At 72.7% G+C, this 55792-nt stretch carries 55 protein-coding genes (1 of these 55 cut by a window edge); 29 read left to right on the plus strand and 26 right to left on the minus strand.

Features of this window, described 5'->3' with window-relative positions; all coding sequences use genetic code 11:
* The 3 genes from ACFWJO_RS32800 to ACFWJO_RS32810 form a co-directional block, all read right to left on the minus strand.
* A partial coding sequence (locus tag ACFWJO_RS32800) for an amino acid ABC transporter ATP-binding protein (protein ID WP_386871096.1) occupies positions 1-479 on the minus strand: 479 nt, incomplete at its 3' end.
* Positions 476-1378, minus strand: coding sequence for an amino acid ABC transporter permease (locus ACFWJO_RS32805; RefSeq protein WP_386871098.1), 903 nt, complete (start codon positions 1376-1378; stop codon positions 476-478). The genes ACFWJO_RS32800 and ACFWJO_RS32805, both read right to left, overlap by 4 nt.
* Positions 1378-2322, minus strand: coding sequence for an ABC transporter substrate-binding protein (locus ACFWJO_RS32810; RefSeq protein WP_386871100.1), 945 nt, complete (start codon positions 2320-2322; stop codon positions 1378-1380). The genes ACFWJO_RS32805 and ACFWJO_RS32810 overlap by 1 nt, the downstream gene beginning before the upstream one ends.
* Before the next feature lie 227 nt (positions 2323-2549).
* On the opposite strand from ACFWJO_RS32810, the gene ACFWJO_RS32815 reads away from it, so the two are divergent.
* The 4 genes from ACFWJO_RS32815 to ACFWJO_RS32830 all read left to right on the plus strand — a co-directional run bounded on the left by ACFWJO_RS32815 (position 2550) and on the right by ACFWJO_RS32830 (position 7107).
* The gene (locus ACFWJO_RS32815) at positions 2550-3314 is read left to right on the plus strand and encodes a sugar isomerase domain-containing protein (protein WP_386871102.1); all 765 of its coding nucleotides are present in this window, start codon (positions 2550-2552) and stop codon (positions 3312-3314) included.
* 82 nt (positions 3315-3396) lie between these two features.
* Positions 3397-5052, plus strand: a complete 1656-nt coding sequence (gene pgi, locus ACFWJO_RS32820) for a glucose-6-phosphate isomerase (RefSeq protein ID WP_386871181.1) — start codon at positions 3397-3399, stop codon at positions 5050-5052.
* 25 nt (positions 5053-5077) lie between these two features.
* Positions 5078-5578, plus strand: coding sequence for a PH domain-containing protein (locus tag ACFWJO_RS32825; RefSeq protein ID WP_386871104.1), 501 nt, complete (start codon positions 5078-5080; stop codon positions 5576-5578).
* Entirely contained in the window at positions 5575-7107 is a 1533-nt protein-coding gene (locus tag ACFWJO_RS32830; protein WP_386871106.1) for a PH domain-containing protein, read from the plus strand. The genes ACFWJO_RS32825 and ACFWJO_RS32830 overlap by 4 nt, the downstream gene beginning before the upstream one ends.
* Positions 7108-7178: 71 nt before the next feature.
* Here ACFWJO_RS32830 and pgl read toward each other — a convergent pair whose 3' ends face one another.
* Genes pgl through tkt form a run of 5 tightly spaced genes read right to left on the minus strand, consistent with a single transcriptional unit; the run spans position 7179 to position 13818 of the window.
* The gene (gene pgl / locus ACFWJO_RS32835) at positions 7179-7961 is read right to left on the minus strand and encodes a 6-phosphogluconolactonase (RefSeq protein ID WP_384421906.1); all 783 of its coding nucleotides are present in this window, start codon (positions 7959-7961) and stop codon (positions 7179-7181) included.
* On the minus strand, positions 7958-9016 hold the full coding sequence (gene opcA / locus ACFWJO_RS32840; RefSeq protein WP_386871108.1) for a glucose-6-phosphate dehydrogenase assembly protein OpcA: 1059 nt from the start codon (positions 9014-9016) through the stop codon (positions 7958-7960). Before opcA ends, pgl begins: the two co-directional genes overlap by 4 nt.
* A complete protein-coding gene (gene zwf, locus ACFWJO_RS32845; protein WP_386871110.1) occupies positions 9013-10545 on the minus strand; it encodes a glucose-6-phosphate dehydrogenase in 1533 nt (510 codons plus the stop codon). Before zwf ends, opcA begins: the two co-directional genes overlap by 4 nt.
* Positions 10546-10550: 5 nt before the next feature.
* Complete coding sequence (tal, locus tag ACFWJO_RS32850) at positions 10551-11669, minus strand: transaldolase (RefSeq protein WP_386871112.1); 1119 nt, start codon at positions 11667-11669, stop codon at positions 10551-10553.
* Positions 11670-11715: 46 nt separating this feature from the next.
* The gene (tkt, locus tag ACFWJO_RS32855; RefSeq protein WP_386871114.1) at positions 11716-13818 is read right to left on the minus strand and encodes a transketolase; all 2103 of its coding nucleotides are present in this window, start codon (positions 13816-13818) and stop codon (positions 11716-11718) included.
* A 332-nt stretch (positions 13819-14150) separates the two neighbouring features.
* Here tkt and ACFWJO_RS32860 point away from each other — a divergent pair, with 332 nt between their 5' ends.
* From ACFWJO_RS32860 to ACFWJO_RS32870, 3 genes are all read left to right on the plus strand, one after another.
* A complete protein-coding gene (locus tag ACFWJO_RS32860) occupies positions 14151-15104 on the plus strand; it encodes a heme o synthase (RefSeq protein ID WP_386871183.1) in 954 nt (317 codons plus the stop codon).
* A 101-nt stretch (positions 15105-15205) separates the two neighbouring features.
* Entirely contained in the window at positions 15206-15553 is a 348-nt protein-coding gene (locus ACFWJO_RS32865; RefSeq protein ID WP_386871116.1) for a hypothetical protein, read from the plus strand.
* A gap of 216 nt (positions 15554-15769) precedes the next feature.
* Positions 15770-16849 carry an amidohydrolase gene (locus tag ACFWJO_RS32870; RefSeq protein ID WP_386871117.1) on the plus strand — a complete coding sequence of 360 codons (1080 nt, stop codon included), beginning with the start codon at positions 15770-15772 and terminating at the stop codon, positions 16847-16849.
* Between the two features lie 112 nt (positions 16850-16961).
* Here ACFWJO_RS32870 and ACFWJO_RS32875 read toward each other — a convergent pair whose 3' ends face one another.
* The 3 genes from ACFWJO_RS32875 to ACFWJO_RS32885 form a co-directional block, all read right to left on the minus strand.
* Entirely contained in the window at positions 16962-17933 is a 972-nt protein-coding gene (locus ACFWJO_RS32875) for a heme A synthase (protein WP_386871119.1), read from the minus strand.
* Positions 17934-18020: 87 nt separating this feature from the next.
* A complete protein-coding gene (locus ACFWJO_RS32880) occupies positions 18021-18746 on the minus strand; it encodes an ABC transporter permease (protein WP_386871185.1) in 726 nt (241 codons plus the stop codon).
* Between the two features lie 157 nt (positions 18747-18903).
* Positions 18904-19839, minus strand: coding sequence for an ABC transporter ATP-binding protein (locus ACFWJO_RS32885; protein WP_386871121.1), 936 nt, complete (start codon positions 19837-19839; stop codon positions 18904-18906).
* A gap of 80 nt (positions 19840-19919) precedes the next feature.
* Here ACFWJO_RS32885 and ACFWJO_RS32890 point away from each other — a divergent pair, with 80 nt between their 5' ends.
* The 9 genes from ACFWJO_RS32890 to ACFWJO_RS32930 all read left to right on the plus strand — a co-directional run bounded on the left by ACFWJO_RS32890 (position 19920) and on the right by ACFWJO_RS32930 (position 27397).
* Complete coding sequence (locus ACFWJO_RS32890) at positions 19920-20669, plus strand: DUF72 domain-containing protein (protein WP_386871123.1); 750 nt, start codon at positions 19920-19922, stop codon at positions 20667-20669.
* A gap of 162 nt (positions 20670-20831) precedes the next feature.
* Positions 20832-21560, plus strand: a complete 729-nt coding sequence (locus tag ACFWJO_RS32895; protein ID WP_386871125.1) for a helix-turn-helix transcriptional regulator — start codon at positions 20832-20834, stop codon at positions 21558-21560.
* Positions 21557-22972: a Fe-S cluster assembly protein SufB gene (gene sufB / locus ACFWJO_RS32900; protein ID WP_386871127.1), complete on the plus strand. Its 1416-nt coding sequence runs from the start codon at positions 21557-21559 to the stop codon at positions 22970-22972. Before ACFWJO_RS32895 ends, sufB begins: the two co-directional genes overlap by 4 nt.
* A gap of 79 nt (positions 22973-23051) precedes the next feature.
* A complete protein-coding gene (gene sufD / locus ACFWJO_RS32905) occupies positions 23052-24233 on the plus strand; it encodes a Fe-S cluster assembly protein SufD (protein WP_385693450.1) in 1182 nt (393 codons plus the stop codon).
* Positions 24233-24550, plus strand: coding sequence for a non-heme iron oxygenase ferredoxin subunit (locus ACFWJO_RS32910; protein WP_356691724.1), 318 nt, complete (start codon positions 24233-24235; stop codon positions 24548-24550). The genes sufD and ACFWJO_RS32910 overlap by 1 nt, the downstream gene beginning before the upstream one ends.
* 7 nt (positions 24551-24557) lie before the next feature.
* Positions 24558-25322 carry a Fe-S cluster assembly ATPase SufC gene (gene sufC, locus ACFWJO_RS32915; RefSeq protein ID WP_384413067.1) on the plus strand — a complete coding sequence of 255 codons (765 nt, stop codon included), beginning with the start codon at positions 24558-24560 and terminating at the stop codon, positions 25320-25322.
* Entirely contained in the window at positions 25319-26587 is a 1269-nt protein-coding gene (locus tag ACFWJO_RS32920; RefSeq protein ID WP_386871129.1) for a cysteine desulfurase, read from the plus strand. The genes sufC and ACFWJO_RS32920 overlap by 4 nt, the downstream gene beginning before the upstream one ends.
* A 10-nt stretch (positions 26588-26597) precedes the next feature.
* Entirely contained in the window at positions 26598-27062 is a 465-nt protein-coding gene (gene sufU / locus ACFWJO_RS32925) for a Fe-S cluster assembly sulfur transfer protein SufU (protein ID WP_386871131.1), read from the plus strand.
* On the plus strand, positions 27059-27397 hold the full coding sequence (locus ACFWJO_RS32930) for a metal-sulfur cluster assembly factor (RefSeq protein ID WP_384413075.1): 339 nt from the start codon (positions 27059-27061) through the stop codon (positions 27395-27397). The genes sufU and ACFWJO_RS32930 overlap by 4 nt, the downstream gene beginning before the upstream one ends.
* A 112-nt stretch (positions 27398-27509) precedes the next feature.
* On the opposite strand, the gene ACFWJO_RS32935 is transcribed toward ACFWJO_RS32930, so the two are convergent.
* A complete protein-coding gene (locus ACFWJO_RS32935) occupies positions 27510-28592 on the minus strand; it encodes an oxidoreductase (RefSeq protein WP_386871134.1) in 1083 nt (360 codons plus the stop codon).
* 62 nt (positions 28593-28654) lie between these two features.
* On the opposite strand from ACFWJO_RS32935, the gene ACFWJO_RS32940 reads away from it, so the two are divergent.
* The 4 genes from ACFWJO_RS32940 to ACFWJO_RS32955 all read left to right on the plus strand — a co-directional run bounded on the left by ACFWJO_RS32940 (position 28655) and on the right by ACFWJO_RS32955 (position 31471).
* Positions 28655-28975, plus strand: a complete 321-nt coding sequence (locus tag ACFWJO_RS32940; RefSeq protein ID WP_386871136.1) for a DMT family transporter — start codon at positions 28655-28657, stop codon at positions 28973-28975.
* Positions 28975-29595 (plus strand): TetR/AcrR family transcriptional regulator, encoded by a 621-nt coding sequence (locus tag ACFWJO_RS32945; protein ID WP_386871138.1) that lies wholly within the window; start codon positions 28975-28977, stop codon positions 29593-29595. The genes ACFWJO_RS32940 and ACFWJO_RS32945 overlap by 1 nt, the downstream gene beginning before the upstream one ends.
* Positions 29596-29639: 44 nt before the next feature.
* Positions 29640-30623: a 2,3,4,5-tetrahydropyridine-2,6-dicarboxylate N-succinyltransferase gene (gene dapD / locus ACFWJO_RS32950; RefSeq protein WP_386871140.1), complete on the plus strand. Its 984-nt coding sequence runs from the start codon at positions 29640-29642 to the stop codon at positions 30621-30623.
* Between the two features lie 110 nt (positions 30624-30733).
* The gene (locus ACFWJO_RS32955; RefSeq protein WP_386871142.1) at positions 30734-31471 is read left to right on the plus strand and encodes an SDR family NAD(P)-dependent oxidoreductase; all 738 of its coding nucleotides are present in this window, start codon (positions 30734-30736) and stop codon (positions 31469-31471) included.
* Between the two features lie 5 nt (positions 31472-31476).
* Here ACFWJO_RS32955 and ACFWJO_RS32960 read toward each other — a convergent pair whose 3' ends face one another.
* Together ACFWJO_RS32960 and ACFWJO_RS32965 are read right to left on the minus strand one after the other, a co-directional pair.
* Positions 31477-31929, minus strand: a complete 453-nt coding sequence (locus tag ACFWJO_RS32960) for a GNAT family N-acetyltransferase (RefSeq protein WP_386871144.1) — start codon at positions 31927-31929, stop codon at positions 31477-31479.
* A 35-nt stretch (positions 31930-31964) separates the two neighbouring features.
* Positions 31965-33833: an endonuclease/exonuclease/phosphatase family protein gene (locus ACFWJO_RS32965; RefSeq protein ID WP_386871146.1), complete on the minus strand. Its 1869-nt coding sequence runs from the start codon at positions 33831-33833 to the stop codon at positions 31965-31967.
* 200 nt (positions 33834-34033) lie between these two features.
* Here ACFWJO_RS32965 and ACFWJO_RS32970 point away from each other — a divergent pair, with 200 nt between their 5' ends.
* The gene (locus tag ACFWJO_RS32970; protein ID WP_386871148.1) at positions 34034-35563 is read left to right on the plus strand and encodes a hypothetical protein; all 1530 of its coding nucleotides are present in this window, start codon (positions 34034-34036) and stop codon (positions 35561-35563) included.
* A 39-nt stretch (positions 35564-35602) separates the two neighbouring features.
* Here ACFWJO_RS32970 and ACFWJO_RS32975 read toward each other — a convergent pair whose 3' ends face one another.
* Entirely contained in the window at positions 35603-36391 is a 789-nt protein-coding gene (locus tag ACFWJO_RS32975; RefSeq protein ID WP_386871150.1) for an SDR family NAD(P)-dependent oxidoreductase, read from the minus strand.
* A gap of 86 nt (positions 36392-36477) precedes the next feature.
* Here ACFWJO_RS32975 and ACFWJO_RS32980 point away from each other — a divergent pair, with 86 nt between their 5' ends.
* From ACFWJO_RS32980 to ACFWJO_RS32990, 3 genes are all read left to right on the plus strand, one after another.
* The gene (locus tag ACFWJO_RS32980) at positions 36478-37905 is read left to right on the plus strand and encodes an alkaline phosphatase PhoX (protein WP_386871151.1); all 1428 of its coding nucleotides are present in this window, start codon (positions 36478-36480) and stop codon (positions 37903-37905) included.
* A gap of 56 nt (positions 37906-37961) precedes the next feature.
* Positions 37962-38618, plus strand: a complete 657-nt coding sequence (locus ACFWJO_RS32985; RefSeq protein ID WP_386871187.1) for a GntR family transcriptional regulator — start codon at positions 37962-37964, stop codon at positions 38616-38618.
* Between the two features lie 192 nt (positions 38619-38810).
* Positions 38811-39830 carry a 1-aminocyclopropane-1-carboxylate deaminase gene (locus ACFWJO_RS32990; protein WP_385693446.1) on the plus strand — a complete coding sequence of 340 codons (1020 nt, stop codon included), beginning with the start codon at positions 38811-38813 and terminating at the stop codon, positions 39828-39830.
* An 18-nt stretch (positions 39831-39848) separates the two neighbouring features.
* On the opposite strand, the gene ACFWJO_RS32995 is transcribed toward ACFWJO_RS32990, so the two are convergent.
* Complete coding sequence (locus ACFWJO_RS32995) at positions 39849-41075, minus strand: TerD family protein (protein ID WP_386871153.1); 1227 nt, start codon at positions 41073-41075, stop codon at positions 39849-39851.
* A 36-nt stretch (positions 41076-41111) separates the two neighbouring features.
* A complete protein-coding gene (locus tag ACFWJO_RS33000) occupies positions 41112-41351 on the minus strand; it encodes a hypothetical protein (RefSeq protein WP_386871155.1) in 240 nt (79 codons plus the stop codon).
* Between the two features lie 54 nt (positions 41352-41405).
* Between ACFWJO_RS33000 and ACFWJO_RS33005 the strand changes: the two genes are divergently transcribed.
* Entirely contained in the window at positions 41406-42371 is a 966-nt protein-coding gene (locus ACFWJO_RS33005) for an AraC family transcriptional regulator (protein WP_386871157.1), read from the plus strand.
* Between the two features lie 221 nt (positions 42372-42592).
* On the opposite strand, the gene ACFWJO_RS33010 is transcribed toward ACFWJO_RS33005, so the two are convergent.
* On the minus strand, positions 42593-43405 hold the full coding sequence (locus tag ACFWJO_RS33010) for an NAD-dependent epimerase/dehydratase family protein (protein WP_386871158.1): 813 nt from the start codon (positions 43403-43405) through the stop codon (positions 42593-42595).
* 222 nt (positions 43406-43627) lie between these two features.
* Here ACFWJO_RS33010 and ACFWJO_RS33015 point away from each other — a divergent pair, with 222 nt between their 5' ends.
* Together ACFWJO_RS33015 and ACFWJO_RS33020 are read left to right on the plus strand one after the other, a co-directional pair.
* Positions 43628-44563 carry a 5-dehydro-4-deoxyglucarate dehydratase gene (locus tag ACFWJO_RS33015; protein WP_386871160.1) on the plus strand — a complete coding sequence of 312 codons (936 nt, stop codon included), beginning with the start codon at positions 43628-43630 and terminating at the stop codon, positions 44561-44563.
* Positions 44560-45756: a hypothetical protein gene (locus tag ACFWJO_RS33020; RefSeq protein WP_386871162.1), complete on the plus strand. Its 1197-nt coding sequence runs from the start codon at positions 44560-44562 to the stop codon at positions 45754-45756. The genes ACFWJO_RS33015 and ACFWJO_RS33020 overlap by 4 nt, the downstream gene beginning before the upstream one ends.
* 70 nt (positions 45757-45826) lie before the next feature.
* Here ACFWJO_RS33020 and ACFWJO_RS33025 read toward each other — a convergent pair whose 3' ends face one another.
* Together ACFWJO_RS33025 and ACFWJO_RS33030 are read right to left on the minus strand one after the other, a co-directional pair.
* Positions 45827-47023: an MFS transporter gene (locus ACFWJO_RS33025; RefSeq protein WP_386871164.1), complete on the minus strand. Its 1197-nt coding sequence runs from the start codon at positions 47021-47023 to the stop codon at positions 45827-45829.
* A gap of 48 nt (positions 47024-47071) precedes the next feature.
* Positions 47072-47986: a DUF2867 domain-containing protein gene (locus tag ACFWJO_RS33030; RefSeq protein ID WP_386871165.1), complete on the minus strand. Its 915-nt coding sequence runs from the start codon at positions 47984-47986 to the stop codon at positions 47072-47074.
* Positions 47987-48041: 55 nt separating this feature from the next.
* Here ACFWJO_RS33030 and ACFWJO_RS33035 point away from each other — a divergent pair, with 55 nt between their 5' ends.
* On the plus strand, positions 48042-48626 hold the full coding sequence (locus tag ACFWJO_RS33035) for a TetR/AcrR family transcriptional regulator (protein ID WP_386871167.1): 585 nt from the start codon (positions 48042-48044) through the stop codon (positions 48624-48626).
* Here ACFWJO_RS33035 and ACFWJO_RS33040 read toward each other — a convergent pair.
* From ACFWJO_RS33040 to ACFWJO_RS33065, 6 genes are all read right to left on the minus strand, one after another.
* Positions 48616-49038, minus strand: a complete 423-nt coding sequence (locus ACFWJO_RS33040; RefSeq protein ID WP_386871169.1) for a hypothetical protein — start codon at positions 49036-49038, stop codon at positions 48616-48618. The two genes, ACFWJO_RS33035 and ACFWJO_RS33040, sit on opposite strands and share 11 nt — an antisense overlap.
* Positions 49039-49131: 93 nt before the next feature.
* Positions 49132-50580 carry a peptidoglycan D,D-transpeptidase FtsI family protein gene (locus tag ACFWJO_RS33045; RefSeq protein WP_386871171.1) on the minus strand — a complete coding sequence of 483 codons (1449 nt, stop codon included), beginning with the start codon at positions 50578-50580 and terminating at the stop codon, positions 49132-49134.
* Positions 50581-50660: 80 nt separating this feature from the next.
* On the minus strand, positions 50661-51287 hold the full coding sequence (locus ACFWJO_RS33050; protein WP_386871189.1) for a response regulator: 627 nt from the start codon (positions 51285-51287) through the stop codon (positions 50661-50663).
* Between the two features lie 29 nt (positions 51288-51316).
* The gene (locus ACFWJO_RS33055) at positions 51317-52654 is read right to left on the minus strand and encodes a sensor histidine kinase (protein WP_386871173.1); all 1338 of its coding nucleotides are present in this window, start codon (positions 52652-52654) and stop codon (positions 51317-51319) included.
* Positions 52651-53757, minus strand: a complete 1107-nt coding sequence (locus tag ACFWJO_RS33060; protein ID WP_386871175.1) for a hypothetical protein — start codon at positions 53755-53757, stop codon at positions 52651-52653. The genes ACFWJO_RS33055 and ACFWJO_RS33060 overlap by 4 nt, the downstream gene beginning before the upstream one ends.
* Before the next feature lie 202 nt (positions 53758-53959).
* Positions 53960-54730 carry an IclR family transcriptional regulator gene (locus ACFWJO_RS33065; RefSeq protein ID WP_386871177.1) on the minus strand — a complete coding sequence of 257 codons (771 nt, stop codon included), beginning with the start codon at positions 54728-54730 and terminating at the stop codon, positions 53960-53962.
* Between the two features lie 124 nt (positions 54731-54854).
* On the opposite strand from ACFWJO_RS33065, the gene ACFWJO_RS33070 reads away from it, so the two are divergent.
* On the plus strand, positions 54855-55792 hold the 5' portion of the coding sequence (locus tag ACFWJO_RS33070) for an aldehyde dehydrogenase (NADP(+)) (RefSeq protein ID WP_386871179.1). It continues 556 nt past the right edge of the window; the window shows 938 of its 1494 coding nt (coding positions 1-938); the start codon lies at positions 54855-54857; its stop codon lies off the right edge, out of view.

Consider the following 55792-nt stretch of genomic DNA (forward strand, 5'->3'; position numbering starts at 1 on the left):
ATGGCGACGCGCTGCTGCTGGCCGCCGGACAGCTGCGAGGGGTAGTTGCCCATGCGGTCGCGCAGGCCGACCCGGTCGAGCAGCTGTTCGGCGCGCTCGCGGGCCACGGCCTTGGATTCGCCCTTGACCTGGATGGGGGCTTCCATGACGTTGGCCAGGGCCGTCATGTGGGGGAAGAGGTTGAAGCGCTGGAAGACCATGCCGATGTCGCGGCGCTGGGCGGCGACCTCGCTGTCCTTGAGCTCGTAGAGCTTGTCGCCCTTCTGGCGGTAGCCCCCCAGCCGGCCGTCGACGGACAGGCGTCCGCCGTCGATGCGCTCGAGGTGGTTGATGCAGCGCAGGAAGGTGGACTTGCCGGAGCCGGAGGGGCCGACGAGGCAGAACACCTCGCCGTTCTGCACCTCCAGGTCGATGCCCCTGAGGATGTGCGCGGCGCCGTAGGACTTGTGGACGCCTTCGGCCCTCACCATGGCGGTCACCTGGGCACCTCCGGGCGGCGGAGCGTCGACAGGGTGGCCCTGACCTTCTGCCAGGGCGTGGGCGGCAGGTTCCTGGTCGCCCCGCGGGCGTAGTACCGCTCCAGATAGAACTGGCCGATGCTGAGGAGCGAGGTCAGGACGAGGTACCAGACGGCCGCGAGGAACAGCATCTCCACGGGAGAGCCCGAGGTCTGGCCGATGTCCTGCGCGTACCGCAGCAGTTCGTAGTACTGCACGGCCGCCACCAGTGAGGTCGTCTTCAGCATGTTGATGACCTCGTTGCCGGTCGGCGGCACGATGACCCGCATGGCCTGCGGGATCACGATCCGGCGCAGCGTCGCTCCGTGCCGCATGCCGAGCGCGTGGGCGGCCTCGGTCTGGCCCTCGTCGACCGCCAGCAGGCCGGCCCGGCAGATCTCCGCCATGTAGGCGGCCTCGTTGAGGCCGAGGCCGAGCAGCGCCGTGAGGAACGGCGTCATGAAGTCCGACCACTCGTCCTGGTAGACCGGCGGGAGGTTGATGTAGTCGAAGACGAGCCCGAGGTTGAACCAGACGAGCAGCTGGACGTAGACCGGGGTGCCGCGGAAGAACCAGATGTAGAACCACGCGACCGACGAGGTCACCGGGTTCTTCGACAGGCGCATCACGGCGAGGACGGTGCCGCCGGTCACGCCGACGAGCATGGAGAGCACGGTCAGCACGAGCGTCTCGCGCACGCCCTCCAGGATGCGGTCGTCGAAGAGGTAGTCCGGGATCGCTCCCCAGTTGATCTCGCCGCGCGCGAAGGCGTAGACGATCGCCCCGAACAGGGCGAGGACCACGACGGCGGCGGCGTACCGGCCGTAGTGGCGGACCGGGACGGCCCGCACCTCCGTGCGGGGTGTGCCGGCGTCCTTCATCAGACGCCGCCGTTGACGACGGCCTTGGTGACGGCGCCGTCCCGGCCGCCCCACTTGTCCACGATCCTGGCGTACTGCCCGTTGGCGATGATCGCGTCGAGGGCCGCGGCGATGGCGTCCCGCAGCGCCGTGTCCTTCTTCGCGACGGCGATGCCGTACGGGGCGGCGTCCGTCTGCTCGCCGACCAGGACGAAGTCCTCGCCGCCGCCCGAGGTCTTGACGGCGTAGGCGGCGGCCGGGAAGTCGGAGCAGCCGACGTCCACGCCCTTGCTGCGGACCCGGGTCTGGGCCTGCGCGTCGGTGTCGTAGGCCTCGATGGCGATCGCCGGCCCGCCGCTCCCGGCGCACTTGCCGTTCTCGGACTTGAGCAGGTCGTGGGCGACGCTCCCGCGCTGGACGGCGACGGTCTTCCCGCACAGGTCCGCCCAGCCCCTGACGGATCCGGAGTGCGCCTTGCGGGCGTAGAGGGAGACCCCGGCGGAGAAGTAGTCGACGAAGTCCAGGCCCTCGCCGACCTTCTTGCCGGTGACGGCGTCGACACCGTCCTGGCGGGCCTTGGTGTCGTTCATCGCCGACATGATGATGTCGTAGCGGTCGGCACGCAGCCCGCTGACGAGGGTGTCGAAGGTGCCGTTCTCGAAGCGGAACTCCACGCCGAGCTGCTCGCCCAGGGCCTTGGCGATGTCCGGGTCGAGGCCCACGGTCGCGCCCGAGCCGTCCTTGAACTCGACCGGCGGGTAGGCGATGTCGGAGCCGACCCGGACGAAGCCGGCGGAGCGGATGTCCGCGGGGAGGCGGTCGTTCAGCGGGGCGGCGGACTTCCCCGGTGTGCCGCCCGCCGCGGTGTCGTCCCGCTGGTCGCCGCACGCGCTCGTGGCGGTGAGGGCGGCGCAGGTGAGTAAGAGGGCCGTGGTGCGGCCGAGAAGGGAGGTGCGCACGGTCATGTCGATAGCTCCAGAGCTGTGAGCAGGGAGTAAAGAACAGGAAAGGTGCGGGTGTTGCGGGTGGGACGCCGAGCAACCTAGTCCACGCCGCTGACGGTCAACCAGGGTCTCTTGACGTGCCCTCACCGCTGCTGGTTCATTGAACCGGTCAGGGCGCGAATCATCGGTTTGCTCAACCGGAGCTCGGACCGGCCCCGCCCGGAAGCCCGATCAGAGGAGTTCCCGTCATGGCCCAAGTTGCCCTCGGCGCCGCCCAGTTCGCCGACGCCGCACGTGCCGCCGCCGACCGGGTCGTCGGCGCCAACAAGGACGCCGTCGCCGCCGCCGCGCGACTGATCGCGGACTGCGTGGCCGCCGGCGGGGTGATCCACGCCTTCGGGACCGGACACTCGCAGGCCGTCGCGCTCGAACTGGCCGGACGGGCCGGCGGCCTCGTGCCGACCAACCGGATCGCGCTCGTCGACCTCGTGCTGCGCGGCGGCGAGGACCCGGCCATCGTCCGGGACCTGCTGCTCGAACGCTCCCCGGGCCTCGCCGACCGGCTCTACGAGCTCGCCACGCCCCGCCCCCAGGACCTGCTCGTCATCGTCTCCAACTCCGGCGTCAACAACACGATCGTCGACATGGCCCTCAAGGCCACCGGAGCCGGCCACCGGCTCGTCGCCCTGACCTCCCTGGAGCACACCCACGCCGTGCCCGCCCTGCACGCAAGCGGCAAGCGGCTCGCCGACCTCGCCGACGTCGTCCTCGACAACGGCGCGCCCGCGGGCGACGCCGTGCTGCCGCTGCCCGACGGCGGCGCGCTGTGCGGGATCTCCACCCTCACCTCGTGCCTGCTCATCCAGATGACCGTCGCCGAAGCCGTCTCCCTGCTCCTCGCCGAGGGCCACGAGCCGCCCGTCTACGTCTCCGCCAACCTCCCCGGCGGCCACGAGCGCAACGCGCTCCTCGAAGCCCGCTACGAGGGACGGCTGCACCGCGGCGGCCACTGAACGCGTTTCGCACACCGGATCAATTAGGTTGGAGGGCAGCGGGGCACACACGCAGCAAGACGAGGAATGGGCGATGTCCGAGATGAATGACGCAGGCCGTACGAGGCTGAACCAGCTGCCCGAGTGGACGGCCCTCGGCAAGCACCGCGAGCAGCTGGGCGACACCCACCTGCGCGAGCTGTTCGCCGCCGACCCCCAGCGCGGCAGCGCGTACACGCTGCGGGTCGGCGACCTGTATCTGGACTACTCCAAGCAGCTGGTGACCGACGAGACGCTGGCGCTGCTGCGCGACCTCGCCGCCGCCACCGGCGTCGCCGAGCTGCGCGACGCCATGTTCCGCGGCGAGAAGATCAACAACACCGAGCACCGCGCCGTCCTGCACACCGCGCTGCGCGCCCCGCGCGACGCGGTGGTCGAGGTCGACGGCGTGAACGTCGTCCCCGAGGTCCACGCCGTCCTCGACAAGATGGCCGCCTTCGCCGACAAGGTCCGCGCGGGCGAGTGGACCGGACACACCGGCAAGCCGATCAAGAACATCGTCAACATCGGCATCGGCGGCTCGGACCTCGGGCCCGCCATGGCCTACGAGGTGCTGCGCTCCTACACCCGGCGCGACCTGACGTTCCGTTTCGTCTCCAACGTCGACGGCGCCGACCTCCACGAGGCCGTCCGCGACCTCGACGCGGAGGAGACCCTCTTCATCGTCGCCTCGAAGACCTTCACCACGATCGAGACGATCACCAACGCCACCTCCGCCCGCGACTGGCTCCTCACCGAGCTGCGGGCCGGTCAGGAAGCCGTCGCCAAGCACTTCGTGGCCCTGTCGACCAACGCCGAGAAGGTCGAGGACTTCGGCATCGACACCACGAACATGTTCGAGTTCTGGGACTGGGTCGGCGGCCGCTATTCGTACGACTCCGCCATCGGCCTCTCCCTGATGATCGCCATCGGCCCGGACCGCTTCCGCGAGATGCTCGACGGCTTCCACCTCGTCGACGAGCACTTCCGCACCGCGCCGCCCGAGGAGAACGCGCCGCTGCTGCTCGGCCTCCTCGGCATCTGGTACGGCGCCTTCTTCGACGCCCAGTCGCACGCCGTCCTGCCGTACTCCCACTACCTGTCGAAGTTCACCGCCTACCTCCAGCAGCTCGACATGGAGTCCAACGGCAAGTCCGTCACCCGCGACGGGCAGCCCGTCGACTGGCAGACCGGACCGGTCGTCTGGGGCACCCCCGGCACCAACGGGCAGCACGCCTACTACCAGCTGATCCACCAGGGCACCAAGGTCATCCCGGCCGACTTCATCGGCTTCGCGAAGCCCGTCGACGACCTGCTGCCCGGCCTGGTCGCCCAGCACGACCTGCTCATGGCCAACTTCCTCGCCCAGACCCAGGCCCTCGCCTTCGGCAAGACGCCCGAGGAGGTACGGGCCGAGGGCGTGCCCGAGGAGCTCGTCCCGCACAAGACCTTCCGGGGCAACCACCCCACCACGACGATCCTCGCCGACGGCCTCACCCCGTCCGTGCTCGGCCAGCTCGTCGCCCTCTACGAGCACAAGGTCTTCGTCCAGGGCGCCGTCTGGAACATCGACTCCTTCGACCAGTGGGGCGTGGAGCTCGGCAAGGTCCTCGCCAAGGAGATCGAGCCGGTCCTCACCGGCGGCGAGGGCGCCGACCGGCTCGACAGCTCCACCGCGGGACTCGTCGCCGTCTACCGCTCGCTGCGCGGCCGGAACTGACCCGGTGACACGGGGGGAGGACGCGGTGACCGCGCCGCACCAGGTGAGGCTGCGCCCGCCGAGGAACGCCGTCGACCGGCGCGCGGTCGGCTGGTGGCGGCTGCGGCTCCTGATCGCCACCGCCGTCCCGGTGGCCGTCCTGGCCGTGCTCGGCGCCCTCGTCGGGCCGGCCAGGATCTGGCTCCTCGCGGCGGCCGGAGCGGTCGCCGCCCTCGGGCTCGGCTGCGCCGCGTTCCTCCCCGCCTGGTGGTTCCGGGTGCACCGCTGGGAGGTCACCGAGGAGGCCGTGTACGTCCGTACCGGCGCCCTGTGGCAGGAGTGGCGGATCGCCCCCATGTCACGGATCCAGACCGTCGACACCGTGCGCGGCCCGCTGGAGCAGGCCTTCCGGCTCGCCACCGTGACCGTCACCACCGCCTCCTCCAAGGGCGCGATCCGCGTCGAGGGCCTCGACCACGAGCTCGCCGTCGAACTCGCCGAACGCCTCACCGCGATCACCCGGGCCACTCCCGGGGACGCCACATGACCGCCCCCGAGGACATCGGCCCGCCCGAGGACTGGCGGCGGCTCGCGCCCCGTACGGTCCTCGCCGGCGCCGCCGTGCTGTGCGGCGTCGCCGGCGGCGCCGCGCTCCCCGCCTTCCTCAGCCTGACCTCCGGTTCACGGCCGCCGTGGCAGGCCGCCGCCTGGGTGCTCGCCGGGGCCGCCCTGCTCATCGGCGGCGGCACCGCCGCCGACTGGATCCGGCTGCGCCGCACCCGCTACCGCGTCGGCACCGACCGGATCGACCTCCACACCGGGCTGCTCGTCGTCAAACGCCGTTCCCTCGCCCGCGAACGCATCCGCAGCGTCGACCTCACCGCCAACCCGCTCGAACGCCTCCTCGGCCTGGTCAAGGTCAGGATCGGCACCGGCGAGCACACCGACGGCGAGTCCACCCTCGAACTCGACCTGGTCACCGAGGCCGAGGGCGAACACCTCCGCCGCGCCCTGCTCGCCCGCCCGGCCGGCCCGCCCGGGGACACCGCCCACGACGGCGTCCTCGCCGCCCTCGACCCGCGCTGGATCCGCTACGCCCCGGTCTCCTTCGTCGCCCCGCTGCTCGGCGGCGCGGCGGCCGGCGCCGTCATGCAGGTCAGCGACTGGTTCGGCGCCCAGGACGAGGTCATCCACTGGATAGGGGACCGCTTCGAGGACGTCTCGCTGCCCTGGATGATCGCCGACCTGGCGCTCCTCGCCACCGCCGCCGGCATGATCGGCGCACTCGGCCTGTGGGTCGAGATGTGGTCCCACTACCGCCTGGAGCGCGAGCCCGGCGGCACCCTGCGGGTCCGCCGCGGCCTGCTCACCGCCCGCTCGGTCTCCCTGGAGGAGCGGCGGCTGCGCGGCGTCGAACTCGTCGAGCCCCTCGGCGTACGGCTGTTCCGCGCCGCCCGCGTCGACGCCGTGGCCACCGGGCTCGCCCAGGACGACGACGACAAGCACGCCGACCTCAAGAACCTGCTGCCGCCCGCGCCCAGGGCCGTGGCCGACCGGGTCGCCGCCCAGGTGCTGCGCGAGACCGAACCGCCCACCGGGGCACCGCTCAAGGCCCATCCCCGCGCCGCCCGCACCCGGCGGCTGCGCCGGGCCCTGGGCGCTTCGCTCGGCCCGGCCGCCGTCCTCGCCGCCCTGGGCGCCTGGCTCACGCCCGTCCTCCTGTACCTCGCGGCCGGCGTCGCCGTCGTCGTCACCCCGCTCGCGCTGTTCCTCGCCCTCGACGCGTACCGCAGCCTCGGACACGGCGTCAGCGGCCCCTACCTGCTCACCCGTTCGGGCAGCGTCCGCCGCTCCACGGTCGCCCTCCGGCGCGCCGGAGTCATCGGCTGGACCGTCCGGCAGTCCTGGTTCCAGCGCCGGGCCGGCGTCCTCACGCTCAGCGCCACGACCGCCGCCGGCGAAGGCGCGTACGACGTCCGCGACGCCGGCGAGAGCCAGGGCCTGGCCTTCGCCGCCGAGGCCGTACCGGGCCTGCTCGCGCCCTTCCTGGAAACGGCCGGGACCCCGCCCACCTAGGGGCCTGTCCGGTGGATCAGGGTCGGACAGGCCCGAACGGTGAGCGGGGCCCCGGTGACGCGTCGTCGGGCTCAGGCCGAGGACGGCGGATACAGGTCGCGCGGCAGCTCGGACGCGGCCGCCGCGTCCAGCAGCCACAGCGTCCGCGAGCGCCCGTAGGCGCCCGCCGCCGGGGCCTGCACCTCGCCCGCGCCGGACAGTGCGATGGCCGCGGCCTTCGCCTTGTCCGCGCCGGCCGCGAGCAGCCAGACCTCCTTCGCCGCCCGGATCGCCGGAAGCGTCAGGGAGACCCGGGTCGGCGGCGGCTTCGGCGCGCCGTGCACGCCCACCACCGTCCGCTCGGTCTCGCGGACCGCCGGCAGTTCCGGGAACAGCGAGGCCACGTGCGTGTCCGGGCCGACGCCCAGCATCAGCACGTCGAAGGTCGGCACCCCGCCGTGGTCGCCGGGACCGGCCGCCGCGGCGAGTTCGGCCGCGTAGGCCGCGGCGGCGGCCTCCACGTCGGAGCCGTACGGGCCGTCCGAGGCCGGCATCGCGTGCACCCGGGCGGGGTCCACGGGAACGCTGTCGAGCAGCGCCTCGCGGGCCTGGGTGACGTTGCGCTCCGGATCGCCCTCGGGCAGATAGCGCTCGTCGCCCCACCACAGGTCGAGCCGCGACCAGTCGATCGCGTCCCGGGCGGGCGCCGAACGCAGCGCCGCGAGCAGCCCGTTGCCGTTGCGGCCGCCGGTGAGGACCACCGAGGCGGAGCCGCGGGCCGCCTGCGCGTCCACGATCTTCGTGATCAGCCGGGCCGCGGCGGCCTCGGCCATCAGCTCCTTGTCGCGGTGGACGACCAGCTGAGGCGTGCTCACTTCGCCGCCGCCTTCTTGGCCGGAGCCTTCTTCGCGGCCCGCCTCGAGGTTTCCGCCGTCTCGGTGACCTCCTCGACCACGACCACCTCCGCCTCCGCCGCCTCCGGCTCGGGCGCGGTCGTCGCCGCCTCCTCGTCGAGCCGCTCCAGGCCGAACCGCAGCGCCGAGGCGTAGGTGTCGTCCGGGTCGAGCCGGCGCAGCTCCTCCGCGATCAGCTCGGCGGTCTCCCGGCGCTTGAGCGCCACGGCACGGTCGGGCTGACCCTGGATGGAGAGCGTGGCGAGCGAGCCGTCGGGCCGGTCGAGCACGATCGGACCCGCGTCGGTCTCCATCCGTACGGACGTGAGGCCGGGACCCGCCGACTTGGAGCGCCGCACCGGCACCCCCAACCGGTCCGCCAGCCACATGGCGAGCAGCTCGACGCTCGGGTTGAACTCCTCGCCCTCCACCGCGGCCGAGGTGACCTTGCAGGCCACCTGGTCGAGCGCGGCCGCCAGCATCGAACGCCACGGCGTGATGCGGGTCCAGGACAGGTCGGTGTCGCCCGGGGTGTACGCGTCCGCGTGCTCGGTCAGCTCCTGGATGGGCTGCTCGGCGGCGTACGTGTCGGTGACCCGGCGCTGGGCGAGCGCGCCCAGCGGGTCGTTCGCCGGGTCGGTCGGCGCGTTGACCGGCCACCAGACGACGACGGGCGCGTCCGGCAGCAGCAGCGGCAGCACCACCGACTGGGCGTGGTCGACGACCTCGCCGTACAGCCGGAGCACCACCGTCTCGCCGGTGCTGGCGTCGGCGCCGAGGCGGACCTCGGCGTCGAGCCGCGCCTTGGCGCGGTCCCGCGGGGAGCGCGAGACCCGCTTGATGACGACGAGGGTCCGCGAGGGGTGCTCGCGGGACGCCTCGTTGGCCGCCTTCAGCGCGTCGTAGGCGTTCTCCTCGTCGGTGACGATGACGAGGGTGAGCACCATGCCGACGGCCGGGGTGCCGATGGCCCGCCGCCCGAGCACCAGCGCCTTGTTGATCTTGGAGGACGTGGTGTCCGTCAGGTCGGTCTTCATGGCCGGCGCCAGCTCCTGCCGTCTCGTGCGAGCATCTCGTCCGCCTCGACCGGACCCCAGGTCCCGGACTGGTACTGCGCGGGCTTGCCGTGCCCGTCCCAGAACTGCTCGATCGGGTCGAGGATCTTCCAGGACAGCTCGACCTCCTCGACCCGCGGGAAGAGGTTGGAGTCGCCGAGCAGGACGTCGAGGATGAGCCGCTCGTAGGCCTCGGGGCTGGACTCGGTGAAGGACTCGCCGTAGGCGAAGTCCATCGACACGTCCCGGACCTCCATCTGCGTGCCCGGCACCTTGGAGCCGAAGCGCACGGTGACGCCCTCGTCCGGCTGGACCCGGATGACGAGCGCGTTCTGGCCGAGCTCCTCCGTGGCCGTCTGGTCGAAGGGGGAGTGCGGGGCGCGCTGGAAGACCACCGCGATCTCGGTGACCCGGCGGCCCAGCCGCTTGCCGGTGCGCAGGTAGAAGGGGACGCCCGCCCAGCGGCGGTTGTCGATCTCCAGCTTGATCGCCGCGTAGGTGTCGGTCTTCGACTGCGGGTCGATCCCGTCCTCCTCCAGGTAGCCGACGGCCTTCTCGCCGCCCTGCCACCCGGCCGCGTACTGGCCGCGGACGGTGGACTTGGCCAGGTCCTTCGGCAGCTTCACCGCGCCGAGCACCTTGGTCTTCTCGGCGGCCAGCGCGTCGGCGTCGAAGGAGGCGGGCTCCTCCATCGCGGTCAGCGCGAGCAGCTGGAGCAGGTGGTTCTGGATGACGTCACGGGCGGCGCCGATGCCGTCGTAGTAGCCGGCGCGGCCGCCGATGCCGATGTCCTCGGCCATGGTGATCTGCACGTGGTCGACGTACGACCGGTTCCAGATCGGCTCGAAGAGGGTGTTGGCGAAGCGGAGCGCCAGGATGTTCTGGACGGTCTCCTTGCCGAGGTAGTGGTCGATGCGGAAGACCGCCTCGGGCGGGAAGACCTCGTGGACGACCTCGTTGAGCTCCTTGGCGGAGGCCAGGTCGTGCCCGAAGGGCTTCTCGATGACCGCGCGGCGCCACGAGCCGTTCTTCTGGTCGGCCAGGCCGTGCTTCTTGAGCTGCTGGACGACCAGGGGGAAGAACTTCGGCGGCACGGAGAGGTAGAAGGCGAAGTTGCCGCCCGTGCCCTGCGCCTTGTCCAGCTCCTCGATGGTGGCCTTCAGCTGCTCGAACGCGTCGTCGCTGTCGAAGTCGCCCTGGACGAAGCGCATCCCCTGGATCAGCTGCTGCCACACCTCCTCGCGGAACGGGGTGCGGGCGTGCTGCTTGACCGCGTCGTGGACCTCCTGGGCGAAGTCCTCGTCCTGCCACTCGCGGCGGGCGAACCCGATGAGGGAGAAGCCCGGCGGCAGCAGACCACGGTTCGCGAGGTCGTACACGGCGGGCATCAGCTTCTTACGGGACAGATCGCCCGTGACACCGAAGATCACCAGACCCGACGGCCCCGCGATGCGCGGGAGCCGTCGGTCTGCGGCGTCACGGAGCGGGTTGGCTCCGGTGACTGCGCTCAAAGTGGTTACGCCTCCGAAGGTGCGAGGCGCTGCAGCTCCGCCTCGGTGGACTTGAGCAGGTCGTTCCAGGAGGCCTCGAACTTGTCGACGCCCTCGTCCTCCAGGAGCTGGACGACGTCGTCGTACGAAATGCCCAGCGCGGCCACGTCGTCGAGGAGCGAGCGGGCCTCGTCGTACGTGCCGTGGATGGTGTCGCCGGTGACCTCGCCGTGGTCGGCGGTGGCCTCCAGGGTCGCCTCCGGCATGGTGTTGACGGTGCCCGGGGCGACCAGGTCCACCACGTACAGGGTGTCCTTGTACGCCGGGTCCTTCACGCCGGTCGAGGCCCACAGCGGACGCTGCTTGTTGGCCTGCGCCTTGTCCAGGGCCGCCCAGCGCTCGGAGCCGAAGACCTCCTCGTACGCCTGGTAGGCCAGACGCGCGTTCGCCAGGGCCGCCTTGCCCTTGAGGCCCTTGGCCTCGTCGGTGCCGAGGGCGTCCAGGCGCTTGTCGATCTCGGTGTCCACGCGGGACACGAAGAAGGACGCCACCGAGTGGATCTTCGACAGGTCGAGGCCGCGCTCGCGGGCCTTCTCCAGACCGGCCAGGTAGGCGTCCATGACCGCGCGGTAGCGCTCCAGCGAGAAGATCAGCGTCACGTTCACGCTGATGCCGAGGCCGATGACCTCGGTGATCGCCGGCAGACCCGCCTTGGTGGCCGGGATCTTGATGAGGGTGTTGGGCCGGTCCACCAGCCACGCCAGCTGCTTGGCCTCGGCGATGGTGGCCGCCGTGTCGTGGGCCAGCCGCGGGTCGACCTCGATCGAGACCCGGCCGTCCTGGCCCTGGGTCGCGTCGAAGACCGGGCGCAGGATGTCGGCGGCGTCCCTCACGTCAGCCGTCGTGATCATGCGGATGGCCTCGTCCACGGTCACCTTGCGGGCGGCGAGGTCGGTCAGCTGCTGGTCGTAGCCGTGCCCCTCGGAGATCGCCTTCTGGAAGATGGACGGGTTGGTGGTGACACCCACGACGTGGCTCTGGTCGATGAGCTCGGCCAGGTTGCCGGACGTGATCCGCTGACGCGAGAGGTCGTCCAGCCAGATCGCGACGCCTTCGTCGGAGAGGCGCTTGAGAGCGTCTGTCATGAGAATTGCATCTCCATTAAGTCGTACGTACGCGCGCGTATTCGCGTCAGCGCGCGGCGGCGTCCAGGGATTCCCGCGCGGCGGCGACGACGGCCTCCGGCGTGAACCCGAACTCACGGAACAGGACCTTGGCGTCGGCCGAGGCGCCGAAGTGCTCGAGGGAGACGATCCGGCCGGCGTCACCCACGTACTTGTGCCAGGTCAGGCCGACACCGGCCTCGACCGCGACACGGGCCTTCACCGACGGCGGCAGGACGGAGTCCTTGTACTCCTGGCCCTGCTCCTCGAACCACTCCACCGACGGCATCGAGACCACGCGGGTCGGGACGCCGGCGGCCTGCAGCTGCTCCCGGGCCTCGACGGCCAGGTGCACCTCGGAACCGGTCGCGATGAGGACCACCTCGGCGGCGGTGCTCTGCCCGGACGGCCCTTCGGCGTCGAACAGCACGTAGCCGCCCTTGGCCGCGTCCTCGTTCGGCTCGTAGGTCGGCACGCCCTGACGGGTCAGCGCCAGGCCCACCGGGGTGCCCTTGCCGTAGACCTTGGTGTGGCGCTGCATGATCTCGCGCCAGGCGATCGCCGTCTCGTTGGCGTCGGCCGGGCGGACGACCGCCAGGCCCGGGATCGCCCGCAGCGAGGCCAGGTGCTCCACCGGCTGGTGGGTCGGGCCGTCCTCGCCGAGACCGATCGAGTCGTGCGTCCACACGTACGTCACCGGCAGGTGCATCAGCGCGGACAGGCGCACGGCGTTGCGCATGTAGTCGGAGAACACCAGGAAGGTGCCGCCGTAGACGCGCGTGTTGCCGTGCAGGGCGATGCCGTTCAGCTCCGCGGCCATGGCGTGCTCGCGGATGCCGAAGTGGATCGTCCGGCCGTACGGGTTCGCCTCGGGCAGCGGGTTGCCCTCCGGAAGGAAGGAGGACGACTTGTCGATCGTGGTGTTGTTCGAGCCGGCGAGGTCGGCCGAGCCGCCCCACAGCTCCGGGATCACCGCGCCGAGCGCCTGGAGCACCTTGCCGGACGCGGCACGCGTCGCGACGCTCTTGCCCGCCTCGAAGACCGGGAGCTTCTCGGCCCAGCCGGCCGGCAGCTCGTTGGCCTGGATGCGGTCGAACTCGGCCGCGCGCTCCGGGTTGGCGGTGCGCCACTCGGCGAGCTTCTTCTCCCACGCGGCGCGGACCTCGCGGCCACGGTCGCCGAGCCCGCGGGTGTGCGCGATGACCTCGTCGGAGACCTCGAAGCTCTGCTCCGGGTCGAAGCCCAGGACGCGCTTGGTGGCCGCCACCTCCTCGTCGCCCAGGGCCGAGCCGTGCGCGGCCTCGGTGTTCTGGGCGTTCGGGGCCGGCCAGGCGATGATCGAGCGCATCGCGATGAAGGAGGGGCGCTCGGTCTCGGCCTCGGCGGCCTTGATCGCCGCGTACAGGGCGGCCGGGTCCAGGTCGCCGTCGGCCTTGGGCTCGACGCGCTGGACGTGCCAGCCGTACGCCTCGTACCGCTTCATCGTGTCCTCGGACACGGCGGTCTCGGTGTCGCCCTCGATCGAGATGTGGTTGTCGTCCCACAGCAGGATCAGGTTGCCGAGCTTCTGGTGACCGGCGAGCGAGGACGCCTCGGCGGAGATGCCCTCCTGGAGGCAGCCGTCACCGGCGATCACGTAGATGTGGTGGTCGAACGGAGAAGCGCCCTTCGGGGCCTCCGGGTCGAACAGACCGCGCTCGAAGCGGGCGGCCATCGCCATGCCCACCGCGTTCGCGACACCCTGGCCGAGCGGGCCGGTGGTGGTCTCCACGCCCTTGGTGTGCCCGTACTCCGGGTGACCCGGGGTCTTCGAGCCCCACGTGCGGAAGGACTTCAGGTCGTCCAGCTCGAGACCGAAGCCACCCAGGTAGAGCTGGGTGTACAGGGTCAGGGACGAGTGGCCGGCGGAGAGGACGAAACGGTCGCGGCCCACCCACTCCGGGTCGGCGGGGTCGTGGCGCATCACCTTCTGGAAGAGGGTGTACGCGGCGGGCGCCAGGCTCATGGCCGTGCCGGGATGGCCGTTCCCGACCTTCTGTACGGCGTCAGCGGCCAGGATGCGGGCGGTGTCCACGGCCCGCTGGTCCAGTTCGGTCCACTCGAGGTCTGTGGTCGTCGGCTTAGTGCTCACCCTGAGTCAGGGCTCCTCTCCGCATGTCTGTAGCCGGTGACTGAGGGTGTCCCGGCGTTGTCGAGCCTACCCCCGAAAAACGCCCCTCTTTTCGGGCCCACGCCCCTCAAATGAGCGCACACAGCAAGACTGCCGCCGCCCGTGGGAGTTCGCCTCCCGAGCCGGTGCGCGGCCCGTGTCCACCCCTTGGGACGCACCCTCGGGTGAGCCCCGCCAACACGACCCCACCCCCGCGAAGATCGGCGTATGGGCAACGTCTACAGTGGCGTGGTACGCGCAAGTCTTCACCCCGTCTTCATCCGGGGAGCTTGCTGGGAATTTCTCTGTCAGGGGTGTGCGTGACGGCCGTCGAGTCCCGACCCGCAGGGGTCGTCTTGACTCCCAGCCCGGGGGGCCATCGGCCGTTCGGGGCCCGCGTCAAGGCATTCGTGGCGCTGACCAAGCCGCGGATCATCGAGCTGCTGCTCATCACCACCGTGCCGGTGATGTTCCTCGCCGAACAGGGCGTGCCCGATCTGTGGCTGGTCCTCGCCACCTGCTTCGGCGGCTACCTGTCCGCGGGCGGCGCGAACGCGCTCAACATGTACATCGACCGCGACATCGACGCGCTGATGGACCGCACGTCGCAGCGACCGCTGGTCACCGGCATGGTCTCGCCGCGCGAGGGCCTGGTCTTCGGCCTCACCCTCGCGGTCGTCTCGACCCTCTGGTTCGGCCTGCTGGTCAACTGGCTGTCCGCCTGGCTCTCCCTCGGCGCGCTGCTCTTCTACGTCGTCGTCTACACGATGATCCTCAAGCGCCGCACCGCGCAGAACATCGTCTGGGGCGGCATCGCGGGCTGCATGCCGGTGCTCATCGGCTGGTCCTCCGTCACCAACTCGATGTCCTGGGCCGCCGTCGTCCTCTTCATGGTCATCTTCTTCTGGACGCCGCCGCACTACTGGCCGCTGTCGATGAAGGTGAAGGAGGACTACGCGCGCGTGGGCGTGCCGATGCTCCCGGTCCTCGCCTCCAACAAGGTCGTCGCCCGGCAGATCGTGATCTACAGCTGGGTCATGGTCGCGGTCTCCCTGCTGCTCACCCCGCTCGGCTACACCGGCTGGTTCTACACCGCCGTGGCGCTGCTCACCGGCGGCTGGTGGCTGTGGGAGGCGCACGCGCTCCTCAACCGCGCCAAGGCGGAGGTGACGGGCGCGAAGCTCAAGGAGATGCGCCTGTTCCACTGGTCCATCACCTATGTCTCGCTGCTCTTCGTGGCGGTCGCGGTGGACCCCTTCCTGCGCTGACCTCCCGCACGGAACTCTCCTGGCCGACGGCCGGGGCGCGTGGCCCACGCCACGTGCCCCGGCCGTCGCCACGTGATCTACCCCCGAGTAGCATCCTTGGCATGGCAGAAACGAAGCAGGCGGACACCAAGGGCGCGGACAAGGGCGCGGAGCGCAAGGCGGCCCGGCTGGCCAAGGAGATCAAGGACTTCGCCGGCAAGCACGGCGGCGCAGAGGGCCAGCTCGCCCACATCGGCCAGGCCGGCACCCGCATCGTCCTCGTCGGCACGGACGGCGGCTGGGGCGACCTGGTGGCCCCGACCTACGCGATCGCGGAGGCGGCCGCCGAGAAGGCCGGTCTGACGCTGCACGAGGAGTTCGACGGCGAGTTCGCCGCCAAGGTCGTCACCGGCCCGTACGAGTGGACCCGCATGGCCGGCATCCAGCTCGGCGGCCCGGCCAACGCCTGAGACCACCGGACGGGCCTCGGTCACCCGGGGCCGCCGGACACGACTTGCGGCGCCGGAGGCCGCCGGACGGCTGGCGGCGTGTGAGGCCGCCAGGGGGGCGGGAGCCCGCCGGACGGCTTGCGGCGCGTGAGGCCGTCGGCGCGCCGGAGGCGACAACCTTGCGCGGGGTCACCCGTTAGGAGGGGTGGAAGCCCGTCCGACGTGGGAGCCCCCGGAATGATCGACACTCCGAGCCTGGTCGACCAGTACTGCCACGGGGTGCTCCGCACGGAGCTCGGCCTCGGCACCTTCGAGCGTCATCTCGCCCCCGGCTCCGCCCTGGCCGCCGCGGGCACCACCTTCTTCGACACCCAGACCGGCTTCGCCGTACGGCGCTGGTGCCCGCCGCTCCTCGGTCTCGAACCGCACTGTCCGCCCGCCCGCTACCTGGCCCGGCGCCGCGAGCTCGGCGTCCTGGAGACCGGGCGGCGTCTGCTGCGGGCCTCGGGCGTCACGACGTACCTCGTCGACACCGGATGGCCCGGCGACCTCACCGGGCCGGCCGAACTGGCCGCCACCGCGGACGCCGCCGCGCACGAGATCGTCCGGCTCGAACTCCTCGCCCAGCAGGTCGCCGACACCTCCGGCACCGTCGAATCCTTCCTGGCCAACCTCTCCGAGGCCGTCCACGGCGCCGCGGCGGGCGCCGTCGCCTTCACCTCGGCCGCCGCCCGACGCGGCGGGCTCGCCGCCGTCCCCGAACCGCCCGGTCCGGGCGAGGTGCGCGGTGCGGCCGGCCGCTGGCTGGCCCGGCGCGCGGCCGGCACGGCCGTCGACGACCCGGTGCTGCTGCGCCATCTGCTGTGGGTCGCCGTCGGCGCCGGCCGGCCGCTCCAGCTGCACGTCGGCGACCGGGACCCCGGCGCGCTCGCGGGCTTCGCCGCCGCCACGGGCGGGCTCGGCACGGATCTGGTGCTGCTGCACGAGTACCCCCACCACCGGCAGGCGGCGCGGCTCGCCGCCCACTTCCCGCACGTCTACGCCGACCTCGGCCCGGTCGTCGCGCGCACCGGCGCGCGGGCCGCCGCCGTGCTCGCCGAGTTCCTCGAACTGGCGCCGTTCGGCAAACTGCTGTTCTCCAGCGGCGCCCGCGGACTGCCCGAGCTGCACGTCGTGGCCGCCGGCGTCTTCCGCGGGGCGCTCGCCCGGGTGCTCGGCGAGTGGGCCGGCGACGGCTCCTGGTCCCGTACGGACGCCCAGCGGGTCGCCGGCCTGCTCGCCGGGGGCAACGCGCGGCGGGTGTACCGGCTGGCGTGACTTCTGGCCGTCACCGTCGTTAGCCGGCGTGCCGCACGCCCTCGCGGGGATGGCCCCTACTGGAGGTAGCCGATGCCGCCTTGCGCGGCCTGCTCCCCGCCGCGTGCGGCACTCACGCAGCCGAAAGGCTGGCCCGTTCCGCCTGGGCGGGAAGCGGCGCGGAGCTCTGAGGCCTCTCCCGCAGGCTGAGCGCCAGCCGCAGCACCGAGATCCACATCAGCGACGAGCCGAGCATGTGGGCGGCGACCAAGACCTCAGGGACGCCCGTGAAGTACTGGAGGTAGCCCAGCGCTCCCTGCGCGGCCAGCACGATCAGCAGGTCGCGGGCGCGCGCCCGGGTGTCGTCGGGCGCGTCGACCACGCGCAGGACCAGCCACATCGCGAGCGCGAGGGCGCAGACCACCCAGGCGGCGATCGCGTGCACGTGGGCGGCGTCCGTCCAGTCCCACGGCATGCGCGGCACGTCGCTGCTGTCGCCGGCGTGCTTGCCGGCGCCGGTCACCGTCGTACCGAGCACGATGAGCAGCCCGGAGGTGAGGACGATCGCCCAGGACAGCTTGCGCACCGGGCGCGGGACCCGCGGCTTCGGCGCGGTGTCGCCCTCACCGGCGCGGTGCCAGGTGATGACGGCCACCGTGAGGAGCGAGTTCGCGGCCAGGAAGTGCCCGGCCACCGTCCACGGGTTGAGGCCCATCCACACGGTGATGCCGCCGATGACGGCGTTGCTCATCACGATCCAGAACTGGGCCCAGGCGAGCCGGGAGAGCCCCCGGCGGCGCGGCTTCACCGAGCGCGCGGCGACGATCGCCCAGCCGACGGCCGCCGACAGGACGTACGTCAGCATGCGGTTGCCGAACTCGATCAAGCCGCGGTAGCCCTGCTCGGGCGTGACGATCAGGCTGTCTTCCGTGCACTTGGGCCACGTGTCGCAGCCGAGTCCGGAACCGGTCAGCCGGACCGCGCCGCCGGTGACGATGATGAGCACGCTCATCACGACGGCGGACAGCGCGGCGCGCCGGAGCGTCCGGGGGGACGGGGTCCAGCGCCTGGCGATGAAGGCGAGGGGGGTCTGCACGGGCCCCATCGTAGGCGGGGGCTTGTGCACGCTTTCACGAGGGGGTGGTTACGGGGCGAGTCACCCCGAAACGTCACCCCGTGACTACGCGGCGCGTCACTCCCAGCGGAAGAACCGGGCCGCCGCGCCGAGCCCCACGACCGCCCAGACGGCGAGGATCAGGGCGTCGCCCCACGGCATCCCGGCGCCGCCCTGAAGGACGTCGCGCAGTCCGTCGGACAGCGCGGAGATCGGCAGCAGCGCGAGCACGTCGCCCGCGGCGCCGAACTTCTCCAGCGGCACGATCACTCCGCCGCCGACCAGGAGCAGCAGGAACACCAGGTTCGCCGCCGCCAGCGTGGCCTCCGCCTTCAGGGTGCCGGCCATCAGCAGACCGAGCCCGGAGAAGGCGGCGGTGCCGAGGACGAGGAGGGCGAGCACGGCGAGCGGGCTTCCCTGCGGCGACCAGCCGAGCGCCAGCGCGATCACCGTGAGGAGCACCACCTGGAGCACCTCGGTGACGAGCACCGACAGCGTCTTGGCGGTCATCAGCGCCCAGCGCGGCAGCGGCGAGGCGCCGAGCCGCTTGAGCACGCCGTAACGGCGCTCGAAGCCGGTCGCGATGGCCTGCCCGGTGAAGGCGGTGGACATCACGGCGAGCGCGAGCACGCCCGGGGCGAGGAAGTCGACGGCCTTGCCCGCGCCCGTGGCCGTGCCCGTGTCGACGATGTCGACCGTCGAGAACAGCACGAGGAGGAGGGAGGGGATGATCACCGTGAGCAGCAGCTGCTCGCCGTTGCGCAGCAGCATCCGCGTCTCGAGCGCGGTCTGCGCGGCGATCATCCGCCCGACGGGCGCGGCCCCGGGCCTCGGCGCGTACGTCCCCGTACCCACGGTCCCGTTCGTGCTCACGACCTCAGCTCCTTGCCCGTCAGCTCCAGGCTGTGCTTTTCCGGGGGACGACCCCCGGACCCCCGGCAGATCTCGGTGCGGCCTGGGTTCATGACCTCAGCTCCTTGCCGGTCAGCTCCAGAAAGACGTCTTCGAGGGTGTGGCGTTCGACCGAGATCCGGTCGGGCATCACACCGTGCTGCGCGCACCAGCTGGTGACGGTGGCGAGCAGCTGGGGCCCCACCTCGCCGGTGATCCGGTACGTGCCGGGCAGCGGTTCCGCCGCGGAGCTGCCGTCGGGCAGGGCCTTCAGCAGCGAGCCGAGGTCGAGGCCGGGGCGGCCCGTGAAGCGCAGGGTGTTCTCGGCGCCGCCCCGGCACAGCTCCTCGGGGCTGCCCTGGGCGACGACCCGGCCGCCGTCGACGATGGCGACGTCGTCGGCGAGCTCCTCCGCCTCGTTCATGAAGTGGGTGGTCAGCACGACCGTCACGCCGTCGGCGCGCAGCTCGCGGACCAGGTCCCAGGTGGCGCGGCGGGCCTGCGGGTCGAGTCCGGCGGTCGGCTCGTCGAGGAAGACCAGCTCGGGGCGGCCCACGACGGCCATGGCGAGCGAGAGCCGCTGCTGCTGGCCGCCGGAGAGCCGCCGGTAGGTGGTGCGTCCGCAGGAGCCGAGGCCGAGGCGCTCGATCAGGGCGTCCACGTCGAGCGGGTGGGCGTGCAGCTTCGCCATGTGGCGGAGCATCTCGTCGGCGCGGGCGCCGGAGTAGACGCCGCCGGACTGGAGCATCACGCCGATCCGGGGCCGCAGGGCGGCCGCGTCGGCGACCGGGTCGAGGCCGAGGACGCGGACGGTGCCGGCGTCCGGCCTCCGGTAGCCCTCGCAGCTCTCGATCGTGGTGGTCTTGCCGGCCCCGTTGGGCCCGAGGACGGCGGTGACGGTCCCGGCCCGGACGTCGAGGTCGAGGCCGTCAACGGCGGTCTTCGTCCCGTACCGCTTGACCAGGCCCCGGACCCGGACCACGGACTCGACGGACTCGTTTCGCATGCCGGGAAGTCTAGAGAGGTGCGCGGTGGTCCTCCGGCGCGGGGCCGGGTGAACGGTCCGGAATCGGGCAGGATCACCGTATGCCGGTGTTCGTCGGCACCTCCGGGTGGCAGTACCGGGACTGGCGGGGCGTGCTCTACGCCGAGGACGTGCCCCAGCGGCTCTGGCTGGAGGAGTACGCCCGGAACTTCGCGGTCGTCGAGAACAACAACGCCTTCTACCGGCTGCCGGAGAAGACCACCTTCGCGGCCTGGCGGGAGCGGACGCCCGAGGGCTTCGTCATGGCGGTGAAGGCCAGCCGCTATCTCACGCACATCAAGCGGCTGAAGGACCCCGAGGAGCCCGTGGCGCGGCTGATGGGCCGCGCGGAGGCGCTGGGCGACCGGCTGGGGCCCGTACTGCTCCAGCTGCCGCCGACGCTCCGGGCCGACCCCGGGCTGCTGGAAGCGGCGCTGGCCCGGTTCCCCGAGGGGACCAGGGTGGCGGTCGAGCCGCGGCACGAGTCGTGGTGGACGGAGGAGGTCCGCGGCGTCCTGGAGGAGCGGGGAGCCACGCTGTGCTGGGCGGACCGCGGTTCCCGTCCGGCGGCCCCGCTGTGGCGGACGGCGGACTGGGGTTATCTGCGGCTGCACGAGGGCCGGGCGCGGCCGCATCCCTCGTACGGCCGCCAGGCGCTGGTGAGCTGGGCGGAGCGGCTGGCCGGGACCTGGCCGGACCGGGCGGACGTCTTCGTTTTCTTCAACAACGACCCGGGCGGAGCGGCGGTCCGCAACGCGGAAACTTTTCTCCGTGTGGCGGAGTCCCGCGGTCTGACGATCTACGCGCCGTAGGGTCCTCCGATCGGCCGGAAACCGCTGGTCACGGGCATCGCGATTCGTCCTACGAATGATCGTTTCCGCAGGTCAGGTAAGCCTTACCTGCGTGACGTACGGCACCGTCGCGCGCCCCGGCCTCGCTTGTCAGTCCCTGATTAATTACGCAACAATGGCGTTGTGAAAAACGTCGGTGAGGCTCCCACGGAGGAACTCGCGACCGGTGAGCGATCCACGCGCAACCGGGTCGCGCGCTCCATCCTGGACCACGGGCCCTCGACCGTCGCCGATCTCGCCCAGCGGCTCGGCCTCACCCAGGCCGCCGTCCGCCGGCACCTCGACTCGCTGGTCACCGACAACGTGGTGGAAGCGCGCGAGAAGCGGGTCTACGGAGCCCGCACCCGCGGCAGGCCCGCCAAGGTCTTCGCGCTGACCGACTGCGGCCGGGACGCCTTCGACCAGTCCTACGACGCGCTGGCCGTCGAGGCACTGCGCTGGATCGAGCGGAACGCCGGGGGAGAGGCAGCCGTCGCCGCCTTCGCCCGCGACCGCGTCGAGGCCCAGGCCGAGGCGTACCGGGTGGCCGTCGAGTCCGCCGACCCCGACCAGCGCACCGAGGCTCTGGCCAAGGCGCTGACCGCCGACGGGTACGCTGCCACTGCGCGCAACGCGCCGGTCGGCGAGCAGCTCTGCCAGCACCACTGCCCGGTCGCCCACGTCGCCGAGCAGTATCCGCAGCTGTGCGAGGCGGAGACGGAGATCTTCTCCCGCCTCCTCGGGACCCACGTCCAGCGCCTGGCCACCATCGCGCATGGTGACGGCGTCTGCACGACGTTCATCCCGCACAGCGCCCCCCAGACCACTTCATCCACAGCATCCGCAAGCACGGCCGGGAGGAACCCCGCATGACCACCGAGATCAGCCACCCCGAGCTCGAGGGCCTGGGTCGGTACGAGTACGGCTGGGCCGACTCGGACGCGGCGGGTGCCGCCGCGAAGCGAGGTCTCTCCGAGGACGTCGTCCGCGACATCTCCGCGAAGAAGAACGAGCCCGAGTGGATGCTGAAGCTGCGGCTCAAGGGTCTGAAGCTCTTCGACAAGAAGCCCATGCCGACCTGGGGCTCCGACCTGTCGGGCATCGACTTCGACAACATCAAGTACTTCGTGCGGTCCACCGAGAAGCAGGCCGAGTCCTGGGAGGACCTGCCGGAGGACATCAAGAACACGTACGACAAGCTCGGCATCCCGGAGGCGGAGAAGCAGCGCCTCGTCGCCGGTGTCGCCGCCCAGTACGAGTCCGAGGTCGTCTACCACCAGATCCGCGAGGACCTGGAGGAGCAGGGCGTCATCTTCGTCGACACCGACACCGCGCTGAAGGAGCACGAGGAGCTCTTCAAGGAGTACTTCGGCACCGTCATCCCGGTCGGCGATAACAAGTTCGCCTCCCTGAACACCGCCGTGTGGTCGGGCGGCTCCTTCATCTACGTGCCGAAGGGCGTGCACGTCGAGATCCCGCTCCAGGCCTACTTCCGCATCAACACGGAGAACATGGGCCAGTTCGAGCGGACGCTGATCATCGTCGACGAGGACGCCTACGTCCACTACGTCGAGGGCTGCACCGCCCCGATCTACTCCTCGGACTCGCTGCACAGCGCCGTGGTCGAGATCATCGTCAAGAAGGGCGGCCGCTGCCGCTACACGACCATCCAGAACTGGTCGAACAACGTCTACAACCTGGTGACCAAGCGCGCCGTCGCTTACGAGGGCGCCACCATGGAGTGGGTCGACGGCAACATCGGCTCCAAGGTCACCATGAAGTACCCGGCCGTCTACCTGATGGGCGAGCACGCCAAGGGCGAGACCCTGTCCATCGCCTTCGCGGGCGAGGGCCAGCACCAGGACGCCGGCGCCAAGATGGTCCACATGGCCCCGAACACCTCCTCCAACATCGTCTCCAAGTCGGTGGCGCGAGGCGGCGGCCGCACCTCCTACCGCGGTCTCATCGAGATCGGCGAGGGTGCCCCGGGCGCCAAGTCGAACGTGCTGTGCGACGCGCTGCTCGTCGACACGATCTCCCGCTCGGACACGTACCCCTACGTGGACGTCCGTGAGGACGACGTGTCCATGGGCCACGAGGCCACCGTCTCCAAGGTCTCCGAGGACCAGCTCTTCTACCTGATGAGCCGCGGCCTCACCGAGTTCGAGGCGATGGCCATGATCGTCCGCGGCTTCGTCGAGCCCATCGCGAAGGAGCTGCCGATGGAGTACGCGCTGGAGCTCAACCGGCTGATCGAGCTGCAGATGGAAGGCGCGGTCGGCTAAGGCCTTCAGGCCTCGCCCCGCCCCACCCGTACCGCAGCACTGATTTCTTTTGACGCAGGAAGAGAGCAACACGACAGCCATGGCTGAGGCTCAGAACATCCCCGCGGGCTCCACCACCGCGGGCTCGATCGCGGTGGCCGCCGAGTCCACCGTCGCCACGCGCATGAGCGCCCCGCCGTCCTTCGACGTCGCGGACTTCCCCGTCCCGCACGGCCGCGAGGAGGAGTGGCGCTTCACCCCGCTGGAGCGGCTCCGCGGCCTGCACGACGGCACCGCCGTCGCCACCGGCGAGGGCGTCCGCGTGGAGATCGAGGCCCCCGAGGGCGTCACCGTGGAGACCGTGGGCCGCGACGACGCGCGCCTCGGCAAGGCCGGCACGCCGGTCGACCGGGTCGCCGCCCAGGCGTACACCTCCTTCGAGAAGGCCTCGGTCGTCACCGTCGCCAAGGAGGCCGTGCTCACCGAGCCGATCCGCATCGCCGTGCACGGCGAGGGCGGGGTCGCCTTCGGCCACCAGGTGATCGAACTCGGCGCCTTCGCCGAGGCCGTCGTCGTCCTCGACCACACCGGTGACGCGGTGCTCGCCGCCAACGTCGACTACGTGCTCGGCGACGGCGCCAAGCTCACCGTCGTCTCCGTCCAGGACTGGGACGAGAAGGCCGTCCACGTCGCCCAGCACAACGCGCTGGTCGGCCGCGACGCCTCCTTCAAGTCCGTCGTCGTGACCTTCGGCGGCGACGTCGTCCGCATCCACCCGCGCGTGACGTACGCGGCTCCCGGCGGCGAGGCCGAGCTCTTCGGCCTCTACTTCACCGACGCCGGCCAGCACCAGGAGCACCGCCTCCTGGTCACCCACAACGTGCCGCACTGCAAGTCCAACGTGGCCTACAAGGGCGCGCTGCAGGGCCAGGACGCCCACGCGGTCTGGATCGGCGACGTCCTCATCGAGGCCAAGGCCGAGGGCACCGACACCTACGAGCTCAACCGGAACCTGGTCCTCACCGACGGCGCCCGGGTCGACTCCGTGCCGAACCTAGAGATCGAGACCGGCGAGATCGCCGGCGCCGGCCACGCCTCCGCCACCGGCCGCTTCGACGACGAGCAGCTCTTCTACCTGATGGCCCGCGGCATCCCGGAGGCCGAGGCCCGCCGCCTCGTCGTCCGCGGCTTCTTCGCCGAGCTGGTCCAGCAGATCGGTCTGCCGGACGTCGAGGAGCGCCTCATCGCCAAGATCGAGGCCGAGCTGGAGGCGTCCGTCTGATGGCCTTCGTCCGCGCCTGTGCGCTGAGCGAGCTGGAGGAGGACACCCCGAAGCGGGTGGAACTCGACGGCACGCCGGTGTCCCTCGTCCAGACCGAGGGCGAGGTGTTCGCGATCCACGACATCTGCTCGCACGCCAACGTCTCCCTCTCGGAGGGCGAGGTCGAGGACTGCCAGATCGAGTGCTGGCTGCACGGATCCGCGTTCGACCTCCGCACCGGCAAGCCGTCCGGCCTTCCCGCGACGCGCCCCGTCCCCGTATACCCCGTAAAGATCGAAGGGGACGATGTGCTCGTCTCCGTCACCCAGGAGTCCTGAGTCACCCATGGCAACGCTTGAAATCCACGACCTGCACGTCTCCGTCGAGGCCGAGAACGGTCCGCGTGAGATCCTCAAGGGTGTCGACCTGACCATCAAGCAGGGCGAGACCCACGCCGTCATGGGCCCGAACGGCTCCGGCAAGTCGACCCTGGCGTACTCGCTGGCCGGCCACCCGAAGTACACGGTCACCGGCGGCACCGTCACCCTCGACGGCGAGGACGTCCTGGAGATGTCGGTCGACGAGCGCGCCCGCGCCGGCGTCTTCCTGGCCATGCAGTACCCGGTCGAGGTCCCCGGCGTCTCGGTCTCCAACTTCCTGCGCACCTCCGCCACCGCCGTCCGCGGCGAGGCGCCCAAGCTGCGCACCTGGGTGAAGGAGGTCAAGGAGGCCATGGAGAAGCTCCAGATGGACCCGGCCTTCGCCGAGCGCAACGTCAACGAGGGCTTCTCCGGCGGTGAGAAGAAGCGCCACGAGATCCTCCAGCTCGAGCTGCTCAAGCCGAAGATCGCGATCCTCGACGAGACCGACTCCGGCCTCGACGTCGACGCCCTTCGCATCGTCTCCGAGGGCGTCAACCGCGTCCGTGAGACCGGTGAGGTCGGCACCCTGCTGATCACGCACTACACGCGGATCCTCCGCTACATCAAGCCCGACTTCGTGCACGTCTTCGCGAACGGCCGCATCGTCGAGTCCGGCGGCGCCGAGCTCGCCGACCAGCTGGAGAACGAGGGCTACGACAAGTACGTGAAGGGTGGCGCATCCGCGTGACTTCCGCCCATCAGGGGCTGACCGGCCTCCTCGACACCGAGGCGATCCGCAAGGACTTCCCGCTCCTGGATCGCGTGGTCCACGACGGCAAGAAGATCGTGTACCTGGACTCCGCGGCGACCTCGCAGAAGCCGCGCCAGGTGCTCGACGCGCTCAACGCCTACTACGAGCGGCACAACGCCAACGTCCACCGCGGGGTCTACACGGTCGCCGAGGAGGCCACCGCGCTGTACGAGGGCGCCCGCGACAAGGTCGCCGCCTTCATCAACGCGCCGAGCCGCGACGAGGTGATCTTCACCAAGAACGCCTCCGAGTCGCTCAACCTCGTGGCCAACATGCTGGGCTGGGCCGACGAGCCCTACCGCGTGGACCACGAGACCGAGATCGTCATCACGGAGATGGAGCACCACTCCAACATCGTGCCGTGGCAGCTGCTCGCGCAGCGCACCGGCGCGAAGCTGAAGTGGTTCGGGCTCACCGACGAGGGCAGGCTCGACCTGTCCAACATCGAGGAGCTCATCACCGAGAAGACGAAGATCGTCTCCTTCACCTTGGTGTCGAACCTGCTCGGCACGTTCAACCCGGTGGAGACGATCATCCGTCGTGCCCAGGAGGTCGGTGCGCTCGTGTGCATCGACGCCTCCCAGGCGGCCCCGCACATGGTGCTCGACGTGCAGGCGCTGCAGGCCGACTTCGTGGCCTTCACCGGCCACAAGATGTGCGGCCCGACCGGCATCGGCGTGCTGTGGGGACGGCAGGAGCTCCTGGAGGACCTGCCGCCGTTCCTCGGTGGCGGCGAGATGATCGAGACCGTCTCGATGCACTCCTCCACCTACGCGCCGGCCCCGCACAAGTTCGAGGCGGGTACGCCCCCGATCGCCCAGGCCGTCGGCCTCGGCGCGGCCGTGGACTACCTGTCGGCGATCGGCATGGAGAACATCGCGCGCCACGAGCACGCGATCACCGAGTACGCCGTCCGCCGCCTCCAGGAGGTGCCGGACCTGCGGATCATCGGCCCGACCACGGCCGAGGACCGCGGCGCCGCGATCTCCTTCACGCTCGGCGACATCCACCCGCACGACGTGGGCCAGGTCCTCGACGAGCAGGGCATCGCGGTCCGCGTCGGCCACCACTGCGCGCGCCCGGTCTGCCTGCGCTACGGAATTCCTGCGACCACGCGAGCGTCGTTCTATCTGTACTCCACCCCGGCCGAGGTCGACGCCCTGGTCGAGGGACTGGAGCACGTACGGAACTTCTTCGGCTAGGGGACGGCTCGTGAAGCTGGATTCGATGTACCAGGACGTCATCCTGGACCACTACAAGCACCCGCATGGTCGTGGTCTCCGGGACGGCGACGCCGAGGTGCACCACGTCAACCCGACCTGCGGTGACGAGATCACGCTCCGCGTGAAGTACGACGGCTCGCGCATCGAGGACGTGTCGTACGAGGGCCAGGGCTGCTCCATCAGCCAGGCCTCGGCGTCCGTGCTCAACGAGCTGCTCGTCGGCAAGGAGCTGGACGAGGCGCAGAAGATCCAGGGCACCTTCCTGGAGCTGATGCAGTCCAAGGGCCAGATCGAGCCGGACGACGCGATGGAGGAGATCCTGGAGGACGCGGTCGCGTTCGCCGGTGTCTCGAAGTACCCGGCCCGGGTGAAGTGCGCGCTGCTGAGCTGGATGGCGTGGAAGGACGCGACCGCCCAGGCTCTGGGTGACGGCGCTGAGAGGAAGTCGGCATGACCGAGAACGCCGAGGCCACGATGAAGCCGGCCTCCGAGGAAGAGATCCGCGAGGCGCTGTACGACGTCGTCGACCCCGAGCTGGGCATCGACGTGGTCAACCTGGGCCTGATCTACGGAATCCACATCGACGACTCCAACGTCGCGACGCTGGACATGACCCTGACGTCGGCGGCCTGTCCGCTGACCGACGTGATCGAGGACCAGGCGAAGGCCGCCACCGACGGCATCGTCAACGAGCTGAAGATCAACTGGGTCTGGATGCCGCCGTGGGGCCCGGACAAGATCACGGACGACGGCCGCGAGCAGCTGCGCGCGCTGGGCTTCAACGTCTGACGGCAGCGACGGCATGCGGAAGGGCCGCACCCCTCGGGGGTGCGGCCCTTCGCGCGTCCGCGGGAGTCCGCGGAGTCCGTGGAGTCCCGCGGATGCGTCCGCCGGCGTCGGCTCAGTAGGGCGTCGCGGCCGTCTGGGCCAGGACCGGGGCCAGGTTCTCCTTGCGGATGCGCTGGTCGACGTAGAGGAGGCCCGAGACCAGGGGGAGGAACGGGGCGAAGACCGCCTGGGTGATCAGCTGGGCGGCGGTGACGAGGATCATGACGCCGCCGAAGACCGCGATCACGTCGCCCGGCGTCGGGTTGTCGCCGGGGTCGTAGACCGACATGGGCACCATGCCGGCGAAGGACACGATCTGCTGGATCACCATGCTCACCACGCCGACCATCATGCCGACGAGGATCGTGATGCCGAAGATCCGCCACCAGGAGCCGCGGACCAGGGCCGAGGAGCGGCGCAGCGAGCCCAGCGGGCCCTGGTGCTCGATGACGGCGGCCGCCGGGGCCAGGCTGTACTTGACCCAGAGCCACACGACGAGGGGCATGGTCGCGAAGGTGGCGAGGAAGAACAGCAGACCCGCCACGGCCATGCCCGCGCCGTCGTCGCCCGAGCCGCTCTCGGAGGCGGCGATGCCCGCGATCAGGCCCGCGATCACCAGGCCGAAGCCGACGAAGACGAGGACCATCGGCAGGATCACGGCGAGCGTCGACAGGAACAGCGAGCCGATCACGGAGCCCAGGCGGGACCAGGCGCGGCGCCACGTGGCGCCGAAGCCCATGGGCCGACCGAGGACGGCTTCCTGCAGGACCGCCGGGACGGCGGCGTAGACGAGGCCGCTGGCGACGATCCAGCCGGCCATGGCCACGAGCCACACGCAGACGAAGGCGACGATCAGCGGCCGCAGGTCGTCGAAGTCGGCGGATTCACCGGCGGGCATGGCGTCCAGCCGGTTCAGGTCGTCGCCGACGGCCACCCAGCCGAGCGCGAGTGCCCCGCCCATCAGCACCGTCGCGGCCGTGTAGGCGAGCAGCGCCGTGCCGACCAGCGACTTCCAGTAGCGCCCGTACGTGCTGAAGACGCCGTTCAGGATGGCGCCGAGGCCCAGCGGGGCCAGGGGTATCACGCCGGGCTTCGGCGGAGGCGGCGGAGGAGCGTAGCCGTACCCGTATCCGTACGGCCCCGAAGGGTATGTCATGCGCACACCGTATCGGCTGCCGTTGTGTACGGGCGTACGCAACGATGTGTACCCTCGCCCCCATGGGATACGGACTGCTCGCGGGGGCCATAGCGGCCGAGATCGTCGCCACCACCTCGATGAAGTACAGCGAGGGCTTCTCCCGGCTGGTCCCCTCGCTGATCACCGGCGCCGGCTATCTGCTCGCCTTCGCGCTGCTCTCCAGGGCGCTCAAGACCCTCGAGGTCGGCACCGCCTACGCCATCTGGTCCGGCATCGGCACCGCGGCCGTCGCCGCCATCGGCGCCCTCTTCCTCGGAGAGTCCATGACCCTCGCCAAGATCGCCGGAATCGTCCTGATCATCGCCGGCGTCACCGTCCTCAACCTCGGCGGCGGGCACTGATGCCCCCCGCCCCCGCGGGCCCCCGCCCCCGCCGCCACGACCCGGGGCGGCGCGAGCGGATCGTCGAGGCCGCCCTCCGCGTCGTCGGCCGCGGCGGCATCGCCGGACTGAGCCACCGCACCGTCGCCGCCGAGGCCGACGTGCCGCTCGGCTCCACCACGTACCACTTCGCCTCCCTCGACGAACTCCTCGTCGCCGCCCTGCGCAAGGCCAACGACAACTTCGGGCGCGCCCTGCGCGAGAGCCCCGAGCTCGCCGACCCCGCCACCGACCTCGCCGCCGTCCTCGCCCGGCTCATGGGCACGTGGATCGGCGGCGAGCGCAGCGGCGTGGAGCTGGAGTACGAGCTCTACCTCGCCGCCCTGCGCCGCCCCGCCCTGCGGCCCGTCGCCGCCGAGTGGGCCGAGGACGTCGGCAGCGTGCTCGCCGCGCGCACCGACCCGGCCACCGCCCGGGGCGTCGTCGCCCTGATGGACGGCATCTGCCTCCAGGTCCTGCTCACCGGCGGCCGGTACGACGAGGAGTACGCGCGCGAGATGCTCGCCCGGCTCCTGAACGAAGGCCCGAAACCCCGGCCCGCGGGCTCGTCCGAACCGCCAGGGCGGCGGACCGACACCTGAGACCGGTTGGCCCGCGCGGGGGCCCGACCGTTAGGTTTTCCGTCATGACCACTGCTCCTCGCACCACCGGCGCCGTCGCCGCCGGCCTCGCCACCATCGCCGGCGACGGCACCGTTCTCGACACCTGGTTCCCCGCCCCCGAGCTGACCGACGCCCCCGGCCACGCCGGCACCGAGCGCCTCGACGCCGACGCGGCCGTCAACGCCCTCGGCGAGGGCGCCGCCAAGGCCCTCGGCGTGGACGCCCGCCGCGGTGTCGAGGTGGTCGCCGTGCGCACCGTCATCGCCTCGCTCGACGACAAGCCGCTCGACGCCCACGACGTCTACCTGCGGCTCCACCTGCTCAGCCACCGCCTGGTCAAGCCGCACGGCCAGAGCCTGGACGGCATCTTCGGCCACCTCGCCAACGTCGCCTGGACCTCGCTCGGCCCGGTCGCCGTCGACGACATCGAGAAGGTGCGGCTCAACGCCCGCGCCGAGGGCCTGCACCTCCAGGTCACCTCGATCGACAAGTTCCCCCGCATGACCGACTACGTCGTGCCCGCCGGCGTCCGCATCGCCGACGCCGACCGCGTCCGCCTCGGCGCCCACCTGGCCGCCGGCACCACCGTCATGCACGAGGGCTTCGTCAACTTCAACGCCGGCACCCTCGGCACCTCCATGGTCGAGGGCCGCATCTCCGCCGGTGTCGTCATCGGCGACGGCTCCGACATCGGCGGCGGCGCCTCCACCATGGGCACCCTGTCCGGCGGCGGCAACGTCGTCATCTCGATCGGCGAGCGCTGCCTCATCGGCGCCGAGGCGGGCGTCGGCATCGCGCTCGGCGACGAGTGCGTCGTCGAGGCCGGTCTCTACGTCACCGCCGGCACCCGGGTCACCATGCCCGACGGCGAGATCGTCAAGGCCCGCGACCTCTCCGGCGCCTCGAACATCCTCTTCCGCCGCAACTCGGTCACCGGCGCCGTCGAGGCCCGCCCGAACAACGCGGTCTGGGGCGGTCTCAACGAGATCCTGCACAGCCACAACTGATCCCCGTGCGCCGCGAACGGCCCGCCGCCCCGCCAAGGGACGGCGGGCCGTCCCGCGTCTCTGGCATGATCGCCCTGCGCGACAGGAGGTCGTCCAGAAGGAATCAGCACATGAGTGAACAGCGTGTCGCCCTCGTCACGGGCTCGTCCTCCGGCATCGGGGCCGCCGTCGCCCGCCGCCTCGCGGCCGCCGGCTACCGGGTCGTCGTCAACTCCGCCCGCTCCGTCGAGGCGGGGGAGAAGCTCGCCGCCGAACTCCCCGGCGCCCACTACCTCCAGGCCGACGTCTCCGACGAGACCCAGGCCGCCCGGCTCGTCGCGGACACCGTGGCGCACTTCGGCCGCCTCGACCTCCTCGTCAACAGCGCCGGGACGACGAGGTTCATCCCGCACGACGACTTCGCCGCCGCCTCCCCCGACGTCTGGCGGCTCCTCTACGACGTCAACGTCATCGGCGTCTGGCAGACCGTCACCGCCGCCGTCCCGCACCTGCGCGAGAGCCGCGGCGCGATCGTCAACATCTCCTCCCAGGCGGGCGTCCGGCCCGGCGGCAGCTCCATCCCGTACGCGGTGACCAAGGCGGCCGTGAACCACATGACCAAGCTGCTCGCCAAGACCCTCGGCCCCGAGGTGCGGGTCAACGCGGTCGCGCCCGGGCTCGTCGACACGCCCTGGTTCGACGGCGTCGAGGGCGCGGACGCCGCCAAGGAGCACGTGGCGTCGGTCGTGCCGCTGCGCCGGGTGGGCCGGCCCGAGGACATCGCGGAGGCCGTCCACGACCTGGCGAAGGCCTCGTACATCACGGGTGAGGTGCTGCTCGTGGACGGCGGCGGGCACCTGCTCGGCTGAGCCGCTCAGAGGGTCAGCTTGAACCCGTCGTGGCTGCGGGCGAAGCCCAGCGACGCGTAGAAGCGGTGGGCGTCGGTCCGGGACTTGTTGCTGGTCAGCTGGACGAGCGCGCAGCCGCGGGCGCGGGCCCGCGCGACGGCCCGGGACATCAGCTCGCGGCCGAGACCGCCGCCGCGCCGGTCGGCCCTGATCCGCACCGCCTCGATCAGGGCCCGCTCGGCGCCGCCCTTGCCGAGGCCCGGGATGTACGTGGCCTGGAGGCAGCCGACGACCGGGCCGCCGGCCGAGTCGTCGACCAGCACCAGCATCTCGTTGCGCGGGTCGGCCTCGATGTCCGCGAACGCGCGCTCGTAGGCGGCGGTCACGGTCACCGAGGCCGGGTCGACCACGCGCTCCTCGTCGGCGAGGAGGGCCAGGACGGCGGGCAGGTCGGCACGGGTGGCGGGACGCAGCAGCACGGCCGCAGTCTCGCACACCCGTGCCTACCCGTTGATCACGGGCGGAAGCGCAGCACCTGCGGGTCGTGGTCGCTGTTCTGGTCCGCGAACTCCGCGTTGACGTGCACGCTGTCGTACTCGAAGTGGTGCACGCCGGGGCTGGTCAGGATCTGGTCGAGGACCTGGCTGTTGCCCTGGTAGACGTACGAGTAGCGCTCCTCGGCCGGCAGCGACTTCACGGCCGGGAACAGCGCGCCGCCGTCGGTCAGCGCCTGCGTCGTGCCGGAGAACTCGAAGTCGTTGATGTCGCCGAGGACGAGCACGTCGGCCTGCTTGTCCAGGGCGATGACGTCCTTCACGAAGGCGTTGACCGCCTGCGCCTGGAGCAGTCGCTTGGCCTCGGAGGAACGGGCCGGCGGCTGGTGGTGCGAGACGATCGACTCGTCGCCGCCCTTGGAGCCGAAGTGGTTGGCGACCACGATGACCGTGCGGCCGCGGAAGCGGAACTCGCCCGCGAGCGGCTTGCGGCTGTTCTCCCACGCGGCGTTCGCCGGGTCGATCCGGCCGGGGGAGAGGGTCAGATGGGCGTCGCCCTTGCTGCCGGTGACCGCGGTCGCGGTGGTCGCGTCGCCGCCCGCGCGGTCGACGAAGGAGACCCGCTCGGGGTTGAAGAGGAAGACCTGACGGATGTTGCCGCCGGGCTCGCCGCCGTCCTTCCCGTTCTGCGGGTCGATCGAGCGCCACTCGTACGCCGGGCCGCCGGCCGCGGTGATCGCCGCGGTGAACTTCTTCAGCGTCTCGCCGGCCGTCACCGTGCCGTCGTTCTTGGCGCCGTTGTCGTCCTGGATCTCCTCCAGGGCGACGATGTCGGGCGAGGCGAGGTTCTCGACGACCGCCTTGGCGAGCGCGTCGAACTTCTCCTGCGGGTCGCTCGGGTCGAGGTTCTCGACGTTGTACGTGGCGACCGCCAGCTCGTTCTTGTGCTGCTTCTCGGTCACCTCCCGCTCCAGGCCGAGGTCCACGTGCTCGCCCAGCTTGTTGGCGACCAGCGTGTAGCCGCCGAACTGGTTGAAGTCCAGCGGGCCCTCGGTGGTGCCGGCCAGCCAGTCACCGACGTTCGCCTTGGGGAAGGGCTGCTGGGCGACCGGGGCGAGCTGCTGGATCTGGAGCCGCCCGGTGTTCTGGGAGTCGTACGAACCGTAGACCGTGCCGCCGCGGCTGTTGTCGTTCTCGAACGGCTTCACCGTCACCCACAGCTCGTGGTACGGGTCGGTGGCGCCGACCACGCGCGAGGAGCCGATGCGGACGTTGGTGCCCTCCAGGGACTCGTAGTAGTCCAGGGCGTAGGTCTCCGGGTGCAGGGTGAGCCCGTTGATCGAGCCGCCGGCCGCCGGGTCGCCCGCGGGGGTGTACGCGTCCGGGACGGAACCGGCCCAGACGGTCACGGGGGCCGGGACCTGGTTGCCCTTGGACAGGACGGTGACCGCCGGCTTGGAGAGCTGGGTCAGCGACTGGTTGCCGGAGTTCAGGCCGCCCGGCACGTACTCGGTGACCGTGCCGTTGACGCTCACCGAGTCGCCGACCGCGACCGTCGGGACGGAGCTGGTGAAGACGAAGATTCCCTCGCTGGTGGCCGGGTTGTCGTCGGCCTGCGGGTCCTGGATCCAGAAGCCGCGCGAGCCGTAGGTGCGCACGGCCGTGACGACGCCCGTGACACCGGTGACCTGCTTGCCGACCAGCGGCGAGACCCGGGTGGTGCCCTGGATGTCGTGGATCCGGACGGAGGCCGCCGCGGTGGTCGCGGCTGCGGTCCCGGTGGCGGTCGCCTCGTCGGCGGAGGCGGACGCGCCGCTCACCAGACCGGCGGCGAGAGCGGCGGAGACGACGGCGGCGACGGCCGCGGATCTCGGTATGGAGGAAGACATCAAGGGACTCCGTGAGGGTTTGGACATTCGATCGAACGATCTACGCGCGTCAATTTCGTTGGCCGAGGGCGCACTTGTCAAGGGTTGACGGGTGTACGAAGGCTGACGCCTGTGTGAACCGACAGACGGCCCCCCGAATGCGTCTACGCTGAAGGCCCCCGAAGCAGTCAACCGTCGCCCCGCCGAGGAGAACACCCGAGATGGCACCGGACCGCCCGACCCTTCCCCCCGTTCGGCTGCGCTCGGACGCGGAGCTGGCGCGGGACGCCCTGGCCGCCCCCCTCCTCACCCGCGCCGTGCGGCTGGCCCGCTGGGCCGGCCCCGAGACCCGGGTGGGCGCGGGCGGCGAACTCGTCGACGAGCAGCTGCCCGCCGCCGCCGAGGTCCTCGGCCTCGCGGACGACGAGGACGGCGAGGCGTACGCGAGCGAGGCGTGGCGGGTGGCCGTCGACACGGGCCTGGTCGAGGTGGAGGACCCGGAGGAGACGGAGGACGCCGACGGGGCCGAGGCGGCCGGCACGGTAGGTGCCGCGGGCGGGACCGGGGACGAGGCCGGTGACGAGACCGGCACCGCGCGGCCCGGCGAGAACCTGGCGCTGCTCACCGGCGGTTCGCCCCAGGACGTCCTGGCGATCTGGCTCGACGCCTTCGACACCGTCTTCGCCGACGCCACCGCACCGTACGTCGACGACCTCGAAGCGCTGGTCGGCGAGGACGGCACGATCGACTTCGAGGCCCTGGACTGGGACCCGGAGGGCGAGGCCGAGTTCCTGGAGGGCGTCCTCGGCAACCTCTACCTGCTGACCGTCAGCGAGGGCGGGGCGGGCGAGGGCCCGGTGCCGCTGCCCGCGCTCGCCGCGTCGATGGTCGTGCCCGAGGACATGGGCGAGCCCACCGACGCCGTCCTGGAACAGGTCTCCGACGCGATGATGCGGCTCGACGAGCAGTTCCGGATCCTCGAACCGGTCGGGCTCGTCGCGTACGAGCCCGTCGACGAGGCCCTGATGATCGAGGAGGGCGCCGAGGGCGGAGCCGGCGGGGAGTCGGCCGCCGAGCCCTTCGACGAGGAGGACGTCAGCCGGTACGGCATGGTGCGGCTCACGCCGCTCGGCCTCTACGCGATCCGGGCCCGCATGCTCGAGGCCGGGCTCACCGCGCCCGCCGTCGGCGAACTCGCCGACAAGGGCGCCGACGTGCTCCTCGACGGCATCGCGCACTACCCGCAGGAGGCCGCGCGCGCCGAGACGGCCGGCTGGATCGCAGGCCGCGCCGCCCAGGACGCGGCGCGCGAACTGCTCGCCGCCGCGCGGGGCGGCGACGCCGGCGCCCCGCTGCGCCGCCTGCACGCCCAGCAGGCGCTCTCCCTCGTCGGCGCGGACGCCGAACCGGCCGTACGGGAGGTGCTGGACGACCGCGAGCTCGGCGGCCTGGCCCGGGTCTGGCTCGCCGAGCGGGGCGCGGCCGACATCCCGGCGCCGCCGGAGTCGATGATCTTCTGGCTGGCCGTGGACACCATCGCGGCGCACCTCGACGCCGACGGCGACCCGGAGGAACTCCAGGACCTCATCGAGGGCCTGACCGGCGGGCACGGCGGCTTCTTCGAGGCCGCCTGGCGCGTCGACCACCCGGCCACGGCCGACGTGCTCGACGCCATGGGCCGCCTGCACCGCGACAAGCCCTCGGCGAAGGAGGCCCGCAAGGCCGCCTTCAAGGCGAGGTCCCGCACCTGACCCCGGGCCTGGGGGCGCGCCGGCCGTCCGGGCGCCCGGTCAGGTGCGCAGGTACGAAGCCCCGTTGAGGTCCAGGACCGTGCCCGAGGCCCACTCGGCCTCGGGAGAGGCGAGCCAGAGGACCGCGGCCGCGATCTCCTCCGGGGTCGCCACCCGGCCGAAGGGGCTCTGGGCGCGGATGGAATCGGCCTCGGGGCCGGTGAGCCGGGGCGCGACCCGCTCCGTGCTGAAGAAGCCGGGGGCGACGGACGCCACCGCGATGCCGTGGGGCGCGAGCGCCACGGCGAGGGACTGGCCGAGGGCGTGGACGGCGGCCTTCGTCGCGCCGTAGGCCGGGTGGTCCGGCTCGCCGCGGAAGGCGCCGCGGGAGCCGATGTTGACGATCCGGCCGGGGGTGCCGGCCGCGATCATCCGGCCCGCGGCCAGCCGGCTGAGGTACGCCGTGCCCAGCAGGTTCACCGAGACGTGGCGCTGCCACAGCTCCACCCACTCCTCGTACGGCGTCGTCGCCGGCGGGTGCGGCAGGTTCACGGCCGCGTTGTTGACCAGAACGTCGATGGGGCTGTCGGGGCTGTCCGCGCCGCCGAGGGCCTCCGCCGCCTCGGTCACGACCCGCGCGGCCTGCGCGGGATCGGCGAGGTCGCCGCGGACGAGGGCGTGGCCGGTGCCTTCGAGCGAGGCCAGGGTCTCGTGGGCCTCCTCGGCGCGCGAGCCGTAGTGCACGGCCACCCGGTCGCCGTTGGCCGCGAAGGCCCGGGCCACCGCGCGGCCCAGACCGCGCGAGGCACCGCTGACGAGGACGCTCCGACCACGGGCGGGCAGGTTCATGGGGCATCGCCTTTCTGTTCAACCGCCGTTTATACGCGGGCGCCAGCGTGTCGCCGACACCGGGTGACGACAGGGAGAAGACCGTCATGTCCCTCAACCGCAGAGAGTTCGCCAAGCAGTCCGCCGCCACCGGCGCCGGCCTCGCGCTCACCGGCGCCGTCGGCGCGCTCGCCACCGCCCCGCAGGCGCTCGCCGCGGACGACCACGAGGAGGCGTACGGCCACGGCGACGGCCACGGACACCGCCTCGGCTACGGGCCCCTGCTCGCCGACCCGAACGGCATCCTCGCCCTGCCCGAGGGCTTCACCTACCGCGTCATCACCCACAGCGGCGTCACCCGCCTGGAGTCCGGCGAGTTCACGCCCGAGAAGCACGACGGCACCGGCACCTTCGCGGGCCCGCGCGGCACCACGTACCTGGTGAACAACCACGAGCTCAAGGGCCCCCGCTCCCGGTGGACCCACCCGGTGCCGCTCACCGAGGGCCTGGTCTACGACCCGGCGGCCTCCGGCGGCTGCACCGTCGTCGAGGTGCACCGCGACGGCACCGTCGTCGAGTTCGTCGGCATCGCCGGCACCTCCACCAACTGCGCGGGCGGCCGCACCTCCTGGGGCACCTGGCTCACCTGCGAGGAGAACTCCGACCGCGCCGGTGTCAACGGCATGACGAAGGACCACGGTTACGTCTTCGAGGTCGACCCGCACGACCGCGGCGCCAACTGCGACCCCGAGCCGATCAAGGCCTTCGGCCGCTACGACCACGAGGCCGTCGTCATCGACCCCAGGCGCGGCCACGCCTACCTCACCGAGGACGCCTCCGGCCCCAACGGCCTGCTCTACCGCTGGGTCCCGCCGCAGGGCTTCGAGCACGGCCGCGGCCGGCTCGCGACCCTCGCCGACGACGCCGGCCGCCTCCAGGCGCCCCGGTGCTACGACTCGGCGGGCCGGTTCGTCGACGACCTCTCGCGCGCGGCGAGGATCGGCACCGTCTACGGCGTCGACTGGGTCGACGTCCCGGACCGCGACGCCCGCACCACCCCCGTCCGCAAGCAGTTCGGCGCCGGCGAGATCACCCGCGCCCGCAAGCTGGAGGGCATGTGGTGGGCCGACGGCGGCGCCTACGTCGTCTCCTCGTACGCCCGTGAGGAGAGCCCCGGCACCCCGCACGACGGCCAGGTCTGGTTCTACGACCCCAAGCGCCGCACCCTCACCCTCAAGGTGCTGCTGGGCGTCAACACCGCCCCCGACCAGGACGGCGCCTACGACGGCCCCGACAACATCACCGTCTCCCCGTACGGTGGTCTCGTCATCGCCGAGGACGGCGAGGGCGTCCAGCACCTCTTCGGCGCCACCGAGAGCGGCCGCACCTACCCGATCGCCCGCAACGACCTCAACGACAGCGAGTTCGCCGGCGTCGTCTTCTCGCCGGACGGCGACACCCTCTTCGCATGCATCCAGAATCCGGGCATCATGGTCGCGATCACCGGCCCCTGGCGCCGCCAGCCCCGCCGCTGACCCCACGGAGCCTGGTGCCGTCCATGGACTGACACCTAACATGTCAGCCCATGGACGTGGACGTGTTACGGCCCGTGGGCCGGACCCTGCTGCGTGACCGGGCGTACGAGACGCTGCGCGAGGCCATCGTGCGCGGCGAACTCCGGCCCGGTTCCGTGGTCAAGGACAGCGAACTCGCCGAGCGGCTCGGCCTCTCGCGCGCACCCGTGCGCGAGGCCCTGGCCCGGCTCGGCGACGAAGGGCTCGTCGAGACCAAGCCGCAGAGCTACACCCGCGTCACCCGCCTGGTCAGCCGGGTCGTACGGGACGCCGCCTCCGTCGTGCGGGTCATGCACGAACTCGCCGCCCGCACCGCCGTGCCGCTGCTCGGACCCGAGGGCATCCGCGCCATGCGCGAGGCCAACGCGCGGTTCGACGCGGCCGTGCGCGCCTCGGACGTCGACGCCGCACTGCGCGCCGACGACGAACTCCACGACGTGCTCGTCGGCGCCAGCGGCAACCACGCCCTCGCCGCCACCATCGCGCGCTACACCCCGCTGATCCGCCGGGTCGAGCGCCACCTCTTCGGCGACCCGGGCACCTGCCGCTCCGCCGCGCTGCACGCGCGCCTCATCGAGGCCTGCGAGGCGGGCGACACGGAGGAGGCGGTGCGGGTGACGACGGAGATCTGGCGCGCCCTGGAGGAGCTCGCCGACGAGGCGACGGATTCCTGAGGAACTCCTGCCGGCCGGGCACCGGGACGTTCCGGCGCGGGCGCCCCGGCTCCGGACGGTTCGGCGCCGGCGTCCCCGGCCCCGGACGGTTCCGGCGCCGGTCCGGACGCCCCGGCCCTTCACGGGCGGTTCGCCCGGCCCGCAGGAGTCCCTCAGGGGACCGTCCGCCGTCCGTCACCACCGGGAGCCCGCATGCCGACGATCGCCGATCACGACCGCTACCCGCTGCTCTTCGGGCCCTCGCCCGTGCACCCGCTCCAGCGGCTCTCCGCCCATCTCGGCGGCGCCGCCCTGTGGGCCAAGCGCGAGGACTGCAACTCCGGCATCGCGTACGGCGGGAACAAGACCCGCAAGCTGGAGTACCTGGTCGCCGACGCCCTCGCCCAGGGCTGCGACACCCTCGTGTCGATCGGCGGCGTCCAGTCCAACCACACCCGTCAGGTCGCCGCCGTGGCCGCCCACGCGGGCCTCAGGTGCGTCCTCGTGCAGGAGAGCTGGGTCGACTGGCCCGACCCGGTCTACGACAAGGTCGGCAACATCCTGGTCAGCCGGCTCGCGGGCGCCGACGTGCGGCTGGTCCGGGCCGGGTTCGGCATCGGCTTCAAGGAGAGCTGGGAACAGGCGCTGCGCGAGGTCGAGGAGGCCGGCGGCAGGCCCTACGCCATTCCGGCCGGTGCCTCCGACCACCGGCTCGGCGGGCTCGGCTTCGCCAACTGGGCCTACGAGGTGGCCGAACAGGAGCGTGAGCTGGGCGTCTTCTTCGACACGGTCGTGGTCTGCTCGGTGACCGGCTCCACCCAGGCCGGGATGGTCGCGGGCTTCGCCGCGCTCGCCGAGGAGGGCGGCCCGGCCCGGCGGATCATCGGCGTCGACGCCTCCGCCGAGCCCGCCCGGACCCATGAGCAGATCACCCGGATCGCCCGGGACACCGCCGCGCTCATCGGCGTCGAGCGCCCGGTCACCGCCGCCGACGTCGAGCTGGACGCGCGCTACCACGCGGGGGTGTACGGCGTCCCGGACGAGGCGACGCTGGACGCGATGCGGCTGGCCGCCCGTACGGAGGGCATGGTCACCGACCCGGTCTACGAGGGGAAGTCGATGGCCGGACTGGTCGACCTGGTGGACCGCGGCGAGATCGGCCGGGACTCGACCGTGCTCTACGCCCACCTCGGCGGCCAGCCGGCCCTCAACGCGTACAGCGCGCTGTTCTGACCGGCTCCCTCCGGCCGCTCAGAGCGCCTGGGCGGCCGGCTTCACCATGCCGCGGACGGTCCGGGACTTCACGAACTCGCCCATGCCCGTCATCTCCCACTCGCCCGAGAACTGCCTGATGAGCTTGGCCATCATCACGCCGGTCTGCGGCTCCGCCGTGGTCAGGTCGAAGCGCACAAGCTCCTCGCCGGACGCGGCGTCGAGCAGCCGGCAGTAGGCCTTGGCGACCTCGGTGAACTTCTGGCCCGAGAAGGAGTTGACCGTGAAGACCAGGCCGGTGACGTCGGCGGGCAGCCGGCCCAGGTCGACGACGATGACCTCGTCGTCACCCGCGCCCTCGCCGGTCAGGTTGTCGCCGGAGTGCTTGATCGCGCCGTTGAGGATCGACAGCTTGCCGAAGTAGCAGCTGTCGATGTGGTTGCGCTGCGGGCCGTAGGCGATGACGGAGGCGTCGAGGTCGATGTCCTTGCCGCGGAAGGCCGGCTCCCAGCCGAGGCCCATCTTCACCTGGGAGAGCAGCGGACGGCCGCCCTTGACCAGGGAGACGGTCTGGTTCTTCTGGAGGCTGACCCGGCCCTTGTCCAGGTTGATCTTCCCGGTGCCGGCGGCGGGCGCGGCCGCGGGAGCGGGCGGGGCGGCGGCGGGCGTCGACGGCAGGCCCGCGGCGACGCGCGGGTCCACCGGGGGAGCGGCGGGCGGCGCCGGGGCCGCCGCGGGCGTGGCCGCCGGGGCGGGCGTGGGCTCCTCGTCCACGCTGACGCCGAAGTCGGTCGCGATCCCGGCCAGCCCGTTCGCGTACCCCTGGCCCACCGCGCGGGCCTTCCACGCGCCGTTGCGCAGATAGATCTCCATGACCACGAGCGCCGTCTCGGTGCCGAGCCGCGGCGGCGTGAAGGTGGCGAGGACGCTGCCGTCGTCGGCGTTGCGCAGCGTCGCGGTGGGCTCGATGCCCTGGAAGGACTGGCCCGCGGCGTCCGGGCTCGCGGTCACCACGATCTTCTCGATCCCGGCGGGCACGGCGGTGGTGTCCACGAGGATGGCGTCGGGCGCGGCGCCGCCGCCGGACCGGTAGGTCACGCCGGGCCCGGCGGGCTGGTTGTAGAAGATGAAGTCGTCGTCGGAGCGCACCTTGCCGTTGGCGCCGAGCAGCAGGCCCGAGACGTCGAGCCGCACCGGGGCGGCCACGTCCACCGCCACGCGCGCGGCGGTGAGAGGGATGTTCGAGCCGGGGGTCATAGCGGTCATGCCCGGGGTAACGAACCAGACCCCTTTGCCGTTCCCTTACCTTCCCCGGGTTCGGCCACTCCGGTTACGCGGGTGCTCGCGGGCGGTCCGCTCGTTCCCGAACCGGTAGGCGCCCGTCCAGCGGGCCATGACCAGCTGCGGGTCGCCGGACGCGACCTCGGCCAGGAACTTCTGCGCGCGGCCGCCGCGCAGGGTGGCGGCGGCGCGGCCGTGGTGGGTGACGACGACCGTGCCGTCCGCGCGCTGGGCGTGGGCGAATCCCCGGGGCTGTGGCATGGCGGGCATCCTGCCGTTCCCGGTCGCGTCCGTCATGTGAATATTCTTTCGGCCGTGGGTGGGAGCTCTTTCCGGACGCGGGACGTGGACGAGGCGCGCGAGGAGATCAGCGCGCGCTATTACGCCAACTTCATGGACGTCATCGACGCGCGGGACCGTCCCTTCGCCGCGCGCTTCGACACCGTCGGACTGGGGCCGCTGATGATCGGCGACCTCAGCTGCGGCGCCGACGTGCGGATGCGCTTCGGCGAGCTGGGGGCGTTCCACGTCAACGCGCCGATGAGCGGGACCATGGAGGTGCGGCAGGGCGGGAGGGGGCGCCGGCTGATGGCAACCCCCGAGGACGCCATGCTGCTGGACCCGTCGGGAGACACCTTCCTCGACCGGTGGAGCGGGGACTGCCGCGCGCTTTCGGTCAAGATCGACGCGACGGCGCTCCAGGACCGTCTGGAGTCCCTGCTGGGCCGTTCGGCGGGCCGCCGGCTGACCCTGGGCACGCGCCTGGACATCACGCGCGGACCCGGTCTGAGCTGGGTGACCTTCGCCCGCCAGGTGGCGGCGGGGGCGCTCGCGGGCGACGGGCTCGCGACCCACGAGCTGGTGGCCCGCCCGCTCCAGGAGGCGCTGCTCAACGGGCTGCTCCTGGCGGCGGAGCACCCGTGGCGGGACGAGCTGGCGCACCCGGGCGGACCGGCCAGGCCGGCGCCGGTGAAGCGGGCGATGGACGCGGTGCGGGCCCGCCCCGAGCACCCCTTCACCACCACCGAGCTCGCCGCCCTCGCCCGGGTGAGCGTGCGCCGCCTCCAGGAGTCGTTCCGGGAGTACGTGGGGATGTCGCCCATGGCGTACGTACGGGAGGTCCGCCTGGACCGGGTGCGCGAGGAGCTGCGGGCGGGCGACCCGGACGGGCTGAGCGTCGGCGAGGTGGCCTGGCGCTGGGGGTTCACGCACGCGGGGCGGTTCGCCGCGCAGTACCGCGCCCGGTTCGGCGAGACGCCCTCGCGGACCCTGCGCGGCTGACCGGGCGCCGGACGCGGGATGCGGCCGCGAACCCGTTTCCGGGCCGGCCGTGAACCCGTCGCGTTTTGCGGACGGTCGCCGCGTTCCGCGGATCGCGGTGATCTTGACCGAAACGTATCGTCGGATCGTCCGTGGGCGTCATGCGTCGCCCGCGTCGACCCGGGCCCCGGCCGGCTCCCCCGCATTGTCCGGCCGGGCCCTGTGCTTCTCCCGCCGCCGGGTCAGTGCGGCCAGCGCGGCGGGTCCACGCAGAAGTGCCCGCCCAGATAGACGTCGTCGGCGCTGCCGGGCGCCGGGAGGCCCTTCTCCGCGATGATCCGCTCGGCGAACACCTCGGAGTCGTCCTTGGGTTCGTAGCCGAGCGCGCGGGCCGAGGACAGGTCCCACCACTCCCGGGTGTTGGCGGAGGAGCCGTAGACGACGGTGTGCCCCACATCGGGCGCGGTGAGCGCCGCGTGCATCAGCCGCGCGCAGTCGGCCGGGCTGAGCCACATCGACAGCATCCGCACGGAGGTGGGCTCGGGGAAGCAGGAGCCGATGCGCACGGAGACGGTCTCGACGCCGTGCTTGTCCCAGTAGAACTGCGCCAGGTCCTCGCCGAAGGCCTTGGAGAGCCCGTAGTGGGTGTCGGGCCGGTGCGGGGTGTCGACGGGGACCGGAGGCTCGCCGGGCCGCGGCCGGGCGGTGAAGCCGACGGCGTGGTTGCTGGAGGCGAAGACGACCCGGGGGACGCCTTCCTCGCGCACCGCCTCGTAGAGGTGCTGGAGCCCGAGGACGTTGGCGGTGACGATCTTGTCGAAGTCGGCCTCCAGGGAGATCCCGGCGAGGTGGATCACGGCGTCGACGCCGCGCACGGCCTCCCGCAGTGCCGCGCGGTCGGCGAGGTCGGCGACGATCGCGTCCGGCGCGCCGGGGACGGGGACGATGTCGAGCGGGCGGAGTTCGTAGCCGTACGCGGGAAGGAGCTCGCGCATCAGCGTGCCGACGCCGCCGGCGGCGCCGGTGAGCAGGACGGTTCGGGGTGCGGGGTTCAAGGAGGGCATCTCCGTCCGTAGACCGTATTCACAGACATGGAATCCCCGGGCAGGGAGCGCGCAGGGGGAAGGGGCGCCACGCTAGGTACTGCTCTGCGCAGCGTCAAGAACGCGTGCCCCGAAGGGACTTCACTTCTTGACCGCTCCATCGGGGCTGCCCTAGCGTGTGCAGCGTTCAAGAATATGGACAGTAGTCAGAATCTTGTACGACAGGGAGTGCCCGTGACCACACCCCCGCTCGCCGACCGGCTCGACGGCCTGCTCTTCTTCCCCGTCACCGCGTTCGGCCCGGACGGCGACGTCGACCTCGACGCCTTCCGCGCCCACGTCCGCGCCGGGATCGACGCGGGCGCGGGCGCGGTCTTCGCCTGCTGCGGCACCGGCGAGTTCCACGCGCTCACCCCCGAGGAGTTCCGCGACTGCGTCGCCGCCGCCGTCGAGGAGGCCGCGGGCCGGGTCCCGGTCCTCGCGGGAGCGGGCTACGGCACCGCCCTCGCCGTCCGCTACGCCCGCCTCGCCGAGGAGGCGGGCGCCGACGGGCTGCTCGCCATGCCGCCCTACCTCGTCGTCGCCGACCAGGCCGGACTGCTCCGCCACTACACCGAACTGGCCGCCGCCACCGCCCTCGACGTCATCGTCTACCAGCGCGACAACGCCGTCCTCACGCCCGAGACCGCCGTCGCCCTCGCCCGCACGCCCGGCGTCATCGGCCTCAAGGACGGCGTCGGCGACCTCGACCTGATGCAGCGGATCGTCAGCGCCGTCCGCTCCGCGGGCCTCGACCTGCGCTACTTCAACGGCCTGCCCACCGCCGAACTCACCGGCCTCGCCTACCGCGGCATCGGCGTCACCCTCTACTCCTCCGCCGTCTTCTGCTTCGCGCCCGACATCGCCCTCGCCTTCCACCGGGCCCTGAACGACGGCGACGACGCGACCGCCCACCGGCTCATCGACGCCTTCTACCGCCCGCTCGTCGAACTCCGTTCGCGCGGCCGCGGATACGCGGTCTCCCTCGTCAAGGCGGCGGTACGGATGAACGGCCTCGACGTCGGCGAGGTCCGCCCCCCGCTCAGCGAGCCGCTGCCCGAGCACCTGAAGGAACTCGCCGACGTCATCGCCCGCGGCCGGGCGGCGCTCGCCGAGGGGACCGCGCGATGAGGGCCGGCGCCTTCCTCTATCCGTGGGACGTCGACGGCGACCCGGACGCCCCCGCCCGGCTCGCGGACCTCGGCCTCGCCCAGGTCACCCTCGCCGCCGCCTACCACTCCACCCGCGCCCTCACCCCCCGCCACCCCCGGCACCGGATCGTCACGGCCGGGTACGCGGCGGTGCTCTACCCGCCGGACCCCGAGCGCTGGCGGGGCCGCGCCCTCGCCCCGTACCCGGCGGGGGACTGGGCGCCCGGCGACGCCTACGGGGCGGCGGCGGGAGCGCTGGCCGGGGCGGGCCTGGAGGTGCACAGCTGGGTGGTCCTGGCCCACAACTCCCGGCTCGGCGCCGAGCACCCGGAGACCTCCGTCGTCAACGCGTACGGCGACCGCTATCCCTGGGCTCCCTGCATCGGCCAGGACGCCGTCCGCCGCTACCTCGTCGACCTCGCGGCCGAGGCGGCGGTACGGCAGGGCGCGGCCGGCACCGAGCTGGAGTCCTGCGGCTGGTACGGCCTCGCGCACCTGCACGCCCACGACAAGACCGCCGGCGTCCCGCTCGACGACACGGCCCGGTACCTGATGTCGCTCTGCTTCTGCCCGTCCTGCCGGGAGGGTTACGGCGGACACGGCGCCGACCCGGACGAACTGGCCGCGGCCGTCCGGGCCGCCCTGGAGCCCGCCTGGCGCGGCGGGCCCGCCGGCCCGGTCCCCGGCCGGCTGGCGGACCCGGCGCTCGCGTGGCGCCTGGAGGCCGCCCGCACCCTCCAGGAGGACGCCGTCGCGGCCGTACGGGCCGCCGCCCCGCCCGGCTTCCGGGTCCTGCTGCACGCCGACCCCGTCCCGTACCGCTGCGGCGCGAACGCGGGCACCGACCCGGCCCACGTCCTCGCCGTCGCGGACGGCGTGGTGACCCCCGCGCCCGACGTGGCCCCCTTCGCCGCCCACGCGCACGAGCGGACCGTCCTGGCCGCCAACCTGCCCGTCGTCACGGGCATGGGCGGCTCCCCGCACACCCTCGCCGCGGACGCCCGGCGCGCGGCGGCCGAAGGCGCCACCGAACTCCGCCTGTACCACGCGGGCCTGGCGTCGGACGCCGACCTGGCGGCGGTCCGGGAGGCGTTGGACGCCGTCCACCGAATCCCGTCCGGCCCCGCCCCCCTGGGCACGGCGGCCGCCCGGGCCGCCGCAACTCCCCGGTAGCCCGCGCGGCCGAGACGTCCGACGCCTCGCGGCCCTGCCCGTCGGCCGTGGGGCCGGGCCGGAGTGCCTTTCAGGGGGTTGCGTCGCTCCGGTGGGCCGTGGCGGGCGCCGCCGCGCGGGGCGGCTCCCTGCGGCGGCCCACGGCCAGTGTCGCCGCGCCCGTCAGGCCCGCCACGCCCAGGAGCGGCAGCAGCGCACGGACGTCCAGGACGGTCGTCAGGGCCGCGCCCAGGGCGATGGCCAGGGCGTTCGGCACGAAGACCAGGGTGTTCGCGGTCGCCGCCGCCCGGCCCACCGCCTCGGCGGGGACCCCGCGCTGCACCGCCGTCAGCACGGCGATCAGCACCCATGGCAGGCCCACCCCGACCAGCCCGCTCGCGGTCAGCGCGACCGTGTCGTACGGCAGCGCCCGGGCCGCCGCGCCCAGCGCGAACACGGCGAGGCCGACGGAGGCGAGCGTCCGCTCCGTCGCCCGCCGCAGCAGCGGTCCGGCGAGCAGGCCCGCCACGACCGAGCCGGCGCCCTGTGCCGCGTACAGCACGCCCGCGTAGGCGGGGGAGTGGCCGAGGCCGCGGTCCACCACCGCGTAGACCGCGGACCCGTTGAGTCCCGCGAGCAGCATGGTGAAGCCGCCCGCGAGCACCAGCGGCCGCAGCGCCGCCGACTCCCGGAGCAGCCGGGCGCCCTCGGCCGTGCGGGGACGGCGCTCCGGCACGGGCCGTTCCTCGCGCACCCGCAGCAGGGCGAACACCCCGGCCGCGACGGCGAAGGTGGCCGCGTCGAGCAGGGCCACCGGACCGCCGCCGTAGCGGGCGAAGAGCCCCGCCGCCACCAGCGGGGCGAGCAGCTTCATGGCCTCCTTGACGGTCATCCGCAGCCCGTTGAGGCCGCCGAGCCGGTCCGGGTCCAGGGCCGAGGCCGCGAGCGCGGTCTCGGCTGCCTCGTGGACCGCGCCCTGCGCCCCGTACGCCAGGAGCACGGCGAACAGCAGCCACACCCGGTCCGCCCGGTCCACCCACAGCAGCAGGGGGAGCAGCAGGGCCATGACCGTGTTCACCACGACCAGGAGCGGACGCCGCCGCACCCGGTCGACCAGGCCGCCGAGCAGCGGCCCGAGGAACGCGGGCGCCCACAGGGCGAAGGTGGTCAGGGCCGCGAGACCGTCGGAGCCGGTGAGGGACTTGACCCAGATCCCGGAGACGAGCCACATCGCCGTGGTGCCGAAGCCGGACACGAGCACGGCGGTCAGATAGAGAGGTACGCGCATGACCGCAGGCTGGCTTCTGAGGTGGCCCGTCCGGATCGGGCAGGTGCCTTATGCGCGTTCGGGCAGGGGCCGCGCGTTCCGCTCGCCGGCGGGCCGGGCCGCGAACGCGAGCCGCCGGTGCGCCCGGCGCAGCATCAGGCGGGCCATGAACGGGTGGACGTGGCGCACCAGCGCGAAGTAGAGGCGGCCGACGGCGTTGTGGAGCCGTACGGCGCTCACCAGGGTCACGGAGTCGTCGTCGAGCAGCACCGAGGCGCGGTAGTCCAGGTGGAAGGCGTCCTCGCCGAGGAGGAGCTCGTGCTCGCCGGTGGCCCGCACCGAGGCGGGCAGCACCTGCCGCCATGCCTCCGGGTCGCGGGGCATGCCCGGCGGCAGCGGCAGCCGCCAGGCGTCGGTGAAGTCGGGCCGTGGGACGGCCTCGTGAAGGAGGCGGGCGGCGCCGGGAACGGGCGCGGCTGCCGGGCGCACCCAGAACAGGCGGTTGACCAGCAGGGCGCGGGCCGGACGGCGGGCCGGCGGGTGGGGCAGGGCGCCGAGCACGGCGCGCTCGGCGTTGTCGAAGCTCTCCTCGACCATCGTGTCGTGGACGGGCTCGATGGCGAGCTTGAAGAAGGCGAACGCCCCTGCGCCCATGGTCATCTCGAGGGTGTGGGTCATCCGGCAGCGGCCGGGGCCCAGGGGCTCGACGTCGAAGCGGTGGTAGCCGGTGCCCATGTCGTCGTCGGTGGTGTCGAAGCGGACGGACCGGCCGGGTTCGTGGGCGGAGACCCGGTAGCGGACCCGGCCGTGGCCGCCGTCGGCGCCGACGGCGAGCGGGCGGTCGAGCACCATCGCGGGCCAGACCGGGGTGGGGAAGAGCGGGTCGTCCGGCGCGGAGAGCCGGTCGAGGAGGGCTCCGACCGTCTCGGCCGGGGCCTCGACGACCCTCTGGTGGACGTTGCGTACCGTGCGCGTTCCGGGCATGACCGGACCTCCATACGGGAGCGTATGTTCAGACCGTACGGTACCGTACGGAAACATGCACGAGTCCCCGGCCCCCAAGGAACGACGCCCCCGCAAGCGCCTCAGCGCCGACGACTGGGCAGACGCGGCCCTTGCCGCCCTCGCCGAACGCGGCCTCGCCGGCGTCGCCGTGGAACCGCTCGCCGCCCGCCTCGGCACCACCAAGGGCAGCTTCTACTGGCACTTCGCCAACCGGGACGCCCTCGTCGCCGCGGCCCTCGCCCGCTGGGAGGAGGTCTCCACCGAGCGGATCATCCGCGCCATGGAGGCTGCCGAACCCGACCCGGCGGCCCGGCTCGGCGCACTGCTGCGCGGCGCGACCGCCTCGGCCGCCGAGGACCCGCTGGAGGTACGGCTGCTCGCCGCGAGCGACCACCCCGAGGTGGCGGCGGCCCTCGCCCGCGTGACGGAACGCCGCGTCGGCTACCTCGCCCGCCTCTTCGAACTGCTCGGCTTCCCGCCCCCCGAGGCCCGCCGCCGCGGCCTCCTCGCCTACACCAGCTACCTGGGCCACGCCCAGCTCGCCCACGCCGTCCCCGGCTCCGTGCCGGCCGACCCCGCCTACCTGGCCGCGGTGACGGACGCGCTGCTCAAGCCCTGACCCGCGCCGCCCGCCGCGACTCGTACCGCAGCGCCACGCCCGTCGCCAGGGCGCCGACGCCCTCCCACAGGCCCACGCCGAGGAAGCCGGAGGGGGCACGGTCGGTGAGGACGGCGAGGGTGAAGACCGAGAAGGTGAGGAAACGGAAGGGCACCGTCCAGCGGAAGAAGGCCTTCCAGTCGGCGAGGGCCGCCAGGACGTAGTAGACGCCCATGTTGAGGGCCGCCATGGACGAGGCCGTCAGGAAGAGCAGGGTGTGGTCGCCGTCGGCGCGGCTCGCCCCGGACACGGGAGTGAGCCCCATGAGGCGGATCGTCGTGTCGGGGGAGACCAGGCCCACCACGCCGAGGGCGGCGGCGAGCAGGCCGAACACGGCCATGGTCCAGCCGGACGGGGAACGGGGCACACGCACGTTCGAGAGCATGCGCCCTGCATACCGTGCGGCGGGGGCCGCGGACCAACCGGCCCCCGCTTCACGTCACTTCGAGACGCGCGACCGCGCGGCTCACTTCAGCGCGGCCCTCATCATCTTCTGCGCCACCGGCGCCGCCAGGCCGTTGCCGCTGACCTCCGAGCGGGCCGCGCCCGAGTCCTCGATCATCACCGCGACCGCGACCTCCTTCCCGGTGGCCGGGTCCTTCGCGTAGGAGGTGAACCAGGCGTACGGCGTCTTGCTGTTGTTCTCGCCGTGCTGCGCCGTGCCCGTCTTGCCGCCGACCTCCACGCCGCTGATCGCCGCGTTGCTTCCCGTGCCGTCGTCGACCACGGTCTTCATCGCACTGCGCAGCTGCCGCGCCGTCCCGGACGAGACGATCCGCTCGGTGTCGCCGTCCTCGTACGACTGCAGCGCGTCGCCGTCCGAGTCGACCACCTGCGAGACCATGTGCGGGCTCGCCAGCAGACCGTCGTTGGCGATGGCCGCGGACACCATCGCCATCTGCAGCGGGGTGGCCGTCACGTCGAACTGCCCGATGCCGCTCAGCGCCGTCTGCGCCTTGTCCATCCCGGACGGGTACACGCTCGGGTACGCCCGGACGGGCACGTCCAGCTCCTTGTCGTCGAAGCCGAACCTCTCCGCCATCGCCTTCACCTTGTCCTGGCCCAGGTCCACGGCCATCTTCGCGAAGACGTTGTTGCAGGAGTAGCGCAGCGCCGTGCGGATGGTCGCGTTCTCGCAGGGCGCGGAGGCGTTCTCGTTCCTCAGGACGGTCCGCGTGCCGGGCAGCGTGTACGGGTCCGGGCTCTCCGTCGCCGTGTCCACGGAGCCGTACAGACCGTCCTCCAGCGCCGCCGCCGCGACCACCAGCTTGAACGTCGAACCCGGCGGCAGCGGCTGCCGCAGCGCCCGGTTGACCAGCGGCTTGTCCTCGTCCTCCGTCAGCCGCCGCCACTCCTCGCCGTCCGTCAGACCGGCGATCCTCGACGGGTCGTACGAGGGCGTCGACACCATGCCGAGGATCCGGCCCGTCTTCGGGTCGATCGCGACGGCGGCACCCTTCTTGCTCCCGAGCGCCTCGTACCCGGCCTTCTGCACCGCCGGGTCGATCGTCGTCACGACGGTGCCCGGCTTCGCCCGCTTCCCGGTGATCGCGTCGACCGGGTTCTTCAGCCGCGTGTCCGTGCCGTCCAGGACGCCGGAGTAGAGGCCCTCCAGCTGGGTCGCCCCGTAGGCCTGCGAGCTGTAGCCGGTGACGGCCGCGTACAGCTCGCCGTCGGTGTAGCTCCGCTTGTAGGCGAGGTCGCCGCCCTTCGTCTCCTTCGATCCGGTGACCGGCGAGCCGGCCACGACGATGTTCCCGAGCGGCTCCGCGTACTGCGCGATGACCTTCCGCCGGTTGTTCTTCTCGTTCGCGAGGGCCTTGCCTTCGTACGCCTGCACCCAGGTCGCCCGCCCCAGCAGGGCGAGGACCAGGAGCAGCGCGAAGACCGAGGCGCGCCTGATCGTCTTGTTCATCCCGAATGCGGGACGAGCCGGACGGCGGCGAACGTTCCCGATCTGTCCGGTTTCTCAGGGAACCTTCATGTGGTGGTCCGTCAGGCGTTCGCCCGGATGAACCCCGACTCGTACGCCGCGATCACCGCCTGCGTGCGGTCCCGGGCGCCCGTCTTCGCGAGCACCGCCGCCACGTGGGACTTCACCGTCGCCGGGCCGACTCCCATGCCCTCGGCGATCTCCGCGTTCGTCAGGCCCTTCGCCATCCGCCGCAGCACCTCCGCCTCGCGCTCGGTCAGCCGGGCCGCCCAGGCGGGCGCCGGCGGGTGGCGGCGGGCGTGGTCGGCGGCCAGGGCGCGGACGGCCGCCGGGTACAGCAGCGAGTCGCTGCGGGCGACCAGCCGCACCGCGCTCACCAGTTCCTCCGGCGAGGCCCGCTTGAGCAGGAAACCGGCCGCGCCCGCCCGCAGCGCGTCGTACACGTAGGCGTCGTTCTCGAAGGTGGTGACCACCACGATCCGCGGCGCGTCCGGGCCCTGCCCGAGCCCGGAGAGGATCTGCCGGGTGGCCTGGATCCCGTCGATCTCCGGCATCCGGACGTCCATCAGGACCACGTCGGGCCGCAGCTCCCGCACCACCGACACCGCCTCGGCGCCGGTCGCCGCCTCACCGACGACCTCCACGCCCTCCTCGGCGTCGAGGATGACCCGCAGGGCCGTCCGCACCATCCGCTCGTCGTCCGCGAGCACGACCCTGATCACCGCGCACCCCCGGCCGGTCCCACCGGCAGCCGGGCGGACAGCCGCCAGCGGCCGTCCACCGGGCCCGCCTCCGCGGTGCCGCCGAGCAGCCGGGCCCGCTCGGCGACGCCGCGCAGTCCGCGCCCGCCGTCCGGGCGGGCCACCGGCGCCGTGCCGGGCAGCGGATTCTCCATCGTGATCTCCAGTTCGTCCCCCGACAGCGCGACCCGCGCCGTCACCGTCTCCTCCCGCGCGTACCGCACGGCGTTCGTGAGTCCTTCCTGCACGATCCGGTACGCCTCGCGCGACACCGCCTCCGGCAGCCCCGTCAGATCGCCCCGCACCGTCAGCGCCACCCGCGGCCCGGCACCCCGCACCAGTGCGTCGAGCGCGTCGAGACCGGGCGCCGCGAGCTCGCCGTCGTCCTCGCCGCTGCGCAGCAGGCCGAGCACGGCGTCCAGCTCGCCGACCGACCGCCGGGTGGTCTCCTCGATCGCGGTCAGCGCCTCCCGTACGAACCCGAGGTCGGGCGTGCCCGCGTCCAGCACCCGCCGGGCGGCGCCCGCCTGAAGCGTGACGGCGCTGAGCGCGTGCCCGACCGAGTCGTGCAGCTCGCGGGCGAGCCGGTTGCGCACCGCGAGGTCGGCGGCCCGCCGCTCGGCGGCGGCGAGCCGGTCGGCCGGGCTCGGCCCGAGCAGCCGCGGCGCCGCCGAGGCGAGCAGCGCGCCCGCCGCCGCGGCCGCCGCCGCGAGCCCCAGCAGCAGCAGGACCGCGAGCGGCAGTCCCGCCAGGGCGAGCCACTGCCGGTCCAGATGCCAGAACCGGCCGACCTCCGAGTTCCGCAGCCCGGCCGAGAACGGCAGCGCCGCCACCGCGAGCGCGAACGGCGGCAGCGCCAGGCTCGCCCCGCTGACCAGCGCGCCCGCGCCCAGATGGAGCGCGAACCAGCCGGCCGTCCGCGCCTTCGCCTCGCGGCCGCGGGCCGGCCCGTCCGCGAAGCGCCCGGCCGGCACCCCGCACAGGCTGCGGGCCGCCGCCACCGACATCGGCCGGGTCAGCGGGAAGAGCGCCGTGAGCGCGGCCAGCGGCAGCCCCACCGCGTACGCGCCGAACTGCACCGCGAGGCTGCTCGCGAACATCGCCCCGCCGTCCAGGAGCGGACCCACGACCACGGTGCCCACCAGCCAGTACGGCATGAACAGGGCGCCGCCCAGGATCAGATGGAGCCACCGCCGGCGGGCCCGCTGCCCGAACAGGGCCCGCCCGAGGCGGTGTCCCGCGGACCGCGCCGGGCTCCCGGCCGCGCTCCCGGCCGGACTCTCGGCGGTGTCGGGTGCCGCGTCGCGCCGCGTCATGCGGTCCGGCTCCCGCGGGCGCGGCGGCTCAGGACCACGGCCAGGCAGCCGGCCAGCAGGAATCCGGTGATCATCTCGCCAGCGTAGGCGGTGGTCATCAGGCCCGTCGGCTCTTTCGCGGCATCGGTCTGCGGCAGCAGCGCGACCAGCGACATGTACGCGCCCCAGCAGCCGGCGGCCCCGGACGCCACCCAGGCCAGGGCCATCGTGGTGCGCACCCGCAGCCCGGCCGGGCGGCGCAGCAGGAGCAGCAGCGTGGCGAGCACGGCGAGGACCGTCAGGGCCGCCATGACCACGTCCAGGGTGGCCCGGTCGGAGTCGTAGGACGCGGCGAACGAGGCGGAGAGACCGTCGGTCGAACCGGCCGCCCAGCGCAGCCGCAGCCCGGCCGGGACGAGGGCCAGGGCCGCCGCGGCCACGGTCACGGCCCGGAGGACGGGTCCGCCCACGGCCGCGGGAAGCTCGCCGAGGCGCCCGCTCCACACCCGGCCCCAGCGGTCCCGGGCGTACAGCGCGAACAGCGTGCCCAGGCAGAGGCCCTGGACGATGAAGCCGCCGTACACCACCGGGAAGACCCACGGGTCGACGAAGGGCTCGGCAGCGACGGCCGCCTCGGCGGAGGCGCCGCCCGTGGCGAGCGAGACCACGAGCTGGGCCGGGTAGCCGATCATGATGGGGCCGATCAGACCGGTCGCCGCCCACATCGGGAAGGCCAGCAGCCAGGCCTTCACCCGCCGTCCCCACTCCTGGGTGAGCAGCAGGGCGAGCAGCACGACGACGGCGTCGGCGAGCACCGAGGCGGCGTTGACGGCCGCCATCATCCCCGGGCGCTCCAGGAGCACGCTGCCCTCGGGGATGCCGATCTCGCTGCCGGCGACCCAGGCGACCTTGAGGACGATGTACGGCAGGCAGGCGAGGATCGAGAGCACGCGGAGCAGGCGCCGGCCGGGGCCGACGGGCGCGGGGGCGGAGCCGACGGGTGCGGGGGCGGAGCCGACGGGAGTGGGGGCGGAGCCGAGGGGCGTGGGTGCGGGGCTGGCGGGAGTGGGGGCGGGGCCGGCGCTGGTGGGGGCGGCGGCGGTGGGGAGCGGCGGGTTCGTCATGCCCCCAGCCTTTCGCCGGCCCGCCCGCCGCACGTCCTGCCGGACGCCGAACCGCCTCCGCCGCGCGGGGGAGACCGGCGCGTCCAGGAGGCGTAGGGGCTCCGTCCCTGGAGGCCCAGGGCCCGCCCGGTGGGATCAGGGCCGGACGGGTCCTGGCCGAAGCCGTCTCGGCTCGGCGGCCCAGGCCCCTGCCGTACGGCCGCTACAGCCGGCGGGTCGCGAGGGCGAGCCGGTCGCGGGCGTCGAACAGCGCGTCCTTGATGAGCTGTTCGTGTCCCGGCGTCAGGCGTGCCACCGGCACCGAGCAGCTGATCGCGTCGCGCGCCGGCGTGCGGTACGGGATCGCGATGCCGAAGCAGCGCAGGCCCAGGGTGTTCTCCTCGCGGTCCACCGCGTACCCCTGCTCGCGGATGACCCGCAGCTCCTCGATCAGCTGCTCGCGGTCGGTGACGGTGTGCTCGGTGAGCGCGGGCAGCGTCTCCGGCAGCAGCTTGCGGACCTGCTCGTCGCTGTGGGTGGCGAGCAGCGCCTTGCCGAGCGAGGTGGAGTGGGCCGGGAGCCGGCGGCCGACCCGGGTGAACGGGCGCAGGTAGTGCTGCGACTGACGGGTCGCCAGGTAGACCACGTTGGTGCCGTCCAGGCGCGCCAGGTGGATGGTCTCCGTGGTGTCGTCCGAGAGCCGGTCGAGGGTGGGCCGGGCGGCGGCCACGACCTCGTCGCCGTCGATGTACGAGGTGCCGACGAGCAGCGCCCGCACGCCGATGCCGTAACGGGTCCCGGTCGCGTCCGTCTCCACCCAGCCGAGCTCGACGAGGGTGCGCAGCAGCATGTAGAGGCTGGACTTGGGGTAGCCGACGGCCTCCTGGACGGCGGCGAGCGAGTGCATGCCGGGCCGGCCGGCGAAGTACTCCAGCAACTCCACCGTCCGCACGGCGGACTTGACCTGGGCCCCACCCGCGTCGTTCGTCGACATCGCCCTCGCCCCTCTTCCGGAAGCCTCTTGTGGAGACGGCTCGGCCGTCCATAGAGTCCCCGTGTCGGATTCACCTACAGGGACCGCGTTCAGAATACCGAACGACGTGGGCGAGGGGCGTGCCGTGACGGCAGAACCAGTGTGGAGTGTGGACCCCCGGACGGGGAAGGAGCGGGAACAGGTCGCGGAGGCGGCCGACGCGGCGGAGGTCGACCGGGCGGTACGCGCCGCCCACGCGGCCCGGGGCGCGCTCGCCGACCGCAAGGCCCGCGCCGCCCTGCTGCGCGGCGCGGCCGGCCTGCTCGACGCGGCGCGCGACCAGGTCGTCGAGGCCGCCGACGCGGAGACCGCGCTCGGCCCGGTCCGGCTCACCGGCGAACTCGCCCGTACCACCGCCCAGTTGCGCTACTTCGCCGACATCGTCGACGAGGCCGCCTTCCTGGACGTACGGATCTCCCGGCCCGACCCCACGACCACCCCGCCCACGCCCGACCTGCGGCGCATGAAGGTCCCGCTCGGCGTCGTCGCGGTCTACGCCGCCAGCAACTTCCCGCTCGCCTTCTCCGTGCCCGGTGGCGACACCGCGAGCGCGCTGGCCGCCGGCTGCCCCGTGGTCGTCAAGGCGCACCCCCTCCACCCGGCCACCTCCGAGCTCTGCGCCGCGCTGCTGCGCCGGGCCGCCGCCGAGGCCGGGCTGCCGGAGGACGTCGTCGTCCTCGTGCACGGCTTCGACGCGGGCGTGGAGCTGGTCCGCCACCCGCTGGTCGCCGCCGCCGGCTTCACCGGCTCGGTGCAGGGAGGCCGGGCCCTGTTCGACGCGGCCGCCGCGCGCCCCGTGCCCATCCCCTTCCACGGCGAACTCGGCTCGCTCAACCCGGTGGTGATCACCGAGGCCGCGGCCGAGGAGCGGGCTGAGGAGATCGGCTCCGGGCTCGCCGCCTCCATGACCCTGGGCATGGGCCAGTTCTGCACCAAGCCCGGCTTCGTCCTGGCCCCGGCGGGCGAGGCGGGCGACCGCGTCACGGCCGCCCTGACCGAGGCCCTCGGCGACGCCGAACCGGG

The sequence above is a fragment of the Streptomyces sp. NPDC127092 genome (assembly GCF_042722475.1).
GTDB lineage: Bacteria > Actinomycetota > Actinomycetes > Streptomycetales > Streptomycetaceae > Streptomyces.

Coding starts and splice junctions, on each gene's coding strand:
- ACFWJO_RS32805 (WP_386871098.1), bottom strand. CDS start 1,378: ATGAAGGACGCCGGCACACCCCGCACGGAGGTGCGGGCCGTCCCGGTC.
- ACFWJO_RS32810 (WP_386871100.1), bottom strand. CDS start 2,322: ATGACCGTGCGCACCTCCCTTCTCGGCCGCACCACGGCCCTCTTACTC.
- ACFWJO_RS32815 (WP_386871102.1), top strand. CDS start 2,550: ATGGCCCAAGTTGCCCTCGGCGCCGCCCAGTTCGCCGACGCCGCACGT.
- pgi (WP_386871181.1), top strand. CDS start 3,397: ATGAATGACGCAGGCCGTACGAGGCTGAACCAGCTGCCCGAGTGGACG.
- ACFWJO_RS32830 (WP_386871106.1), top strand. CDS start 5,575: ATGACCGCCCCCGAGGACATCGGCCCGCCCGAGGACTGGCGGCGGCTC.
- opcA (WP_386871108.1), bottom strand. CDS start 9,016: ATGAAGACCGACCTGACGGACACCACGTCCTCCAAGATCAACAAGGCG.
- tal (WP_386871112.1), bottom strand. CDS start 11,669: ATGACAGACGCTCTCAAGCGCCTCTCCGACGAAGGCGTCGCGATCTGG.
- ACFWJO_RS32865 (WP_386871116.1), top strand. CDS start 15,206: ATGGCAGAAACGAAGCAGGCGGACACCAAGGGCGCGGACAAGGGCGCG.
- ACFWJO_RS32870 (WP_386871117.1), top strand. CDS start 15,770: ATGATCGACACTCCGAGCCTGGTCGACCAGTACTGCCACGGGGTGCTC.
- ACFWJO_RS32875 (WP_386871119.1), bottom strand. CDS start 17,933: ATGGGGCCCGTGCAGACCCCCCTCGCCTTCATCGCCAGGCGCTGGACC.
- ACFWJO_RS32880 (WP_386871185.1), bottom strand. CDS start 18,746: ATGATCGCCGCGCAGACCGCGCTCGAGACGCGGATGCTGCTGCGCAAC.
- ACFWJO_RS32885 (WP_386871121.1), bottom strand. CDS start 19,839: ATGCGAAACGAGTCCGTCGAGTCCGTGGTCCGGGTCCGGGGCCTGGTC.
- ACFWJO_RS32890 (WP_386871123.1), top strand. CDS start 19,920: ATGCCGGTGTTCGTCGGCACCTCCGGGTGGCAGTACCGGGACTGGCGG.
- sufB (WP_386871127.1), top strand. CDS start 21,557: ATGACCACCGAGATCAGCCACCCCGAGCTCGAGGGCCTGGGTCGGTAC.
- sufD (WP_385693450.1), top strand. CDS start 23,052: ATGGCTGAGGCTCAGAACATCCCCGCGGGCTCCACCACCGCGGGCTCG.
- ACFWJO_RS32910 (WP_356691724.1), top strand. CDS start 24,233: ATGGCCTTCGTCCGCGCCTGTGCGCTGAGCGAGCTGGAGGAGGACACC.
- sufC (WP_384413067.1), top strand. CDS start 24,558: ATGGCAACGCTTGAAATCCACGACCTGCACGTCTCCGTCGAGGCCGAG.
- ACFWJO_RS32930 (WP_384413075.1), top strand. CDS start 27,059: ATGACCGAGAACGCCGAGGCCACGATGAAGCCGGCCTCCGAGGAAGAG.
- ACFWJO_RS32935 (WP_386871134.1), bottom strand. CDS start 28,592: ATGACATACCCTTCGGGGCCGTACGGATACGGGTACGGCTACGCTCCT.
- ACFWJO_RS32940 (WP_386871136.1), top strand. CDS start 28,655: ATGGGATACGGACTGCTCGCGGGGGCCATAGCGGCCGAGATCGTCGCC.
- ACFWJO_RS32945 (WP_386871138.1), top strand. CDS start 28,975: ATGCCCCCCGCCCCCGCGGGCCCCCGCCCCCGCCGCCACGACCCGGGG.
- dapD (WP_386871140.1), top strand. CDS start 29,640: ATGACCACTGCTCCTCGCACCACCGGCGCCGTCGCCGCCGGCCTCGCC.
- ACFWJO_RS32955 (WP_386871142.1), top strand. CDS start 30,734: ATGAGTGAACAGCGTGTCGCCCTCGTCACGGGCTCGTCCTCCGGCATC.
- ACFWJO_RS32965 (WP_386871146.1), bottom strand. CDS start 33,833: ATGTCTTCCTCCATACCGAGATCCGCGGCCGTCGCCGCCGTCGTCTCC.
- ACFWJO_RS32970 (WP_386871148.1), top strand. CDS start 34,034: ATGGCACCGGACCGCCCGACCCTTCCCCCCGTTCGGCTGCGCTCGGAC.
- ACFWJO_RS32975 (WP_386871150.1), bottom strand. CDS start 36,391: ATGAACCTGCCCGCCCGTGGTCGGAGCGTCCTCGTCAGCGGTGCCTCG.
- ACFWJO_RS32980 (WP_386871151.1), top strand. CDS start 36,478: ATGTCCCTCAACCGCAGAGAGTTCGCCAAGCAGTCCGCCGCCACCGGC.
- ACFWJO_RS32990 (WP_385693446.1), top strand. CDS start 38,811: ATGCCGACGATCGCCGATCACGACCGCTACCCGCTGCTCTTCGGGCCC.
- ACFWJO_RS32995 (WP_386871153.1), bottom strand. CDS start 41,075: ATGACCGCTATGACCCCCGGCTCGAACATCCCTCTCACCGCCGCGCGC.
- ACFWJO_RS33000 (WP_386871155.1), bottom strand. CDS start 41,351: ATGCCACAGCCCCGGGGATTCGCCCACGCCCAGCGCGCGGACGGCACG.
- ACFWJO_RS33020 (WP_386871162.1), top strand. CDS start 44,560: ATGAGGGCCGGCGCCTTCCTCTATCCGTGGGACGTCGACGGCGACCCG.
- ACFWJO_RS33025 (WP_386871164.1), bottom strand. CDS start 47,023: ATGCGCGTACCTCTCTATCTGACCGCCGTGCTCGTGTCCGGCTTCGGC.
- ACFWJO_RS33030 (WP_386871165.1), bottom strand. CDS start 47,986: ATGCCCGGAACGCGCACGGTACGCAACGTCCACCAGAGGGTCGTCGAG.
- ACFWJO_RS33035 (WP_386871167.1), top strand. CDS start 48,042: ATGCACGAGTCCCCGGCCCCCAAGGAACGACGCCCCCGCAAGCGCCTC.
- ACFWJO_RS33045 (WP_386871171.1), bottom strand. CDS start 50,580: ATGAACAAGACGATCAGGCGCGCCTCGGTCTTCGCGCTGCTCCTGGTC.
- ACFWJO_RS33050 (WP_386871189.1), bottom strand. CDS start 51,287: ATGGTGCGGACGGCCCTGCGGGTCATCCTCGACGCCGAGGAGGGCGTG.
- ACFWJO_RS33055 (WP_386871173.1), bottom strand. CDS start 52,654: ATGACGCGGCGCGACGCGGCACCCGACACCGCCGAGAGTCCGGCCGGG.
- ACFWJO_RS33060 (WP_386871175.1), bottom strand. CDS start 53,757: ATGACGAACCCGCCGCTCCCCACCGCCGCCGCCCCCACCAGCGCCGGC.
- ACFWJO_RS33065 (WP_386871177.1), bottom strand. CDS start 54,730: ATGTCGACGAACGACGCGGGTGGGGCCCAGGTCAAGTCCGCCGTGCGG.